46 protein-coding genes and 1 tRNA gene (2 of these 47 cut by a window edge) are annotated in these 57671 nt (G+C 66.2%); 19 read left to right on the top strand and 28 right to left on the bottom strand.

All coding sequences use genetic code 11. The features are described 5' to 3' along the window. The 4 genes from sdhA to LGN17_RS02580 all read right to left on the bottom strand — a co-directional run. Positions 1–1240, bottom strand: partial view of a succinate dehydrogenase flavoprotein subunit gene (gene sdhA / locus LGN17_RS02565; protein ID WP_175955146.1) — the 5' portion only. It extends 536 nt beyond the left edge of the window; 1240 of the gene's 1776 nt are visible here — the first part of the coding sequence; it begins with the start codon at positions 1238–1240; its stop codon lies beyond the left edge, outside the window. A 3-nt stretch (positions 1241–1243) separates the two neighbouring features. Then, positions 1244–1612, bottom strand: coding sequence for a succinate dehydrogenase, hydrophobic membrane anchor protein (gene sdhD, locus LGN17_RS02570; RefSeq protein ID WP_011355745.1), 369 nt, complete (start codon positions 1610–1612; stop codon positions 1244–1246). A 4-nt stretch (positions 1613–1616) separates the two neighbouring features. Next, positions 1617–2033 (bottom strand): succinate dehydrogenase, cytochrome b556 subunit, encoded by a 417-nt coding sequence (sdhC, locus tag LGN17_RS02575; RefSeq protein WP_034185792.1) that lies wholly within the window; start codon positions 2031–2033, stop codon positions 1617–1619. A 170-nt stretch (positions 2034–2203) separates the two neighbouring features. Then, complete coding sequence (locus LGN17_RS02580; RefSeq protein ID WP_175955141.1) at positions 2204–3028, bottom strand: GntR family transcriptional regulator; 825 nt, start codon at positions 3026–3028, stop codon at positions 2204–2206. 288 nt (positions 3029–3316) lie between these two features. Between LGN17_RS02580 and LGN17_RS02585 the strand changes: the two genes are divergently transcribed. The 5 genes from LGN17_RS02585 to acnA all read left to right on the top strand — a co-directional run bounded on the left by LGN17_RS02585 (position 3317) and on the right by acnA (position 10769). Then, the gene (locus tag LGN17_RS02585; RefSeq protein WP_006754984.1) at positions 3317–4303 is read left to right on the top strand and encodes a malate dehydrogenase; all 987 of its coding nucleotides are present in this window, start codon (positions 3317–3319) and stop codon (positions 4301–4303) included. Positions 4304–4487: 184 nt separating this feature from the next. After that, positions 4488–5495 (top strand): HpcH/HpaI aldolase/citrate lyase family protein, encoded by a 1008-nt coding sequence (locus tag LGN17_RS02590; RefSeq protein WP_226195030.1) that lies wholly within the window; start codon positions 4488–4490, stop codon positions 5493–5495. Between the two features lie 230 nt (positions 5496–5725). Continuing rightward, positions 5726–6241, top strand: coding sequence for a hypothetical protein (locus tag LGN17_RS02595; RefSeq protein WP_027791117.1), 516 nt, complete (start codon positions 5726–5728; stop codon positions 6239–6241). Between the two features lie 22 nt (positions 6242–6263). Further along, entirely contained in the window at positions 6264–7715 is a 1452-nt protein-coding gene (locus LGN17_RS02600) for a bifunctional 2-methylcitrate dehydratase/aconitate hydratase (protein WP_226195031.1), read from the top strand. A 336-nt stretch (positions 7716–8051) separates the two neighbouring features. After that, the gene (gene acnA / locus LGN17_RS02605) at positions 8052–10769 is read left to right on the top strand and encodes an aconitate hydratase AcnA (protein ID WP_226195032.1); all 2718 of its coding nucleotides are present in this window, start codon (positions 8052–8054) and stop codon (positions 10767–10769) included. 123 nt (positions 10770–10892) lie between these two features. On the opposite strand, the gene LGN17_RS02610 is transcribed toward acnA, so the two are convergent. From LGN17_RS02610 to LGN17_RS02620, 3 genes are read right to left on the bottom strand one after another with little or no spacing between them, the layout of a single operon-like run. Beyond that, entirely contained in the window at positions 10893–11330 is a 438-nt protein-coding gene (locus LGN17_RS02610) for a DUF1801 domain-containing protein (protein ID WP_175955133.1), read from the bottom strand. Continuing rightward, positions 11327–11758: an SRPBCC family protein gene (locus LGN17_RS02615; RefSeq protein WP_226195033.1), complete on the bottom strand. Its 432-nt coding sequence runs from the start codon at positions 11756–11758 to the stop codon at positions 11327–11329. The genes LGN17_RS02610 and LGN17_RS02615 overlap by 4 nt, the downstream gene beginning before the upstream one ends. Continuing rightward, on the bottom strand, positions 11758–12081 hold the full coding sequence (locus tag LGN17_RS02620; RefSeq protein ID WP_226195276.1) for an ArsR/SmtB family transcription factor: 324 nt from the start codon (positions 12079–12081) through the stop codon (positions 11758–11760). Before LGN17_RS02620 ends, LGN17_RS02615 begins: the two co-directional genes overlap by 1 nt. 642 nt (positions 12082–12723) lie before the next feature. Here LGN17_RS02620 and LGN17_RS02625 point away from each other — a divergent pair. Continuing rightward, positions 12724–14457 carry a protease pro-enzyme activation domain-containing protein gene (locus LGN17_RS02625; RefSeq protein WP_226195034.1) on the top strand — a complete coding sequence of 578 codons (1734 nt, stop codon included), beginning with the start codon at positions 12724–12726 and terminating at the stop codon, positions 14455–14457. Positions 14458–14563: 106 nt separating this feature from the next. Here LGN17_RS02625 and LGN17_RS02630 read toward each other — a convergent pair whose 3' ends face one another. The 5 genes from LGN17_RS02630 to LGN17_RS02650 all read right to left on the bottom strand — a co-directional run bounded on the left by LGN17_RS02630 (position 14564) and on the right by LGN17_RS02650 (position 20650). Then, complete coding sequence (locus LGN17_RS02630) at positions 14564–15982, bottom strand: MFS transporter (RefSeq protein ID WP_226195035.1); 1419 nt, start codon at positions 15980–15982, stop codon at positions 14564–14566. A 207-nt stretch (positions 15983–16189) separates the two neighbouring features. Further along, positions 16190–17026, bottom strand: coding sequence for an ABC transporter permease (locus tag LGN17_RS02635; protein WP_047901362.1), 837 nt, complete (start codon positions 17024–17026; stop codon positions 16190–16192). A gap of 37 nt (positions 17027–17063) precedes the next feature. Further along, positions 17064–18320 (bottom strand): ABC transporter permease, encoded by a 1257-nt coding sequence (locus tag LGN17_RS02640; protein WP_226195277.1) that lies wholly within the window; start codon positions 18318–18320, stop codon positions 17064–17066. A gap of 111 nt (positions 18321–18431) precedes the next feature. After that, entirely contained in the window at positions 18432–19478 is a 1047-nt protein-coding gene (locus LGN17_RS02645) for an ABC transporter substrate-binding protein (RefSeq protein WP_226195036.1), read from the bottom strand. A 77-nt stretch (positions 19479–19555) separates the two neighbouring features. Next, complete coding sequence (locus tag LGN17_RS02650; protein WP_226195037.1) at positions 19556–20650, bottom strand: ABC transporter ATP-binding protein; 1095 nt, start codon at positions 20648–20650, stop codon at positions 19556–19558. Positions 20651–20758: 108 nt separating this feature from the next. Between LGN17_RS02650 and LGN17_RS02655 the strand changes: the two genes are divergently transcribed. Continuing rightward, entirely contained in the window at positions 20759–22282 is a 1524-nt protein-coding gene (locus tag LGN17_RS02655; protein ID WP_226195038.1) for a PLP-dependent aminotransferase family protein, read from the top strand. A 36-nt stretch (positions 22283–22318) separates the two neighbouring features. On the opposite strand, the gene LGN17_RS02660 is transcribed toward LGN17_RS02655, so the two are convergent. The 5 genes from LGN17_RS02660 to LGN17_RS02680 all read right to left on the bottom strand — a co-directional run bounded on the left by LGN17_RS02660 (position 22319) and on the right by LGN17_RS02680 (position 27955). Then, positions 22319–23353, bottom strand: a complete 1035-nt coding sequence (locus LGN17_RS02660; RefSeq protein ID WP_226195039.1) for a lipase secretion chaperone — start codon at positions 23351–23353, stop codon at positions 22319–22321. Between the two features lie 3 nt (positions 23354–23356). After that, entirely contained in the window at positions 23357–24451 is a 1095-nt protein-coding gene (locus tag LGN17_RS02665; protein WP_226195040.1) for an esterase/lipase family protein, read from the bottom strand. Positions 24452–24679: 228 nt separating this feature from the next. Beyond that, on the bottom strand, positions 24680–26812 hold the full coding sequence (locus LGN17_RS02670) for a TonB-dependent copper receptor (protein ID WP_226195041.1): 2133 nt from the start codon (positions 26810–26812) through the stop codon (positions 24680–24682). Positions 26813–26894: 82 nt separating this feature from the next. After that, on the bottom strand, positions 26895–27263 hold the full coding sequence (locus LGN17_RS02675; protein WP_226195042.1) for a DUF2946 domain-containing protein: 369 nt from the start codon (positions 27261–27263) through the stop codon (positions 26895–26897). Between the two features lie 155 nt (positions 27264–27418). After that, positions 27419–27955: a cytochrome b gene (locus tag LGN17_RS02680; protein ID WP_226195043.1), complete on the bottom strand. Its 537-nt coding sequence runs from the start codon at positions 27953–27955 to the stop codon at positions 27419–27421. Between the two features lie 226 nt (positions 27956–28181). On the opposite strand from LGN17_RS02680, the gene LGN17_RS02685 reads away from it, so the two are divergent. Further along, positions 28182–28820 (top strand): Pr6Pr family membrane protein, encoded by a 639-nt coding sequence (locus LGN17_RS02685; protein ID WP_226195044.1) that lies wholly within the window; start codon positions 28182–28184, stop codon positions 28818–28820. A gap of 48 nt (positions 28821–28868) precedes the next feature. On the opposite strand, the gene LGN17_RS02690 is transcribed toward LGN17_RS02685, so the two are convergent. Then, positions 28869–29603, bottom strand: coding sequence for a peptidoglycan DD-metalloendopeptidase family protein (locus tag LGN17_RS02690; protein WP_226195045.1), 735 nt, complete (start codon positions 29601–29603; stop codon positions 28869–28871). 425 nt (positions 29604–30028) lie between these two features. On the opposite strand from LGN17_RS02690, the gene LGN17_RS02695 reads away from it, so the two are divergent. Beyond that, on the top strand, positions 30029–30349 hold the full coding sequence (locus LGN17_RS02695) for a hypothetical protein (RefSeq protein ID WP_175955093.1): 321 nt from the start codon (positions 30029–30031) through the stop codon (positions 30347–30349). Positions 30350–30482: 133 nt separating this feature from the next. On the opposite strand, the gene LGN17_RS02700 is transcribed toward LGN17_RS02695, so the two are convergent. The 5 genes from LGN17_RS02700 to LGN17_RS02720 form a co-directional block, all read right to left on the bottom strand. Then, positions 30483–30827, bottom strand: a complete 345-nt coding sequence (locus tag LGN17_RS02700) for a DUF4148 domain-containing protein (protein ID WP_175955091.1) — start codon at positions 30825–30827, stop codon at positions 30483–30485. A 200-nt stretch (positions 30828–31027) separates the two neighbouring features. Continuing rightward, on the bottom strand, positions 31028–32440 hold the full coding sequence (gene gndA, locus LGN17_RS02705) for an NADP-dependent phosphogluconate dehydrogenase (protein WP_226195046.1): 1413 nt from the start codon (positions 32438–32440) through the stop codon (positions 31028–31030). 97 nt (positions 32441–32537) lie between these two features. Next, entirely contained in the window at positions 32538–33179 is a 642-nt protein-coding gene (locus tag LGN17_RS02710; protein ID WP_226195047.1) for a DUF938 domain-containing protein, read from the bottom strand. Beyond that, positions 33176–34072, bottom strand: coding sequence for an NAD-dependent protein deacetylase (locus LGN17_RS02715; RefSeq protein ID WP_226195048.1), 897 nt, complete (start codon positions 34070–34072; stop codon positions 33176–33178). Before LGN17_RS02715 ends, LGN17_RS02710 begins: the two co-directional genes overlap by 4 nt. A 1077-nt stretch (positions 34073–35149) precedes the next feature. Continuing rightward, positions 35150–35548 (bottom strand): lysozyme inhibitor LprI family protein, encoded by a 399-nt coding sequence (locus LGN17_RS02720; protein ID WP_226195049.1) that lies wholly within the window; start codon positions 35546–35548, stop codon positions 35150–35152. 199 nt (positions 35549–35747) lie between these two features. Here LGN17_RS02720 and LGN17_RS02725 point away from each other — a divergent pair, with 199 nt between their 5' ends. Together LGN17_RS02725 and LGN17_RS02730 are read left to right on the top strand one after the other, a co-directional pair. Continuing rightward, positions 35748–36728, top strand: a complete 981-nt coding sequence (locus LGN17_RS02725; RefSeq protein WP_226195050.1) for an LLM class oxidoreductase — start codon at positions 35748–35750, stop codon at positions 36726–36728. Positions 36729–37006: 278 nt separating this feature from the next. Continuing rightward, positions 37007–39481: a mechanosensitive ion channel domain-containing protein gene (locus tag LGN17_RS02730; RefSeq protein WP_226195051.1), complete on the top strand. Its 2475-nt coding sequence runs from the start codon at positions 37007–37009 to the stop codon at positions 39479–39481. Between the two features lie 27 nt (positions 39482–39508). On the opposite strand, the gene LGN17_RS02735 is transcribed toward LGN17_RS02730, so the two are convergent. Beyond that, positions 39509–40342, bottom strand: coding sequence for a CerR family C-terminal domain-containing protein (locus LGN17_RS02735; RefSeq protein WP_226195052.1), 834 nt, complete (start codon positions 40340–40342; stop codon positions 39509–39511). A 92-nt stretch (positions 40343–40434) separates the two neighbouring features. Between LGN17_RS02735 and LGN17_RS02740 the strand changes: the two genes are divergently transcribed. The 7 genes from LGN17_RS02740 to LGN17_RS02770 all read left to right on the top strand — a co-directional run bounded on the left by LGN17_RS02740 (position 40435) and on the right by LGN17_RS02770 (position 51953). Then, positions 40435–41556, top strand: a complete 1122-nt coding sequence (locus LGN17_RS02740; RefSeq protein ID WP_226195053.1) for an HlyD family secretion protein — start codon at positions 40435–40437, stop codon at positions 41554–41556. After that, positions 41549–43135 (top strand): MDR family MFS transporter, encoded by a 1587-nt coding sequence (locus LGN17_RS02745; protein WP_226195054.1) that lies wholly within the window; start codon positions 41549–41551, stop codon positions 43133–43135. Before LGN17_RS02740 ends, LGN17_RS02745 begins: the two co-directional genes overlap by 8 nt. Positions 43136–43148: 13 nt before the next feature. Continuing rightward, a complete protein-coding gene (locus LGN17_RS02750; RefSeq protein ID WP_226195055.1) occupies positions 43149–44636 on the top strand; it encodes an efflux transporter outer membrane subunit in 1488 nt (495 codons plus the stop codon). A 327-nt stretch (positions 44637–44963) separates the two neighbouring features. Then, the gene (locus LGN17_RS02755; RefSeq protein ID WP_226195056.1) at positions 44964–46499 is read left to right on the top strand and encodes a catalase; all 1536 of its coding nucleotides are present in this window, start codon (positions 44964–44966) and stop codon (positions 46497–46499) included. 77 nt (positions 46500–46576) lie between these two features. Next, positions 46577–47188: an ankyrin repeat domain-containing protein gene (locus LGN17_RS02760; protein WP_226195057.1), complete on the top strand. Its 612-nt coding sequence runs from the start codon at positions 46577–46579 to the stop codon at positions 47186–47188. An 832-nt stretch (positions 47189–48020) separates the two neighbouring features. After that, a complete protein-coding gene (locus tag LGN17_RS02765) occupies positions 48021–49853 on the top strand; it encodes a protease pro-enzyme activation domain-containing protein (RefSeq protein ID WP_226195058.1) in 1833 nt (610 codons plus the stop codon). A 450-nt stretch (positions 49854–50303) separates the two neighbouring features. Further along, entirely contained in the window at positions 50304–51953 is a 1650-nt protein-coding gene (locus LGN17_RS02770) for a DUF3300 domain-containing protein (protein ID WP_226195059.1), read from the top strand. A 138-nt stretch (positions 51954–52091) separates the two neighbouring features. On the opposite strand, the gene LGN17_RS02775 is transcribed toward LGN17_RS02770, so the two are convergent. Next, a complete protein-coding gene (locus tag LGN17_RS02775) occupies positions 52092–52742 on the bottom strand; it encodes a pyridoxamine 5'-phosphate oxidase family protein (RefSeq protein WP_226195060.1) in 651 nt (216 codons plus the stop codon). A gap of 313 nt (positions 52743–53055) precedes the next feature. Here LGN17_RS02775 and LGN17_RS02780 point away from each other — a divergent pair, with 313 nt between their 5' ends. Continuing rightward, positions 53056–54522, top strand: a complete 1467-nt coding sequence (locus LGN17_RS02780) for a PLP-dependent aminotransferase family protein (RefSeq protein ID WP_226195061.1) — start codon at positions 53056–53058, stop codon at positions 54520–54522. A gap of 22 nt (positions 54523–54544) precedes the next feature. Here the strand turns inward: LGN17_RS02780 and LGN17_RS02785 are convergent, their stop codons facing one another. The 3 genes from LGN17_RS02785 to rpoD form a co-directional block, all read right to left on the bottom strand. Continuing rightward, positions 54545–56095 carry a phospholipase D family protein gene (locus LGN17_RS02785; protein ID WP_226195062.1) on the bottom strand — a complete coding sequence of 517 codons (1551 nt, stop codon included), beginning with the start codon at positions 56093–56095 and terminating at the stop codon, positions 54545–54547. 260 nt (positions 56096–56355) lie between these two features. Beyond that, positions 56356–56431: transfer RNA gene (locus LGN17_RS02790), tRNA-Ile, on the bottom strand. A gap of 129 nt (positions 56432–56560) precedes the next feature. Beyond that, positions 56561–57671: the 3' portion of an RNA polymerase sigma factor RpoD gene (gene rpoD / locus LGN17_RS02795; RefSeq protein WP_226195063.1), read on the bottom strand. 1307 nt of this gene lie beyond the right edge of the window; only the last 1111 of its 2418 coding nucleotides appear in the window; its start codon lies beyond the right edge, outside the window — the gene reads right to left on this strand; the stop codon is at positions 56561–56563.

The raw sequence follows: 57671 nt of genomic DNA on the forward strand, positions 1-57671 counted from the left end.
ACACCACGAGATCCAGCAGCGAGTTCGTGCCGAGGCGGTTCGCGCCGTGCACGGACACGCACGAGCATTCGCCCACTGCGTAGAAGCCGTTGACCGGATCCTTGTGGCCGCGCGACGTGCCGACGACCTGACCGTGGATGTTGGTCGGGATGCCGCCCATCTGGTAGTGGATCGTCGGGACGACCGGGATCGGTTCCTTGATCGCGTCGACGTTCGCGAACTTCAGCGCGATTTCGCGGATCGACGGCAGACGCTTCATGATCGTCTCGGCGCCGATGTGCGACAGGTCGAGCAGCACGTGATCCTTGTTCGGACCCACGCCGCGGCCTTCCTTGATTTCCTGGTCCATCGAACGCGACACGAAGTCACGCGGCGCCAGATCCTTCAGCGTCGGCGCGTAGCGCTCCATGAAACGCTCGCCGTTCGCGTTGCGCAGGATACCGCCTTCGCCGCGCACGCCTTCGGTGATCAGCACGCCCGCGCCGGCCACGCCGGTCGGGTGGAACTGCCAGAACTCCATGTCCTGCAGCGCGATGCCCGAACGCGCGGCCATGCCGAGGCCGTCGCCGGTGTTGATGAACGCGTTGGTCGATGCCGCGAAGATCCGGCCTGCGCCGCCCGTCGCGAACAGCGTGGTCTTGCCTTCCATGATGTAGACGTCGCCCGTCTCCATCTCGAGGGCCGTCACGCCGAGCACGTCGCCTTCCGCGTCGCGGATCAGGTCGAGCGCCATCCATTCGACGAAGAACTGCGTCTTCGCTTCGACGTTCTGCTGGTACAGCGTGTGCAGCAGCGCGTGACCGGTACGGTCGGCGGCCGCGCAAGCGCGCTGAACCGGCTTCTCGCCGTAGTTCGCGGTGTGGCCGCCGAACGGGCGCTGGTAGATCGTGCCGTCCGCGTTACGGTCGAACGGCATGCCGAAGTGCTCGAGTTCGTACACGACGTTCGGCGCTTCACGGCACATGAACTCGATCGCGTCCTGGTCGCCGAGCCAGTCGGAGCCCTTGATCGTGTCGTAGAAGTGGAAGTGCCAGTTGTCTTCGCTCATGTTGCCGAGCGACGCGCCGATGCCGCCCTGCGCGGCCACCGTGTGCGAACGGGTCGGGAACACCTTCGACAGCACGCCGACCGACAGGCCCGCGCGCGACAGTTGCAGCGCCGCGCGCAAGCCGGAGCCGCCTGCGCCGACGATCACTACGTCAAACTTGCGGCGCGGGAGGGAAGTTTTGATTGCAGCCATTCTTTACACTCTCCAGAGAATCTGCGCGGCGTAGCCCGCACATGCGAGCAGCCAGACGATGGTCAGCGATTGCAGCAGCAGGCGCACACCGACGGGCTTCACGTAGTCCATCCAGATGTCGCGCACGCCGACCCATGCGTGGTAGAAGAGGGAAAGCAGCATCACGAAGGTGGCGAGCTTCATCCATTGCGCGGCGAAGATCGATGCCCAGCCTTCGTACGAGAAATCATGCGCGCCGAAGAACAGGACGAGCAGAATGACCGTGTAGACCGCCATGATCGTGGCGGTGATGCGCTGCGCAAGCCAGTCGCGCAGGCCGTAATGTGCGCCGACGACGAGGCGCTTCGAGCCGATTCGGTTATTGGCTGCCATTTTCTTAGAATGCTCCGAACAGTTTGAGTGCCATGGCGATCGTCAGGGCGATCGAGACGACAAAGACGACGACTGCCGTCCGCTTGCCGCCTTCCTTCGTGACGGCGTCGTGGTTGACGTCCATCAGCAGGTGGCGAATGCCGGCGCAGAAATGGTGGAAGAAGGCCCACGACAACGCGAGGACGATCAGCTTGACGATGATGTTGGAGAGGAAAGCCTTGAAGACTTCGAAGCTGAGCTCGGACGTGAGGCTCTGGTCGAAAAGGAACAGCAGGAACGGCAGGAACAAGAACAGCAGCGCGCCGCTGACTCGATGGAGAATCGACAATATCGCTGCCAGCGGCATGCGATATTTCATCGTGATATCGCCGAATCCGATGTTCCGGTATTCCGGCCTCGGCTTTCTTACTGCGTCAGTCATGCTAGACCCCTACTATGTTGTCACACTAATCCGCGATTTTAGCGCCTTTTTATATCGCGCTGCAGCGAAAGTCTGCTCTGGATAGTTGCGCGAACAAGAACAAAGGCGGCCCGAAACGTGCTTCGCGAACGTGGGGAACGCGAACGCACTCGGCTTGAGCCGATACACCGTCAACTCAAGTCATTCTGATAGTAGTACCCGGTTGTGACATACCAGCCGCGACGCACTTCCACCGGCCGGTCTCCGTATGTATAGGACACCCGCTCGACCGACAGCAAAGGGAAACCTGCCGGCACGTGCAGCAGGTCGGCCACCGCCGGCTCCGCCGCCACTGCGCGGATCTTTTCCGTCGCGCGGATCATCCGCGTGCCGAACTCCGTCTCGAACATCGCGTAGAGCGGCCCCTTGTACTCGCTTAGCCGCTCGAACGTGAGCCCGCGGAACATCGCGCCCGGCAGCCAGATCTCGTCGAGCACAGTCACCTCGCTGTCGAATTCCAGCAGGCGGCGCACCTGCACGACGGGGTCGGCCGGCTTCAGGTCGAGCTGCCGCGCGATCTCGGCCGGCGCGCGCAGGCGGCGGCATTCGAGCAGGCGGCTCACGTGCGGATGCTCGGCACCGTCGTCGGCCAGCAGCCGCAGGAAGCGGAACTGCGCGCGATCTTCATTGTGCGTTGCAACAAAAGTGCCCTTGCCCTGCCGCCGGACCACGAGGTTTTCGGCGGCCAGCTCGTCGATCGCCTTGCGGACGGTGCCCTGGCTGACCTTGTAACGGGCCGCGAGCTCCACCTCGCTCGGGATGATCTCGCCCGGCTTCCATTCACCGGTTTCGAGACTTTGCGTGATCAATGACTTAATCTGCTGGTATAACGGGCTGAACGTCGGCGACGGAGCCGCCGCAGGCGAAGATGCGGGATCGCCCCCGCCCGGCTGCCCTGGGCCGCCTGCGCCGGTCTGATTCGCGGTATTCGCCTGGTTCGATGTCATGGCGCGCATTTCATCACAAACCGCACTTTTAAGTCCACTCAATTTCCGCAAAACATCTGTCTTATATAAGACATATGATACCGTTTGACTTTGCGCGAGACGACTCCTACACTCCGGGTCGAGCAAGGGTTCGCGGGTGCAAAAGCGCGTCCCCGGCTACGTGCCACGGCCGTCTCCAGGTTCACCGCGTCTGCCATCGCGAGTCCTCCGCCCTGCTTCAATGCAACGCTACGCACAACGCGCATAGAATGGCGTTTTCGCGAGTGTCCAACGCTTCACCCGTCCTGGAGATTTTCAATGGCTAAGCCCGCAAAGCGCGTTGCCGTCACCGGCGCCGCAGGTCAAATCGCTTACTCCCTGCTGTTCCGCATCGCGAACGGCGACCTGCTCGGCAAGGACCAGCCGGTCATCCTGCAACTGCTCGACCTCCCGCAAGCTCAAGCCGCCGTCAAAGGCGTCGTGATGGAACTCGACGATTGCGCGTTCCCGCTGCTCGCGGGCGTCGTGATCACCGACGATCCGAAGGTCGCATTCAAGGATGCCGACGTCGCACTGCTGGTCGGCGCACGTCCGCGCTCGAAGGGCATGGAGCGCAAGGACCTGCTGTCGGCAAACGCCGAAATCTTCACGGTTCAGGGCGCCGCGCTGAACGAAGTCGCGAGCCGCGACGTGAAGGTGCTGGTCGTCGGCAACCCGGCGAACACGAACGCATACATCGCGATGAAGTCGGCACCGGATCTGCCGAAGAAGAACTTCACGGCCATGCTGCGCCTCGACCACAACCGCGCGCTGTCGCAGCTCGCAGCGAAGTCGGGCAAGCCGGTCGCATCGATCGAAAAGCTCGCCGTGTGGGGCAACCACTCGCCGACGATGTACCCCGACTTCCGCTTCGCGACCGCCGAAGGCGAATCGCTGCTGAAGCTGATCAACGACGACGTGTGGAACCGCGACACGTTCATCCCGACCGTCGGCAAGCGCGGCGCGGCGATCATCGAAGCGCGCGGCCTGTCGTCGGCAGCGTCGGCAGCGAACGCGGCGATCGACCACGTGCGTGACTGGGTCCTCGGCACGAACGGCAAGTGGGTCACGATGGGCATCCCGTCGGACGGCTCGTACGGCATCCCCGAAGACATCATCTACGGCGTGCCGGTCGTTTGCGAAAACGGCGAGTACAAGCGCGTCGAAGGCCTGGAAATCGACGCATTCTCGCGCGAGAAGATGGACGGCACGCTGGCCGAGCTGCTCGAAGAGCGCGATGGCGTCGCCCACCTGCTGAAGAACTAAGCATCACGCGTATCGCCGGGCGGCCCTCGGGCAGCCCGGTTTCGGCCCGGGCCGGCATGCCGCCAGCCCGGCCGACCGATCCGATTTGTGCACGTTTTGCCGCTCCGCGCCCGCCGCGCACCGGCCCAGAACGCGCCCGAATCCGATTTTCTCCACGTTGACCCGCTTCCCTGGCGTAGACGAGATGGCCGCGCTCACTCCCGCACAAGTGCTGTACGACGGGGCGTCCCCGCCCGCGATCCTGCCCTGCTGTGATCACTACGCGGGCAGCGAAAAGCTGATGCGCAAGTCGCTCGCGCTGCAGGCCGAGCTGGGCCCCGTGTTCGACATCACGCTCGACTGCGAAGACGGCGCGGCCGTCGGCCAGGAAGCCGCGCACGCGGCACTCGTCGCCGACATGCTCGGCAGCGACGAGAACCGCTTCGGCCGCGTCGGCGTGCGCATCCACGACTTTTCCCACCCGCACTGGCGCGACGACGTGCGCATCGTGCTGCGTGCGCCGCGCGCCCCCGCCCACATCACGCTCCCGAAGATCGCGAGCGCCGCCGACGCAGCCGAAATGACCGCGTTCATCGAGGGTACGCGCCGCGAGCTCGGCATCGCGCAGCCGATTCCGGTCGACGTGCTGGTCGAGACGCACGGCGCGCTCGCGCAGGCGGCCGCCCTCGCCGCGCTGCCGACAGTCGGCACGCTGAGCTTCGGGCTGATGGATTTCGTCTCCGCGCACCATGGCGCGATTCCCGATTCGGCGATGCGCTCGCCCGGCCAGTTCGAGCACCCGCTCGTGCGCCGCGCGAAGCTGGAAATCGCCGCTGCCTGCCACGCGCACGGCAAGACGCCGTCGCACAACGTGACGACGGAAGTGCGCGACATGAGCGTCGTCGCCGCCGATGCGCGCCGCGCGCGTGACGAATTCGCATTCACGCGGATGTGGAGCATCCACCCCGCGCAGGTCCGCCCGATCGTCGACGCATTCGCGCCGCGCACCGACGAGGTCGCACTGGCCGCCGAGATCCTGCTGGCCGCGCAGGCCGCCGACTGGGGACCGACGCGCCACGGTGATACGCTGCACGATCGCGCGAGTTACCGGTATTACTGGTCGGTGCTGCGCCGCGCGCGGGCCACCGGCCAGCCCGTACCGGCCGAGGCCGCGCCGCTGTTCGGCCCGGCCGCCGCGGGCAGCGCGCCGTAAGCGCGCGCCGCCGGCCGATACACGAGTTTCATGCATTCGACGAGGCGCGAACCGGATAGAGGTTTGCGAAACGACAAAAAACGTAACGGAGCCCGAAAACCTGATATATGCGCGGCCAAATAGGTGAAAATAGCGGCCGCTGCGCGCTTTCGGGGCGCGTGCAGTTTCAAACCGGCCGGCAGTTTCGATTGCCGGCCCTTGTCAACTGATTATCGAAAGGTTCTGACTCCATGAAGAAACTCCTGATCGCTACCGCCATCGGCGCCTTGTCCGCCACGATGCTGGTGTCGGCTCCGAGCGCGTTTGCCCAGGGTACGACCACGACGACCGCGAAGAAGGCAACGGCCAAGCGCCCGGCGCCGGCCAAGCGCATCATCCCGCGCAGCAAGAAGGCACAGGCACGTGCCGCGGCGAAGGTCGATCCGGTACCGGACGGCGCGGTCAAGTGGTCGTGCAAGGAAGGTCTGTCGTTCGACCTCGCCGGCGACATGAAGCGCGACCAGGTCGTCACGGTTCACTGGGCGAAGAAGAACTACAAGCTGCCGCGTCAGGCCACGACGACGGGCGCCGACACGTTCTACGATCCGGCAGCAGGCTTCAAGCTGATCGTGATCCCGACCAAGGCGATGCTGTTCTCCGACGCAAACGGCGGCGAACGCCTCGCGGACGAATGCGTGACGCCGGAAATGGCGCAAGGCACGCCGGCACCGACGCAGTCGAACGAACTGAAGCCGGCAACGAACTAAGCGCGTTCCCATCGGCCCCTCGATGTCCGCCCCGGTCTCCAACGTCCGCCCTGCTCCGGATACGGTACTCGTCGATATCGTCGACTACGTGCTGAATGCCGGCATCGACAGCGCGCTCGCGCTGGAGACGGCGCGTCATTGCCTGATCGACACGCTCGGATGCGGACTCGAGGCGCTGTCCTACCCTGCCTGTACCAAGCTGCTTGGCCCCGTCGTGCCCGGCACGATCGTGCCGAACGGCGCGAAGGTGCCGGGCACGTCCTTCCAGCTCGATCCCGTCCAGGCCGCCTTCGACATCGGCGCGATGGTCCGCTGGCTGGACTTCAACGACACCTGGCTCGCCGCCGAATGGGGTCATCCGTCCGACAATCTCGGCGGGATCCTGGCGACGGCCGACTGGCTTTCCCGCACGGCCGTCGCGGCCGGCCGGAAGCCGCTCATGATGCGCGACGTGCTGGTCGCGATGATCCAGGCCCACGAGATCCAGGGCTGCCTCGCACTCGAGAATTCGTTCAACGCGGTCGGGCTCGACCACGTGCTCCTCGTGAAGGTCGCATCGACGGCCGTCGTCGGGCGGCTGCTCGGGCTCTCGCGCGACGAGCTGATCAACGCGGTGTCCAACGCGTTCGTCGACGGCCACGCGCTGCGCACCTACCGCCACGCGCCGAACACGGGCTCGCGCAAATCATGGGCGGCCGGCGATGCCACCTCCCGCGCGGTGCGCCTCGCGCTGATCGCGAAAACGGGTGAAATGGGCTACCCGTCGGCGCTCACCGCGAAGACCTGGGGCTTCTACGACGTGCTGTTCCGCGGCCAGCCGTTCCGCTTCCAGCGCCCGTACGGCACGTACGTGATGGAAAACGTGCTGTTCAAGATCGCGTTCCCCGCCGAATTCCACGCGCAAACGGCCGCCGAGGCCGCGCTGCAGCTGCACGCGCAGCTCGCCGCCGCGGGCCGCACGACCGACGACATCGGCCGGATCACGATCCGCACGCACGCGGCCGCGATCCGCATCATCGACAAGCAGGGCCCGCTGGCCAATCCGGCCGACCGCGACCACTGCATCCAGTACATGGTCGCCGTGCCGTTGCTGTACGGCCGGCTGACCGCGGCCGACTACGAAGATTCGGCCGCCGCCGATCCCCGCATCGACGCGCTGCGCGCGAAGACCGTGTGCGTCGAGGATCCGCAGTTCACGAAGGATTACCACGACCCGGACAAACGCTCGATCGCGAATGCACTGACGATCGAGTTCACGGACGGGTCGAAGCTTGCCGAAGTGGCGGTCGAATACCCGCTCGGCCACCGGCGGCGCCGGGCCGAAGGCGTCCCGCTGCTGGTCGAGAAGTTCAGGACCAACCTTGCCCGCCGCTTCCCGGCAAAGCAGCAACAAGCGATTCTCGACGTGTCGCTGGACCAGGCAAAGCTCGAAGCGATGCCGGTCGATGAGTACGTCGATCTGTATGTGATATAGGGGGCTGTTTGCGGATGAAACGGACATGCGAATGCCCCAAATCGGTCGCAGGACAAGAAGTGAGGAGCGCCGTTTGGCCGTGCCAAACAAGGGACGAACGACGCCGTCATGCGGCCGATTTGGGGCATTCCCGTGGAATAAAATTTAATTTTGGGGTTGCCCCGAGAAAGGCCGCTCGCTGCGTCACGCTCCTTGCGAATACGTCCAGTATTCGCCGCGTCGCAGTCCTCGCGAGCGGCCTTTCTCGGGGCAACGCATGTCCGTTTCATCCGCAAACAGCCCCCAGGTCATCTACAGGACTCTTTGTTTCCTAGCCTTAAACCCAGGAAAATCACCATGGCCCACAATCTCCACAAGACCCTCAAGGAATTCGACAGCGGTTCCGGCAAAGGCAAGTTCTACTCGCTGCCGCAGCTCGGCAAGGAACTGAAGACGAAGATCGAACGCCTGCCGGTGTCGATCCGTATCGTGCTCGAGTCCGTACTGCGCAACTACGACGGCAAGAAAATCACCGAAGAACACATCGAGCAGCTCGCGAACTGGAAGCCGACCGCGAAGCGCGTCGACGAGATTCCGTTCGTGGTGTCGCGCGTCGTGCTGCAGGACTTCACGGGTGTGCCGCTGCTCGCCGACATCGCGGCCATGCGCGGCGTCGCGGAGCGTACGGGCAAGAACCCGAAGAAGATCGAACCGCTGGTCCCGGTCGATCTCGTCGTCGATCACTCGGTGCAGATCGACTACTTCCGCCAGAAGGACGCGCTCGACCTGAACATGAAACTGGAATTCCAGCGCAACAACGAGCGCTACCAGTTCATGAAGTGGGGCATGCAGGCATTCGACACGTTCAAGGTCGTGCCGCCGGGCGTCGGCATCGTCCACCAGGTGAACCTCGAATACCTCGCGCGCGGCGTCCACAAGAAGGCGGACGGCGGCGACACCGTGTACTACCCGGATACGCTCGTCGGCACCGACAGCCACACGACGATGATCAACGGCATCGGCGTGGTCGGCTGGGGCGTGGGCGGCATCGAAGCCGAAGCCGGCATGCTCGGCCAGCCGGTGTACTTCCTGACGCCGGACGTGGTCGGCGTCGAGCTGAAGGGCAAGCTGCGCGAAGGCGTGACGGCCACCGACCTCGTGCTGACGATCACCGAAATGCTGCGCAAGGAGAAGGTCGTCGGCAAGTTCGTCGAATTCTTCGGCGAAGGCACGAAGTCCCTGTCGCTGCCGGACCGCGCCACGATCGGCAACATGGCGCCGGAATACGGCGCGACGATGGGCTTCTTCCCGGTCGACGAAAAGACGATCGACTACTTCGAAGGCACGGGCCGCACGAAGGCCGAAATCGCCGCGTTCGAAAACTACTTCAAGGCGCAGAAGCTGTTCGGTATCCCGAAGGCCGGCGACATCGACTACACGAAGACGGTGACGCTCGACCTGGCAACGGTCGCACCGTCGCTGGCCGGCCCGAAGCGCCCGCAGGACCGCATCGAGATCGGCAACGTCAAGTCGACGTTCACCGACCTGTTCTCGAAGCCGGTCGCGGAAAACGGCTTCGCGAAGAAGGCTGACGATCTGGCCACGCAATACACGACGAGCAACGGCGTCGACGTGAAGAACGGCGACGTGCTGATCGCCGCGATCACGTCGTGCACGAACACGTCGAACCCGAGCGTACTGCTGGCCGCCGGCCTGCTCGCGAAGAAGGCGGTCGAGGCCGGCCTCACGGTCGATCCGAAGATCAAGACCTCGCTCGCGCCGGGATCGCGCATCGTCACCGAGTACCTGACGAAGACGGGCCTGCTGCCCTACCTGTCGAAACTCGGCTTCGAAGTCGCGGCTTACGGCTGTACGACCTGTATCGGCAACGCGGGCGACCTGACGCCGGAACTGAACGAAGCGATCACGAAGAACGACATCGTCGCGGCAGCCGTGCTGTCGGGCAACCGTAACTTCGAAGCACGTATCCACCCGAACATCCGCGCGAACTTCCTCGCGTCGCCGCCGCTGGTCGTCGCGTACGCGATCGCCGGCAACATCACGCGCGACCTGATGACCGAGCCGGTCGGCAAGGGCAAGGGCGGCCGCGACATCTACCTCGGCGACATCTGGCCGACGAGCGAAGAAATCCACGCGCTGCTCAAGTTCGCGCTCGACCCGAAGAAGTTCGAGGACAACTACTCGAAGCTGACCAAGAAGGGCGACCTCTGGAGCAAGATCGAGGGCGAATCGGGCCAAGTCTACGACTGGCCGAAGTCGACGTACATCGCCGAGCCGCCGTTCTTCGGCAACGACTTCTCGATGGAACCGGCTGCGTCGATCCCGACGGTCAACGGTGCGCGCGCACTGGGCATCTTCGGTGACTCGGTCACGACCGACCACATCAGCCCGGCAGGCTCGATCAAGGAAGATTCGCCGGCAGGCAAGTGGCTGAAGGAAAACGGCGTGCAGAAGGCCGACTTCAACAGCTACGGCTCGCGCCGCGGCAATCACGACGTGATGATGCGCGGCACGTTCGCGAACGTCCGGATCAAGAACCTGATGATCCCGGCGAAGGCCGACGGCTCGCGCGTCGAAGGCGGCCTGACGATTCATCAGCCGAGCGGCGAACAGCTGTCGATCTACGATGCGGCGATGAAGTACGTCGACGCCGGCACGCCGACCGTCGTGTTCGCGGGCGAAGAGTACGGCACGGGCTCGTCGCGCGACTGGGCCGCGAAGGGCACGCAGCTGCTCGGCGTGAAGGCCGTGATCGCACGCAGCTTCGAGCGCATCCACCGCTCGAACCTGGTCGGCATGGGCGTGCTGCCGCTGCAGTTCAAGGGCTCGGACAGCGTCCAGTCGCTCGGCATCACCGGCGAAGAAACGTACGACATCGAAGGCCTCGGCGACGACTTCAAGCCGCAGCAGGACGTCACGCTCGTGATCCACCGCAAGAACGGCGACACGCAGCGCGTGCAGGTGCTGCTGCGCATCGATACGCCGATCGAAGTCGACTACTACAAGCACGGCGGTATCCTGCCGTTCGTGCTGCGCTCGCTGCTCGCAGCGTAAGCGCCCTGCTTTTGCAGGTGCCGCAGCCGCCTCGCGGGCGGTTGCGGCCGATTTGGAAGCCCGACCTCGTGTCGGGCTTTTTTTCGTGCGTACGTTACGCGATATCGCCGTGCGTCCGGCGCGTCACGCCGCGTTGTCGGCGCGCGCCTTCGCGCCTGGGCCCGCTCGCCGCGTGTTCTTCTTCAGATGGGTGCGGTTGTATTCGATCGCCGCGCGCACGAGGGTCTTCAGCGCCCGCTTGTCGATCCGGTCGCCTTCGAACAGGTCGATCGCGCGCCGCGCATTGCCGTCGAGGCCGTCGTTGAACAACCTGGCGGGATCCGGCAACTGCGCGCCATGCATGAAGGTCAGCTTCACCTTGCCCTTGTGCGCATTCGCCACGGCGATCATCCCGTCGCACGACCACACGGGGCTGCCCATCCATTTCCATTCCTCGACGATGCCCGCTTGCGCATCGAGGATCGTCTGGCGCAGGTCGGCGAAGGTCTTGCCGCGCCAGTCGGCAATGCCGGCGATCAGCGCGTCGATATGTTCCGACGGCGTGAGGTCCGTTGTGCTCATGCGCGGGCCTCCGTGCCTTCGTCGGGGCGCGCCAGTACCTGTTCGAGCGAATCGAAGAACCGGACCCAGCCGTGCTGCGCACCGCGGTACGCCTGCTCCTGGTCGGTGCGGAAGCCGACCTGCTCCATCCGCAGGTGCGTGCCGACCGGCGTCGGCGTGAGCGTCCACGTGACGACGCTTTCGAGGCCGTATGCGGCCCACGTATAAGACAAAGCGCGCGGCGGCTCGATCGTCAGGACCGTGCAGTCGACCGAGCCCCAGTCCGCACGGAAGCTGAATGCGCGGCCCGCGACGGGCTCGAAGTCGCTCTTCATCAGCCACGCCTCGATCAGGTGCGGTTGCGTGAGCGCGCGCCAGATCTTCTCCGGCGGATGCGGCAGCTCCCGTTCGACGACGACGGAGCGCGTTTCGGTAGTGGCCTGGTTCATTACTGATCCATCCTTTTGAGCAGATCTTCGAGGGCGTCGAACCGGTTCTGCCAGAAGCCCGCCATCTGGCTCGTCCAGTCGATCAGGGGAGCCAGCGCTTGCGGCTGTGCGCTGTAGTGCGTCTGCCGGCCTTCGTGGCGGTCGCTCACGAGTCCGGCCTGCTTCAGGACGCCGAGATGCTTGGAGACGGCCGGCTGCGAGACGCCCGCATGAGCCGTCAGCGCGGCAACCGTCAGCTCGCCGTCCGTGCACAGCCGCTCGAAGAGCGCGCGGCGCGTCGGGTCGGCAAGCGTTCTGAAAAGCGTGTCGTTAGCGTTCTGCATGTCCTGATTCATAACCCGGTGGTTATGGGTTGAAGGATATCTGCTGATCGACGTGCGTCAAGGCGGAATTTCATGTATCTCGTCGTGCGATCTTGCACGGGCCTGCCGTCCGCCGCGTCGGCACATGCACGCCGCCGGATTCGAGCCTTTCCTCTAATTCACATCCACCGCATGCGATCCGAAAGTCGCCTGCAAGACTGCCGGAAGCCCCGTTCCACAGTTCGGGAAACGTTTGCGATCCACCGGCCCCTTTCTTGTGCACACGCGAATCCGTTCCTGCCGCGCCGCCTCGTTTGACCACATAGTGCGACGCGGCACGCGGCGACGACCGGTCGCGCGCCATGCGTTCACGGGATGAACCGCTCCGCGATCGCGCATGTTCCGGCGCCACGACGAGCGACTCGCGCGTGCGAGCGTCGCGCATTGCGCACCGTCGTATCGCGAACCGGTTCCGTTCACCTCTGCCGCGCTCGCTTGCGCGCATGACGCAGCGCATGTGTGTGCCCGCGCCGATGTCAGAACTGACAGCTATGGAAACTGGCAGCTACCTGAACGGCAGCGACGCCCTACGCTCGTCACCGCTCGCGATCCCACAAGGATCGAGGGCTCCAGCAACGTCGTCTCTCCTAAAAAGGACTCCCGATGAAAAGGAACGCCTGGTTTGCCCTGCCCCTGCCGTCGCCCCGCCGCCTTGCGTGCGTGGCACCGCTCGTGTTCGCCGCCGTTGCGGCGCATGCGGCGACGGACTGGGTCGACACCCATACGAAGGCCTTTCTGACCGGCCCGCAGTTGATGGCGCGCAGCGCGGCGCCGTCGCTCGAACTCGCGGCCGGCGAAACGACTGACGTCGTCGTCAGCCTGAAGCTGCGCAATGCCGCGCAGCTCAAGCAACTGTCGCGCGACGTGAACCGGCCGGGCAGCCCGCATTACCGCCAGTACCTCACGCACGAGCAGTTCCTCGCCAACTACGCGCCGACCGACGCGCAGGTGAAGTCGGTCGTCGACTATCTGCGCAAGAGCGGTTTCGTCAACATCGAGGTCGCGCCGAACCGGCTGCTGGTATCCGCACGCGGCACGGCCGGCACCGTGAAGACCGCATTCAACACGTCGCTCGTGCACTTCGAATACGCAGGCCACTCGGGCTTCGCGAACACGTCGACCGCGCAGGTGCCGCGCGCGCTCGGCGACGTCGTCGGCTCGGTGCTCGGGCTGCAGAGCGTCGCACACGCTCGGCCGCTGCTGCACATCGGCAACGTGTCGAAGCCGCAGGCGCTCGCGGCCGGCACGGCGACCGGCCACTATCCGAAGGAATTCCCGGCCCTGTACAACGCAACCGGCGTGCCGACCGCGGCCGGCGTCACCGTCGGCATCATCACGATCGGCGGCGTGTCGCAGACGCTGACGGACCTGAAGCAGTTCACGTCGAGCAACGGCTACGGCACGGTCTCGACGCAAACCATCAAGACCAACGGCTCGGGCGGCAACTACACCGACGACCAGGACGGCCAGGGCGAGTGGGATCTCGACAGCCAGTCGATCGTCGGCTCGGCCGGCGGCCAGGTCGGCAAGCTCGTGTTCTACATGGCGGATCTCAACGCGAGCGGCAACACGGGCCTCACGCAGGCGTTCAACCGCGCGGTGTCGGACAACACCGCGAAAGTGATCAACGTGTCGCTCGGCTGGTGCGAGACCGACGCGAGCGCGGACGGCACGCTCGACGCCGAGGAACAGATCTTCACGACTGCCGCGGCACAAGGTCAGACGTTCTCGGTTTCGTCGGGTGACGAAGGCGTGTACGAGTGCAACAACCGCGGTTATCCGGACGGCTCGAACTACACGGTGTCGTGGCCGGCTTCGTCGCCGCACGTGCTCGCGATCGGCGGCACGACGCTCTACACGACGTCGTCGGGCGCGTTCTCGAATGAAACGGTGTGGAACGAAGGGCTCGACGGCAACGGCAAGCTGTGGGCGACGGGCGGCGGCGTCAGCACGATCCTGCCGGCCCCGTCGTGGCAGACGGGCAGCAACCGCCAGTTGCCGGACGTCGCGTTCGACGCCGCGCAAAGCACCGGCGCGTACATCTACAACTACGGCCAGTTGCAGCAGATCGGCGGCACGAGCCTCGCCGCGCCGATCTTCACGGGCCTCTGGGCGCGTCTGCTCGCAGCGAACGGCACGGGCCTCGGCTTCCCGGCCGGCAACTTCTACGCCGACATCCCGTCGAACCCGTCGCTGGTGCGCTACGACGTGGTGTCGGGGAACAACGGCTATCAGGGGTATGGCTACAACGCAGGCACCGGCTGGGATTACACGACCGGCTTCGGCAGCCTGAACATCGCGAACCTCAACCAGCTGATCAAGTCGGGCGGGTTCTAAGCGAAGCGTGAAGGCCGGTGCGCGATGGTGGTTCGTTGCGCACCGGTTCCTGACTTTCCCTCGATCGTTGTCCGGCCGTCAGCCTGCGCCACAACCGCGCACAACCCTACTCCGTCGCCTGCTCGCGCACACGCTCCGACGCGGCCGGCACGCCGGCCCGATGCGACGGCGCAAACAACCGCAACCCGCTCGCGACGCTCGCGGCCCCGGCGAAGCCCGCGCCGAGCATCAACGCGAGCGTCGGCCCGTGGCGCCCCGCGATCCCGAACGACAGCGCGACGAGCGCCGCACCCGTCGCCTGCCCGATCAGCCGCGCGGTCGCGATGATCCCGCTCGCGCCGCCGCTGCGCTCGGGCGGCGCACTCGACATCAGCGCCTTCAGGTTCGGCGACTGGAAGAAGCCGAAGCCCGCGCCGCACAACATCATCCGCCAGCCGATGTCGATGACGCCCGGCGCCGCCGGCAACGCGGCGAGCGACACCATCCCCGCGCTCAGCAATGCAAGACCGATTGCGCCGAGCAGGCCCGGCGGATAGCGATCCGACAAGCGCCCCGCGATCGGCGCAGCGAGCGCGACGATCGCCGACCACGGGGTCATCAGGAATCCCGTCTCGACCGCGTTGCGATGCAGGACGGTTTCGAAATAGAACGGCAGCGACACGAACGCGAGCCCCTGCGCGGCGAACGCGCACACGGCGGTCAGCGCGGACAGCGTGAACACCGGCCGGCGAAACAGGTCGACCGGCAGCATCGGCGCCGGGTGCCCGGCCTGGCGGCGGATCAGCAGCCAGCCGAATGTGAGCGCCACCGCGGCCGCCGCGAACACGACGGAAAGCGGCCCGCGCTGCGCGAATTCGCCGAGCGCGAAGATCAGCGATGCGAACGTGATCACGTTGAACAATGCGGCGACCGGATCGAACGCATGCTTGCCGCGCGCCGTCTGCGGTAGCGACGGAATCGCCACGGCCAGCGCGAACACGCCGAGCGGCACGTTCACGGCGAACAGCCACGGCCATGCGGCGACCGACAGGATCAGCGACGCGATGGTCGGCCCGACCGCGAACGACACGCCGACCACGAGCGCGTTGAAGCCGACACCGCGCCCGAGCCGATGCGCGGGGAACAGGCCGCGGATCAGCGCGACGTTGACGCTCATGATCGCGCTCGCACCGAAGCCCTGCACGATCCGCGCGGCCGTCAGCATCGGCAACGTCGACGCGAGCGAACAGCCGAGCGACGCGAGCGTGAACACCGCGAGCCCGGCGATATACACGCGCTTGTGGCCGACGATGTCGCCGAGCGATGCGAACGGCAGCAGCGTCGCGACCATCGCGAGCTGGTACGCGTTGATGATCCACACGGACGCGGCCGGCGATGCATGCAGGTCGGCGGCGATCGCAGGCAGCGCGGTGTTCGCGATCGCGGTGTCGAGCGTCGCGAGCGCGACGGCCAGGAGCACGGCGGACATCGCGCGCCAGTTGACGGCCGGTTCATGCGCGCCGGCGGGGGAAGCGAATTCGGACAAGATAAGGCTCGACTGACGAGCGACGCGTTGCGCCGCGTCGCGGATTGGACTCGCGGCGGCGTTCCGGTCGCACCGCACGGAACGCGCGCCGCCGCGCCCCGTATTGTTGCAGAGCCGCATCGAACGTGCAGGCGGGCAACTCGTCAGTCAGGCAAATGAAAGCGGATGCGTTGCCGCGCAGGGTGCGCGGCAGGCAGGCTCGCCGCGTCAGGTCACCGCGCGCCGCGCATTGCGGCCGCGCAGCCATTCGAGCGCAAGCAGCAGGCTCGTCGAGAAGATGATCAGGATCGTTGCGAGCGCAGCGATCGTCGGGCTGATGTTCTCGCGGATCCCCGTGAACATCTGGCGCGGCAGCGTCGTCTGGTCCGCGCCCGCGAGGAACAGCGTGACGACGACTTCGTCGAACGACGTCGCGAACGCGAACAGCGCGCCCGACATCACGCCCGGTGCGATCACCGGCAGCGTCACGCGGAAGAACGTCGACACCGGATTCGCGCCGAGCGACAGGCTCGCGCGCACGAGGTTCTGGTTGAAGCCCTGCAGTGTCGCGGCAACCGTCGTCACGACGAACGGCACGCCGAGCGCCGCGTGCGCGGCGATCAGCCCCGTGTAGGTGTTCGCGAGTCCGAGCGGCGCGAAAAACAGGTACATGCCGACGCCGACCACGACGACCGGCACGATCATCGGCGACAGCAGCACGGCCATCAGCAGCCCCTTGCCGCGGAAGTCGGCCTTCGTGAGACCGATCGCGGCGAGCGTGCCGAGCACCGTCGCGACGACGGTCGCCGACGGCGCGACGATGAAGCTGTTCTTCGCGGCCATCCGCCACTCGTCCGATGCAATCAGGTTCTCGTACCAGCGCATCGAGAAGCCCGGAATCGGATAGACGAGGAACGTGCTCGACGAAAACGACAGCGGCACGATCGCGAGCACCGGCAGGATCAGGTACAGCAGTGTCAGCACGACGAGCACGCGCAGCGCGACGTACCACGCGCGCTCGACGAACGACATGTGCGGCGCGAACAGCGGCCTGGCAAGTTTCATGGTCGGAATCCCCTTCCCGTTTCGTAGTGCGTGGCGCTCAACCGAGGCTCACGTTGGTGCGCGTGAAGCGCCCGTACACCGCGTACAGCACGAGCGTCGCCGCGAGCAGCAACCCGCCGAGCGCGCATGCCATGCCCCAGTTGATCGTCACGTTCGTGAAGTACGCGACGTAGTAGCTGACCATCTGGTCGTTCGGCCCGCCGAGCAGCGCGGGCGTGATGTAGTAGCCGATCGCGAGGATGAACACGAGCAGTGCGCCCGCGCCGACGCCCGGATAGGTCTGCGGCACGTATACGCGCCAGAACGCGGCGAACGGATGGCTGCCGAGCGACACGGCCGCGCGCTGGTAGGTCGGCGGGATCGACTTCATCACGCTGTAGAGCGGCAGGATCATGAACGGCAGCAGGATGTGCGTCATCGAGATGTATACGCCGACGCGGTTGAACAGCAGCGCCAGCGGATGCGAGATCAGCCCGCTGCCGATCAGCGCCGTGTTGATGAGCCCTTCGCTCTGCAGCAGCACGATCCACGCGGCAACGCGCACGAGCACCGACGTCCAGAACGGAATCAGCACGAGGATCATCACGAGGTTCGAGCGACGCTCCGACAGCGTCGAGATCCAGTACGCGAGCGGATAGCCGAGCAGCAGCGCGAACAGCGTGACGGCGACGCCGATCACGAACGTGCGGCCGAAGATCGCGAGATAGATCGACTGGTCGGGATCGGCCTGCACGATGTGGCCGAAGCCGTCCTGCTTGTGGTCCAGCGCGGCGAGCAGGTAGAACGGCGACACCTGGCTGCCGTTCTTCGCGATCGACTGCCAGTACGCGACGTCGCCCCAGCGCGCATCGAGTTCGACGATTTTTTCGCGCGTCTGCGCGGGCGTCAGTGCCGCGTCATTGTCGCCCTTCAGCGGCATCGCGCGCGCCGTCTTCGCGACGAGCGAGCGATAGCCGGGAATTTCGGTGTTCAAGCGCCGCGCGAGCGCCCCCATCGCCTCGCTGTCCGCCACCTTCGTCATGTCGGCCGCAAGCGCGACATACGCGGCGTCGGCCGGCGGCGCCTTGCGGTCCCAGCCCGACAGCGCGGCGACCGTCTTGGGCAGCGCGGTCGCGATCTCGGGGTTCTGCACCGCGCGCGTAAGCAGCGTGCCGATCGGCACGACGAAAATCAGCAGCAGGAAAATTGCGAGCGGCGCGACCAGCAGCAGTGCCATCGTGCGCTTGCGGGCCTCGGCGGCCTTCAGCTCGCGCTTGAGCGCGGCGTTCGACGGCGAGGAAGGCGCGATCGTCATCGTATTCAACGGTTCTCTCCGGCCGGGCACGTTCCGGCGGACTGCCGCGCGACACGATCGACGTGCCGCGCGGCCGGTTGCATCAGGACACCGTTCAGGAAGCCTGATCGGTTACTTCGTCGCCCACGCGGCGAAGCGCTGCTCGAGCTCGTCGCTGTGGTCGGTCCAGAAGCCGATATCCTCCAGCACCGCGTTCTTGCCGTTGGCCGGCGAGTTCGGCAGGTTCGCGAGCGTCTTCGCGTCGAGCGACTTGATCGCCGCGATGTTCGTGGGGCCGTATGCGATGTGCTGCGCATACGCCTGCTGCGGCTTCGGCGTGAGCGAGTATGCGATGTACTGCTCGGCCAGCGCCTTGTTCGGCGAGCCCTTCGGAATCGCCCAGTAGTCGAGGTCGTAGATGCTGCCGTTCCACACGACCTTCAGGTTCTTGCCTTCCTTCTGCGCGGCGTCGATGCGGCCGTTGTACGCGGTCGACATCACGACGTCGCCGGCGACGAGGAACTGCGGCGGCTGCGCGCCCGCTTCCCACCACTGGATGTTCGGCTTCAGCTCGTCGAGCTTCTTGAACGCGCGGTCCTGGCCGGCCTTCGTGCCGAGCACCTTGTACACGTCCTTCGGTGCGACACCGTCGGCCATCAGCGCGAATTCGAGGTTATAGCGCGCGCCCTTGCGCATGCCGCGCTTGCCGGGGAATTTCTTCACGTTCCAGAAATCGGCCCAGCCGGTCGGTGCCGACTTCAGCTTGTCCGCGTTGTACGACAGCGCCGTCGACCACACGAAGAAGCCGACGCCGCATACCTGCGGCGATTCCGGAATCAGGTCGGACTTCTTGGCGATCTTCGACCAGTCGAGCTTCTCGTACAGCCCTTCGTCGCAGCCGCGGTTCAGGTCGCCCGACTCGACTTCGACCACGTCCCAGTTGACGTGCTTCGCCTCGACCATCGCCTTCACTTTCGCCTGCTCGCCGTTGTATTCGACGGCCGTGACCTTGTTGCCGGTCGCCTTCTCGAACGGCTGGTTGAACGCGGCCTTTTGCGCGTCGCCGTTCGCGCCGCCGAAATTGACGACCGTGAGTTCGGCAGCCGATGCCGATGCGCCGACGACGGCGAGCGCCAGTGCCAGCGCGGTGCGCCGTGCGGTAATGCGTGCTCGGTTCATGGTGGTTCCTCTCCTCTCGTGGTGGAAATGGGCAGTTGTTGTTGACGACGTACTGCGGGAAATCGGGGAAACCCTGCTCACGCGAACACGCGCAGGTGTTCGGGCGCAAACGCGAGCGCGACCGGGGCGCCGGGCGAGAACGCATCGAGCGCGCCGGTGCCGAGCGGCACCTTCACGAAGCATTCGTCCTGGCCGGGCAGCGCGCAGCGCATGCGCACGTGGTCGCCGAAATAGATGAGGCTGCGCGCCTCGCCGCTCAACTGGTTGGCGGCCGAGCCGTTCGCGCCATGCACGGCGAGGCTCATGCGTTCGGGGCGGATGCACGCGACGGCCGGCGCACCCTCGGCCGCATCGCCGATGCGGCGGCCGACGAGCTTCGTGCCGTCGTCGAGCCGGAATTCGCAGAATTCGCCGTCGACGCGCGCGATGGTGCCGCGCAGCCGGTTGCTGTCGCCGATGAAGTTCGCGACAAATTCATTGCATGGCGATTCGTACAGGCGGTCGACGGTGTCGAGCTGCTGCACGATGCCCTTGTCGAACACGGCGACGCGATCGGACATCGTCAGCGCCTCGCCCTGGTCGTGCGTCACGTAGACGAAGGTCACGCCGAGCTTTTCGTGCAGCGCCTTCAGTTCGTACTGCATGTGTTCGCGCAGTTGCTTGTCGAGCGCGCCGAGCGGCTCGTCCATCAGCACCAGCTTCGGCTCGAACACGAGCGCGCGCGCCAGCGCGATGCGCTGCTGCTGGCCGCCCGACAGCTGCGCCGGGTAGCGTTTCGCGAAGCGCTCCATCTGCACCATCTTCAGCGCATGCGCGACGCGTTCCGCGCGCTCGGCCGCCGGAAGCTTGCGTACGGTCAGCGGATACGCGACGTTCTGCTCGACCGTCAGGTGCGGAAACAACGCGTAGTTCTGGAACACCATGCCGATGTTGCGCTTGTGCGGCGGCACGTGGTTCAGCAGCTCGCCGTCGAGGCGGATCTCGCCACCGGTCGGAAACTCGAAACCGGCGAGCATCATCAGGCAGGTGGTCTTGCCGGAGCCCGACGGCCCGAGCAGCGTCAGGAATTCCCCCCGGCGGATATCGAGGTCGAGCGATTTGACGACCAGCGTTTCTCCGTCGTAGGTCTTCCGCACACCGCGAAAGCTGACGATCACATCATCGGACTTCATCGTGGCTGTCCCCTTGCTTCGCGACAATTGATTTTGAGATGCGAGCCACTATACGGCGCACACGGTTCTACAATAGGGAACCATTTCAATATTCCGCATGGGACCACTTTGGACACCGTGATCGTCGCCGACTGGCTCTCCGCCCGCCTCGACCGTAGCTCGCCCGAGCCGATGTACCGGCAGTTGCTGCAGTTGATGCAGCAGGCCATCCTGACCGGGGAACTGGGGCCAGGCACCAAGCTGCCGAGTTCACGCACGCTCGCGGCCGACCTGTCGATCGCGCGCAATACCGTGCTGCACGTGTACGACCAGCTGACGGCCGAAGGCTACGTGCTGACGACCACCGGCAGCGGCACCTATGTGGCCGACACCCGGCCGGACGCCGCCGCGATCCACGTGCCGGGCGCCGTACTGCCACCGTCGAGCACCGATGAACCGCCGCTGCCGGACGCGCAGGGCGGCCTGTCGATGCGCGGCCGGCAACTGATCGAGCACGCGGGCGTGTCGCGGCGCCAGTGGGGCGCGTTCATGCCGGGCGTGCCGGACGTGTCGGAATTCCCGAGCCGGACGTGGAGCCGCCTGCAGGCACGGCTGTGGAAGGAAGCGAACCCCGAGTTGCTGACCTACGCGCCGGGCGGCGGCTACCGGCCGTTGCGGCGCGCGCTCGCCGATTACCTGCGCGTCGCGCGCTCGGTCAAATGCTCGCCGGACCAGCTCATCATCACGACGGGCATCCACCAGTCGATCGATCTCGCGGTGCGGCTGCTGTCCGACATCGGCGATCGCGCGTGGGTCGAGGAGCCGTGCTACTGGGGCGTGCGCAGCGTATTGCAGGCGGCCGGTCTCACGCTGACGCCGGTGCCGGTCGACCAGGAAGGGCTCGACCCGCGCGCCAGCGACATGCAGCATCCGCCGCGGCTCGTGCTCGTCACGCCGTCGCATCAGTACCCGCTCGGCATGGTGATGAGCCTCGCACGACGCCGGATGCTGCTCGAATACGCACGCCGGCACCGCTGCTGGATCATCGAGGACGACTACGACAGCGAGTTCCGCTACGGCAGCCGCCCGCTCGCATCGCTGCAGGGGCTCGACGACGGCGGCCGCGTGATCTACGTCGGTAGCCTCGGCAAGATGCTGTTCCCGGGGCTGCGGATGGGCTACATGGTCGTGCCCGAGCATCTGGTCGACACGTTCCGCACCGGGTTATCGGAGCTGTACCGCGAGGGCCAGCTGATGCAGCAGGCCGTGCTCGCCGAATTCATCATGGACGGCCACCTGACCTCGCACGTCAGGCGGATGCGCACGCTGTACGGCGAGCGCCGGCAACTGATGATCGACGCGATCCGCGCGCGCTTCGGCGATGCGCTGCCCGTGATGGGCGACGAGGCCGGCCTGCATCTCGTGCTCGGCCTGCCCGACGCCTGCGACGATCGCGCGGTCACGCAGAGCGCGTTCGATGCCGGCGTGATCGTGCGCCCGCTCACCAGCTACTACAGCAGCCTCGACACCGCGCGGCGCGGCCTGCTGCTCGGCTATGCGTGCGTCGCGCACGAAAGCATCGGGCCCGCGTTCGACACGCTCGCGAATACCATCGAGCAACACCTGCCTCGGGACCTCACGCGCGCGGCATAGCGGCGATCATTCACCGCGCCGCCCGCGCCTGCCACATTACCGCGCGCTGCCCGCCCCGCGATCGAGCGATGCCGCGCGCATGGCTTCGCCGGGCTTCGTGAACACGCGCTGCCGCAGCGCGGCGATCTGCGCGTCGCGATCCTGCGGCGACAGGCCCGCCGACTCGATCTGCGCACGCTGCGCAGCATAGTCCGCGTAGCGGCTCTGCCACGATGCGTCGTCCTGCTGCATCTGCGCGACGCGTGCGGCGGCTTCCGGGCCGAGCGTCTGGGTCAGTTGCGCGCGCATCGCGTCAGGCGTCGCCCCGCTCTTCTGCAATTGCGCGATCTGGTCGATCGCCGCCCGCTGCTGGTCGATGCGCTGCTGCGCGGCGCGTTCGTCGGCCGGCATCTGCTGTTCGAGCGCCGCGAGCCGCTCGGCCTTCTGCGCCGCCGTCAGCGTGGGATCCTGCGTGATCTTCAGCCGCGCGAGGTCGTAGCGCTGCCGCCACTGCTCCGCACCGAAGAACGGCTGGGCCCACTCGCCGAGCGTGCGGTAGGCGATCGACGCGCGCTGGTCGAGCGCGAGCTGCAGCGCGCCCAGGTCGGACTTGTCGACCGCGCCGGCATCGCGCAGCTTCGCGAGTGCGTCGCGATACGCGCGATAGCGGTGCCATACGTCGAGCGCCTCGGCCTGCGCAACCGTGCCGTCGAGTTGCGCGGCGATCTCGCGCACGACGAACGCATCGAGCGCGGCCGCGCTCAGGTCGCTCTGCGCGGTCAGGCAGTAGTCGAAGAAATCGCGCACCGCGCGCGACTTCGCGAGATGGCCGCCGGCATCGAGCGGCAACCGCGGCGCGCTGGAGCCGGCGAGTGACGGCGGCAGACCCGCGCTTGCCGGCACGGCGGCCTGCGGCGGCGCGGCAACCAGTCCGCCTGCCGCCGGCGCATCCGGCGCATCGCCGGCAGCGCCCGTCCCGCGATGCCAGCCCGCACCGCTCCACATCGCCACGCCGGCAATCGCCGCCAGCCCCACGACACCATAGACCATGGCGCGCCGCGCCAGCGGCGCGCGTCCTTCACGTGCCGTCATCGATTACACGCCCGCCAGCTTCAGCCGGTTCGCATGCGTGCGGATCACCGCGACCGGATCTTCCGCATACGCGCCGCGCACGCCGAGCAGCTGGTTGATCTCGTCGAGGTGGTTCCACTTGTAGCTCGTGCTCAGCACCTTGCCGTACAGCGCACTGCACTTCGACACGAGCCCGTCGTTTTGCCCGGAGCCGCGGTTGATCATCACCGTGCCCGTGCCGAACAGCGCGAGCGTCGACGCGTCGAGCGCGTTCGCCGGATCGACGACAGGAAGGGTGCTCGTGTCGGTCGCACCCGTGACACCCAGCAGCGACAGCGTCGGCTGGATCGCCGTGCCGGCCCACGAGTACAGCAGATGCGTGTTGCCGCCGACGGTTTCCGTCGGCGCGCCGGTCTGGCAACTGCCCGGCGCCCCCAGGCCCGCACTGGGGTAATTCTGGTTGTAGGTGGCGGCCCGTGCGGTGGTCAGCGTCTGCAGCGCGGCGAGCGCATCCTGGTTCGTGTTGTGGCTGCTGCTCGTCAGGATGCCGAACACATTGACGAACGCGGCGATCACCGATGATGAAAGCCCGGTCGGATCGTATGCAAGCACGCTCTGCACGAAGTCGGCGAACTCGGAGCCGCGATGCGGCGTGCCGATCGTCGTCACCGACGCGACGAGATCGGGTGCGACGGCCGCGACGTAGCGCGACGTGAGGCCGCCCTGGCTGTGGCCAATGAGATTGACCTTGGTTGCGCCCGTCGCCGCGAGCACCGTCTTCACGTAAGCGAGCAACTGTTCGCCGCGCCCGTTCGGGCCGTCGTCGCTCTGGAATCCAGACAAGTTCGCGACGTAGACGGTCGCACCGTTCTGTTGCAGGTCTTCCTGGATGCCATACCAATACTCGAGCACGCCGGCGTACTTGTCGGTACCCGAAAGCCCGTGCACGAGGATGATCGGATAACGCGTCGCCGCGTAGCCATCGGCGGGCGCGGTCGCCGCCATCGCCGCGTGCGTCGTCGCGAGCGTCATCACTGCGGTCGTTCCCGCGAACGGCGCGATGCTCATCGCGCATGCCACTGCCCCTGCCACCACCCTGGAACGCATCGTTTTGGCCATGCATGTTCTCCTGATTATTGTGCTGCCGGTGCGAATGAAGCCGGATCGACACGCACTATGCGTCGCAAACGTCGCGACCACCGTGTGCATCGAATGCGGGAGTGAATCACGAGTCGCCAACGTTTGCGCCCTGACTAGATACGGTTCTCTAATCGGTTGACGCGCCCCGCCCGTTCGGGCGGGGCAGCGTTCATGGGCACGCATGCTGCAACGCACACGTGCGATGCGTTACAGCTTCGCGCTCACGCGCACCCATGCGGTCCGGCCCGGTTCCATCACCGGCGAGTTCGCCGGATAGCCGAAGCCCGCGTTGCCGGCGAGGTTCAGGTGCTCGGTGTAGGCCTTGTTCAGCACGTTGTCGACGCCGACCGAGATCTGCACGCGCTTGCTGACGTTGTATTGCGTATGCAGCGAGAGCACACCGAATCCGGCGCTCGGGCCGAAGTCCTTGCCGACCACGTTGCCCTCGTTCAGCGCATAGCGATGCTGCGGCGCAACGATGCGCCACAGCCCCCCTGCCGACCACGCACCACGCGTGTATTCGAGCCCGATGCGCGCCTCGAGCGGCGGCATCTGCGGCAACGGATCGCCGGTTGCGGCGTTGCGCCCCCACGCATACGCGAGCGACGTCTCGACGCGCAGCGGCGAAACCGGTTTCCACGACACGCCCGCTTCGCCGCCCATGATCTGCGCGTTGACGTTGGTTGCCTGCGTGGTCGGGCCCATCATGCCGGCCGCGTAGTTGAACAGGATGAAGTCCTGCACGTAGCCCGCGTACGCCGACACCCATGCATCGAGCCGGTCGCCCTTGTATTGCGCACCGATGTCGAGCTGCGTGGTCTTCTCCGGCTGCACCGCCGAGAACGCGTTGACCGAGCCGGCCGGCCCGCGCTTCGCGGAAAACAGCTCCCAGTAGTCGGGATAGCGCTCCGTATGGCCGACGCCCGCGTACCACGTGACGGGCAGCGACGCGAGATCGCGCTCGTAGCGGATGAAGCCGCTCGGCAATACGCGCGTGCGATCGTCGTCGAAGGTCGGATTCGGCTTGCTCATCATCATGCCGCTCGTCGTCGCGCGCTTGTCGCGCGCGCTCGCATAGTCGATGCGCGCGCCGCCGATCACGCGCGACACTGCGCTCGCATACCACGTCAGTTCGCCGAACACGCCCGCGTTCCACATCGTCGCCTGGGCGTCCCACGGCTTGTCGCCATAGTTCTGCCGTCCCATCGCCGAACGCGAGTCGAGCCGGTTCGATTGCGCGTCGACACCCGTCACGAGCTTGAAGTCGTCTGCAAAACGAAACGTCGCGGCCGCGCGCGCGCCGAACGTGCGACGCCGCACTTCCGATGCCATCCGCATCGGCATGCTGCTGGTCGGGTCCGGTTGCCGCAACGTGTAGTTGTCCATCACGTGATCGGCTTCGTTGTAGTACACACGGGCCTCGATCCGGTCGAGCACGTCGCCGAGATGCTTCTTGTCGAACGACAGGCCGAACGTTTCCCGGCGGAAATGCGCGCCGTCCATCCCGCGCCCCGCGTAGCGCGCATAGCCGTCGCCGGTGCCGGCGGTCAGCTCGACGCGTGTGTGGTCGTCCGGCGTCCAGCCGAGCGCCGCATCGGCGTTCCACTTGTCCCACTGCGACGGCACGGTGTTGCCGTTGCCGTCCTTGTAGTCCTGCGAATGTGCGTGGTTCGCGGTCACTCGGCCATAGACGTCCGGCGTGCCGGCCGTCACGTCGATGTTCTGGTCGTTGCGGCCGAACGACCCGCCGACCAGGCTGCCCGCGAAGCGCATGCCGGGCTTGTCGAAGCGCGGCGTCACGCGCTCGAACATCACGGTGCCGGCCGACGCGCCGGGACCGTACAGCACGGTCTGCGGCCCCTTCACGACGGTGACCTTGTCATAGCTTTCCGGCGCGATGTACGACGTCGGCGCATCCATCCGGCCCGGACATGCGCCGAGCGTCGACATCCCGTTCGCCAGGATGTTCAGCCGCGAGCCGAACATCCCGCGCAGCACGAGGTCGCCGTTGGTGCCGCCGCTGCGGATCGACGTGAAACCGGGGATGGTTTTCAGGTAATCCGCGCCGTCGCTGGCGGGCAGCGGCTGGCGCGGGGTCTTCGGATCCGTGACGACGACGAGCGGCGTCGACAGCGGCGACGCGACGACTTCGATGGCCGGCAGCGGCGCGGCCGTATCCTCGGTCGGCGCGCCGGGTGTGCGCGCCGTTTCGGCGGCCGCGGCGCTCGCGGCCAATGCACCGACAGCGAGCGCGGGAACGGTGAGTTTGAGCACGCGCGGCATGTGCCGCACACAGGCATTGCGTGACGCCCGCGGCGCACGCAACTGGAAAATGGTCATGATCGAAAGCCCGAGTAACGCCCTCCACGCGGCCTCGACGAGCCGCACGGATATCGGCGGTGAAAAGAACGGAAACAGCGCGTCAGGCGCGCTCGGGCGGGGCGCGCGGGTACGCGCGCGGATAGCGGTCGGCACGCGCCGCGACGGTGGGCGGCGCGGCGGCGGAAACGGAAACGAAGGGAACGGAAACGAGTGCCGCGGCGGCCGGCCCGCCGATCGCGGGGCTGTGCGCGAAGAAACCGCAGTAGCCGCACGCATCGAGATGCAGCGCATGATCGTGCCTGCGGCCCGCATCGGGCGACGGATGCGCGCCATGCTCCGTACTGCAGACGATCGCGTCAGGCACGGCAGCCTGCGCGACGCGCCACTGCGACACCAGCGGCGCCGCGATCGCGAACCAGATCGCGAGCACGCCAAGCCAGGCGGTCAAGTGACGATGTCGGTGCAGCATGCTCGGCAACAAGTAAGCGGAATGTAAAAACAGCCGAGATGTTACAGAATGTTTAACGCGATGGCCAGTGCGGATGCCGGTAAACGAACCGAGGGCGCATGGTTGTCAACACAACCATGCGCCCCCGCCTGCTGCATGTTTCCGGAACGTGCCGTTCAGGGCGCCATGCGCCGCAGCACGTCGTCGCGCCGGATGAAATGATGGTAGAGCGCGGCCAGCGCGTGCAGGCCGATCACGAAGTAGAACGCGTTGCCGATCAGTTCATGCGCTTCCTTGATCGTCGGCCGCAGCGCCTTGTCGGGGCCGACCAGCGTGAACGACAGGCCGAGCCAGTCGAGCGACACCGGCTTGCCGCCCAGGTTGATCATCATGATGCCGAGCAGCGGCTGCGCGATGATGAATACGTAGAGCGCGACATGCGCGAGCTTCGAGAGCCAGCGCAGCAGCGCCGCTTGCGGAATGGCCTCCGGCACACGGCTGACGGCCCGCCACAGCACGCGCAGCACCGACAGCACGAGCACGAGCGTGCCCGCGGTGAGATGCACGTTCATCCAGAACACCCGGCTGTCGCTGCCTTTCGGCCCACGGATCTCGATGGCCAGGTAGGCCAGCGCCACCAGCAGGAAGACGGCCCAGTGGAAGAAGATCGCGGGCGAGCTGTAGCGCGTCTGTTTCGCGAGGATGTTTCTCATGCTTCGTCTCGTGTCGTATGCGGGGATGGACGCATGCAGCCACCGGCCTGCGCCCGGCAAAACTGCCCCGATTGTAGCCGCACGGGCGCCCGGTTTTGCACGACGCACGCAAATATCCGACGAATTGTCCAGGCGCGCCGCGCGGGGCTTCATATGGGAAAATCCGCATCGCGCATCCGGACGGCTGTGGCACGATGTAGCTTTGGTGCGACGGCGCGCGGGCATCATGAGCAAGGCGTTCTTCGTTGCGGCCTATCGGCTGACCGCCGCGTTGCTCGCGGTATCCACCACGCTGCGCAGCATCGCCAACTACTGGCACCTGCCGGGCTTTCATCTCGGCAACTACCTCAGCTACTTCACGCAACTGAGCGGCCTCTACGCGGCCGCGATGCTCGCCACCGGGCTGTGGCACATCGCACGCCCCGGCTCGGCCCGCTACGAATCGATGCGCGGCGCCGCGGTGCTGTACGTCCTGATCACCGCGATCGTCTACGAACTCCTGCTCGCGCGGCTCGATGCACTGCGCCACGTCACGCCGGCGTTCAACAACTGGGTGCTGCACCGGATCGTGCCGTTCGTCATGCTGTGCGACTGGCTGTACGTGGAGCCGCGCCTGCCGATTCCCCGGCGCAGCGCGTTCGCGTGGCTCGCTTTCCCGATCGTCTATCTCGGCTATACGCTGGTGCGTGGCGCGCTGGAGAACTGGTACCCCTATCCGTTCGTCGATCCGCGGCCGCACGGCTACTTGCCGGTTGCGATCCAGTGCTCGCTGATCGCGATTGGGGCAACGGCGCTCGCACTCGGCATACGCTGGCTCGGCAATCACGCGAGACAGTCGGGTGCGGTGACGCTCAGGAAGGGATGACGGCGGGAACGTGTGCGCCGCCCGGCGCACACGGGGTGACGCGGGTCGTCAGCCGCCGTTGCGCGGCAGGAAGTTCATCGGATCGACGACCTTGCCGTTCTGGCGGACTTCGAACTCGAACGTCGAACGGCCGCTCGCGTCGGTGCCCATTTCGGCGACCGGCTGGCCCTGGCGCACCGCATCGCCTTCGTTGACGAGCAGCTTGCCGTTGTGTCCGTAGGCCGTGATGAGCCCGTTCTCATGCTTCAGGATCACGAGCGGGCCGTAGGCCTTGACACCGGACCCGGCGTACACCACGCGCCCGGCCGCCGCGGCCCGCACCGAATGGTCAGGCCCGGATGCGACGATCACGACGCCGCGCGTCTTGCCGGCCGAGAACGGCGTCGCCACGACACCGGTAGCCGGCCATGCGAGCGAGCCCGGCTGTGCGGCCGCCGCGGGCGGCTGCCCAAGCGACGTCGCGGCAGGCGGCGGCGCGACGCGCAGCACCTGGCCGGGATACACGGCATCGGTCGGTGCCATGTGGTTCCAGCTGGCCACGTCCTGGACGCGCTGCCCGTAGGCGTTCGCGACGCTTGCGAGCGTATCGCCCGGATTCACGCGGTAATAGCCGGCGATCACGCCCGGCGTCGCGGCCGACGTGGGTGCCGGCTGGCGCGCCGGCTGCCAGTTGTCGGTCCACGGCGTCATCGTGCAGCCCGTCAGCGCGATGGCCGCGGCAACGAGCGCCGCCTGCGGCAGCCAGCGCGTCAGCGCATCGTGGATGGGAATAGTTTCTCTCAAGGGTCCTCCCGGATTTGCGTCGTTGCGCCGCCCACCGCCCCCCGGCGCGCGACGCACGATGTCCGGCCGAACGGCCGGACCAATCAGTATCCGACCGCTCTCGCGGCCGTCAGTTTCCACAGCGGGACGTTGGCGCGAATGGACTCACCGGCCCCTTTTTTGCGTCGTCCCGATCGGCAAAGATACCATTTGTGGCGGTCAAGCCCGCGTCAGTTGCCCGATCCGGCAACAATCTTGCGGCGTCACACCATCATCGCGGCGGCCTGCAAGCCGCGCCGCGCGGGCCGCCGGGCGGGCCTGCGGCGGATCTTTCGCCTGCCGTGCCGCCCTCGCGAGCAGTATCGATCCCGTCACATTCTCCGCTTCGATCGCCACCTATACTCGGTGATGCACTGCGCGACCCAACGACAACGAGGAGCATGACAATGAACAACGCGACGTTTCTTTCCGTGCAGCTCAACGCCGATGACTTCTCCGGTTCCAGCGGCCTGGTCGAATTGCTCAACCGGCACCTGCTGTTCGCGACCGACGTCGCCGAGGCGGCCGATGCGCTCGTCCAGCTGGCGAGCGTCGCGCATTTGACCGGCGCCACGCGCCACAGCGTCGAGCTGCCGATCCTCGCGATCGAGCGGCTGCGTGATGCGCTCGACACGTTGAGCGGCTACGACGAAACGTGGCTGCAGGTGCTGGAACCGGCCGAAGCGCTGTTCCGGGATATCGGGCGCGGCCGGCGCGCGCTGCACTGAACTGAACTGAACTGAACTGACGGCAGGCGCGATACACGCGCGGCCAATGAAAACAGCCCGCCGTTCCGAATGACGGAACGGCGGGCTGTTTGTACTTCCAGGGTCGGATCAGGCCGCCGATGCGGCCGCACCATTAACGACCCTTGTAGATCGGGGCGTCGTCAGCGATACGCTTGACTTGCCAGCCGGTCTTGGCCTTGGCCGGCGCGCCGGATTCCTGCGCGGCAGCCGGTTGCGCGCCGTAGCCGGTCGTGTCGGCAGCGGCGACGTTCTGTTGCGGGTTCAGGCGGGCTTCAGCAGCCTGGATGCTTTCCGGGTAGTTCGTACGGTCGCTGCCCAGCTTGTAGCCGGCCTGTTGCACGGCGGCCAGTTCGGCCTTGACCTGTGCGCGGGTGACGGGCGCGTTCTGTTGGGCGAACGAGACAGCGGGAACGGCGAGGACGGCAGCTGCGGCGAACGTTGCGATCAGCGATTTCATGATTACCTCCGGGATTTTTTTGCTCCGCCGCACACACCATGTCTGCAGCGATGGAACAGAGTTTAGTCCCGGCGTCGCCTAGGGAAAACCATGAAAGAGCGAAAACACTGTTTCCCCGGAGCCAACAATGTCGGCATCCGGGATAGAAAAACCCTATTCAAAGAATAGATTTTCGCAACAATGCTGTCCCCGCCAGCCGGTTACGACCAGTTCGCGTGGAAGCTGCCCGGCTTGTCGGTACGCTCGAACGTGTGCGCACCGAAGAAATCTCGCTGCGCCTGCACGAGGTTCGCCGGCAGCCGCTCGGAGCGGTAGCTGTCGAAGTACGCGACCGCCGACGCGAACGCCGGCACCGGCACGCCGGCCTTCACCGCGGCGACCACGACATCGCGCAGCGACGCCTGGTAATTCGCGGCGATGTCCTTGAAGTACGGATCGAGCAGCAGGTTCGCGAGCGCCGGATCCTTCGCGTACGCGTCCGTGATCTTCTGCAGGAAGCGCGCGCGGATGATGCAGCCCGCGCGGAAGATCTTCGCGATCGTCCCAAGATCGAGGTTCCAGCCGTACTCTTCCGACGCCGTGCGCAGTTGCGCGAAGCCCTGCGCGTACGAGATCACCTTGCTCAGGTAGAGCGCGCGACGCACCGCTTCGATGAACGCGGCGCGATCGCCGTCGAGCGGCACGGCAACCGGGCCCGACAGGATCTTGCTGGCCGCGATGCGTTCGGTCTTCAGCGACGACAGCACGCGCGCGAACACCGATTCGGTGATGAGCGGCAGCGGCACGCCGAGATCCAGCGCGTTCTGGCTCGTCCATTTGCCGGTGCCCTTCTGCGCGGCGCGATCGAGGATCACGTCGACGAGGTGCTTGCCGGTCTCCTCGTCCTTCTTGCCGAAGATCTTCGACGTGATCTCGATCAGGTAGCTGTCGAGTTCGCCCTGGTTCCACTCGGTGTACACCGCGCCGAGCTCGTCGTTGGTCAGGCCCGCGACGCCCTTCAGCACCGCATAGCTTTCGGCGATCAGCTGCATGTCGCCGTACTCGATGCCGTTGTGGACCATCTTCACGTAATGGCCTGCACCGTCCGGGCCCATGTACGCGACGCACGGCTCGCCGTCCGACGGCGCCTTGGCGGCGATCTGCTTGAGGATCGGCTCGACGAGGTCGTATGCGTCACGCTGGCCGCCGGGCATGATCGACGGGCCGCGCAGCGCGCCCTCTTCGCCACCCGACACGCCGGTGCCGATGAAATGCAGGCCCGATTGCGCGAGCTCCTGGTTGCGGCGGATCGTGTCGGTGAAGTGGGTATTGCCGCCGTCGATCAGCACGTCGCCCTTCTCGAGCAGCGGCTTGAGCGCCGCAATCGTCGCGTCGGTCGCTTCACCGGCCTTCACCATCATCAGGATCCGGCGCGGCGTTTCGAGCGACGCGACGAACGCCTCGAGCGTATAGGTCGGCACCAGATTGCGGCCGGGGAATTCGGCGATCAGTTCGTCGGTTTTCTCGCGGCTGCGGTTGTACACCGACACCGCGTAACCGCGGCTCTCGATATTGAGTGCGAGATTGCGGCCCATCACCGCGAGCCCGATCACACCGATTGCTTGTTTGCCCATTAGTCAATTCTCCGGAAAAAACGGGGCGCGACCCGAACCGGGTCGCGCGCACAGGCGAAAGGATAGTGGAAACCCGGCGGCGATGCGCGCTTGCGTGTCATTGCTCCGCGTGCGGCAGCCGCCGGAACACGACGCTCAGGTTGTTCGCCGGCATCTCCACCACCTCGATGCAGTCGAGCCCGCGATCGAGGCCGAGCGCGACGACGGTCTCGAGATCGCGCACGCCCCACGACGGGTCGCGGCTGCGCAGTTGCAGGTCGAAGGCTGCGTTCGACGGCGCCGTATGCCGGCCCTCGCGGCGATACGGCCCGTAAAGGAACAGCACGCCGCCCGGCCGCAGCAGGCGCGACGCGCCTGCGAACAGCGCGTCGGTGCAGGCCCACGGCGAGATGTGAATCATGTTGATGCAGACGATTGCATCGAGCGCGTCGACCGGCCAGGACGCGTCGCGCACGTCGAACGCGAGCGGCGCGGCAACGTTGGCGAGGCCCGCATGGGCCACCCATGCGGCGATCGAGCGCCGCGCCTGCGCGTCGGGATCGCTCGGCTGCCAGTGCAGGCCCGGCAGCGCCTGCGCGAAGTGGACCGCATGCTGCCCCGTGCCGCTCGCGATCTCGAGCACGCGGCCGCTCGCCGGCAACACGCGGCGCAAGACGTCGAGGATCGGCCCGCGATTGCGTTCGGCTGCCGGCGCCGACAGCCGCGCGGACGGATCGGGAGTAGAGGTCGGGCCGCTCACGATGCCTGCTCCGGTGCGCGGCCCGTGAGGCCCAGCCGCGCAGTCAGCGCGTCGAGCGCGGGCGCGCAGCGTGCCTCCACCTTCAGCGTCAGCATCGGATCGGCGCGCGTATGGCCGAGATTGAGCGCGGCGACCGGCTTGTGCCGTGCCTGCGCCCACACGCAGAAGCGGTAGCCGGAGTACACCATCAGCGACGAGCCGACGACCAGCAGCGCATCGGCCGCGTCGAGCGCCTGCGACGCGAGCGCCACGCGCTCGCGCGGCACGTTTTCGCCGAAGAACACGACCGCCGGCTTCAGCAGCCCGCCGCACGCGGGGCACGCGGGGATGCGGAACGTGTCGAGCGCGGCCCATTCGAGGTGCGCGTCGCCATCCGCGGCCGGCTCGGCCTGCGCGCCCAGCAATTCGGGATTGTCGGCCTCGAGCATGACCTGGATCGTCGCGCGTGCATGATGCGCGCCGCAGCCGAGGCACGTGACGCCGTCGATTCCGCCGTGCAGTTCAACGACGTCGTCGCTGCCCGCGCGCTGGTGCAGGCCGTCGACGTTCTGCGTGACGAGCCGCTCGATCCGCCCCGCACTGCCGAGCCGCGCCAGCGCGACGTGCGACCCGTTCGGCCGTGCGCGGCCAACGACGGGCCAGCCGATCATGCTGCGCGCCCAATAGCGCCGCCGCGCGGCATCGGAGCCGAGGAATTCGTGGAGCTGGATCGGCGGCGAGCGCATCCATTGGCCGTTGCGGTCGCGATAGCCGGGAATGCCGGAGTCGGTGCTGATGCCCGCGCCGGTCAGGACCAGCAGGCGCGGATGACGCTCAACGAACGTGTGCAGCGCGTCGAGTGCGGCCGGATCGACGCCGGCGGTTGAAGGGTCGTGCAGGGCTTTGTCGTTCATGTTGGCAACACGTGATCGGGCGCGCCGGCAAGCACCGTGCGCCCGCACGGGCGGCCAGGCACGCCAGCACATGATACAGAACGCCGCGCGATCGGGCCGAGGGCTCGCGTCGCAAACCGGCGCACAAAAAAAGACGCCCATCCGCCACGTGGCGGACGGGCGCTTCAACAATTGATCCATCGGGGTAGTGGATCAACTGACAGCACAATTTCGTGGCGTCCGCCCTGCCGTGGCCGGCGAATGCTTCCCCTGGACTGCATATGTTCCGCGATGCCGAACGCATCGTTGCGCTGCCGGCTTTCCGGTGCGATCCGGTTCGGCCCCGTCGTGCCGACGCAATGCACGGCACGCACACGCATACGCCGCACGACGACTCGCGTTGCGCGCGGCACATTGACGATCCGGGATCCGGGCCGGGCCATCCGCAGGCATTCGAGGTTCATCCCCGACGGCCGACCGGCACCGGTCGGCCTCGTGCGTTACATCTGCACGTCGTCGTTCAGATCAAACCCGATTGCTCGGATGGAACGGAAAGCCGCGCGCTCACGTCGCCTCGATCAACGGCGAAGCGAATACGCTGGCAGGTCGGCGATTCAAGTTTGCAACACGACACGTTGCGATTCGGTCTGTTTTCATTCTCTTGTCCCCGTCTCCGATACGTCCGACCCACTGAAGCGATCGCCGGACCGACTGCGTCCGCGACCGCGCTCACGGCCTGCACAGATATGCAAGGAGCGCACCATGCTTCACGCCGCAAGGCCGCGCGGGCGGATTGGGTGCGATCGACGGGAATCGCGCACCGGCAAGAAGCGCGAACGTTTCGAAACTGAAACGCCTTCCGGATCGACGAACGTCGGCCGGGCGTGCCGTCACGCGGTGCAGGCACGCCCGGCGCGGGTAGTGCGGTGTTGCATCCGCGCGCGTTCGCCGAACGGCTGTCCGAAGTCGGTGCCGAATCCGGTCTCGCGACGGCCGCGCGTCACCACACGTGGCGTGGCGTCGCGCCTCGGCCGCACACTGCGAGGCATGACGCTGCGGGAGCTTGACACCGCGGCCGATACGACGCCTCGACACGCGTCAACGAAAGGCTTCGACCACCTTGGCACGGCGCTCGGTTTCGTCGACGAAGCAACTGTCGACCTCCACGAGCCCGAGCGTGCCGCCCGCATCGGGCTGCCGCGATTCTGCGCAAGCGGCATCCCGTGCCTTGAGCCAGCGGCGCTCGTCGTTGCGCAACCTCACCTTGCCTTGCTCATCCAGACTCGCCATCTTCGTCTTGTAGACGGCATTTAACCGTTTGTCGGCCGCGTCGTATTTCAGCCGCAGGCAATTGCGGATGTCGGCCGTGTAGCCCGTATCCTCGGCAATCTTGCAGATAGCGGCTCGCTCCGCCTCGTCCGCGAGCGCACCGGACGCAACCGCCAAGAGCATTGCGCCCGCCGCCAGACCGATCACCCTGTGTTGAAGTGCATTCATCCGGATTCGTTGATTTCAATGACGGAAGGCATCGATTATGCCCGGCTCGCTGCCTGCATGTCCCTCGCGGTTCCGACGTCAACCGGTCACGCTCGATCGGTCACTGCGTATGCGGTGCCGCGCAACCGTCGTGCAAACACGCTAGCATTCAGACACGCATCGCCCTGCGTACGCCCCGCACTGCCTCCCAGGATTCGACATGACGACGCCCGCCCTCGCCCGCCCCGACGTTGCGCATCGCGTCTTTTCGGACGGACGGCTGTCGATCGGCCTCACGCTGCCGCTGCTCCGCAGCGGCCAAATCGTCGCCGATTTCAACGAACAGCTCGAACTCGCGGCACTGGCCGACACGCTCGGCTTTCGCGCGTTGTGGATTCGCGACGTGCCGCTGAACAGCACCGACTATCCCGACCCGGTCGGCCACCTCGACCCGTGGGTCCTGCTCGGCGCACTGGCGTCACGCACGCGCGGGATCGCGCTCGCCAGCGGCGCGATCGTGCTGCCGCTGCGTCATCCGCTGCATATCGCGAAGGGCGCACTGTCGGTCGCGACGCTGTCGGGCGGGCGCTTCATCCTCGGGCTCGGCTCCGGCGACCGGCCGCCCGAGTATGCGGCGTTCGGCGTCGATGCGGAAACGCGGCGCGACCGCTACCGCGCGCACTGGGAGGTCGTCGCGGCCGCGCTCGGCGTGCCGTCTCGCGTGCTGCCCGACGACGCGTCGCCCGACGCGCCCGAATTCACGCTCCTGCCACGCGGCGCCGACGCGGTGCCGATGCTGGCAGTCGGCTCGGGTGGGCAAAGCGTCGACTGGATCGCGCGGCACTCGATCGGCTGGATGACGTACCACCGCGATCCGGACACGCAGCGCGCCCGCCATTCGATGTGGCGTGCGGCGGTCGAGCGGCTCGCGTCGCCCGCCTTTCGCGCGTTCGGCGTGTCGATGCGGCTCGACCTTGTCGCGAATCCCGACGCGCCGGCCACCGCGTTGCCGCTCGGCTATGCAACCGGACGCCGCGCATTGGTGGACATCCTGCACGACATGCGCGCGGCGGGCACGCACCACGTCACGCTGAATCCGGGCTCGGACCGGCCCGTGCGCGAAGTCATCGAAGAAATCGCGGAACACGTTCTGCCGGCTTTTCACGACGCGCCAGCACAATTCAGCAGGATTCCATATTAATTCGACACGACGCGTGCATCGTCCACCGCTGCTGACACGCCGCCATTACAAATGCATTACACGCCGGCAATCGAAACGCCCCGACTTATCCGGCTGCCTACAATCGGCGTCAGACACATGACTGCGCAAACGCGCCGCTAACGCCCGTGCCGCGTCGGGCATGCGCGATTCGAATGATCGTCGATGGAACTATTCGGTTCCGATCGCAATCATGTTAACTTCCGTCCATCGTTCAGCCCGGCGGGCCGCGCGCCGATGCGCGCCCGCATGCCTACTTCATGCGACATTTCCTCCTCGGCTGGCTGCTTGCAGCAGTCGTCTCGGCCGCGCACGCGGCCGCTCCCGCCCCGGCCGCCGCGTCTGCCGCGTCTGCCGCGTCCGGCACCGCGCCCGCGCTGACGCCGCAACAGGCGCAGCAGGCACTCAATGTGCTCGAAAATCCACGCGATCGCGCGCAGGTCGAAACGACGCTGCGCGCGATCGCGGCCGTCGGCGCACTGAGCACACCTGCGGTCGCGGCAAGCGATGCGGCTGCGGCCAGCGCCGCGTCGGCCGCCGCGGCCCCGGCCGCGCTCAAGTCGAATGGGCTCGCGTCGATGCTCGTCCGGCAGGGATCGCGCTGGGCCACCGAAATCGGCGGTGCGCTGAAGGAATCGCTGCACTCGCTGCTCGATGTCGGGTCGGTCGGAAGCTGGTGGCATGACAGGTTGGTGCGCGCCGACGAGCGCGCGAATCTTGCACACGCGCTCTGGATCATCATCGCCGTGCTCGTGCCCGCGCTCCTCGTCGAATGGTTCGCGAAGCGGCTGTTGCGACGTGCGCTGGCCGCAGTGGCCGCTCGGCGCGCCGACACGTCACGCCGCACCACGCCCGATGCCGTTACATCCGACTCCGCCGCGCCCGACGACGACAACGCCCCGCCGGGCACCCCCGCCCCGCCCGACGCTCCCGACACCCCCGACGCCGCGCCCGCAGCGTCGCAAGGCCGCGGCCACGCGCGCCGCCACACCACACTGCTGCACCGGATGCCACGCGTGCTCGTCAGCCTCGCGCTGCGTGCGGTGCCGCTGCTCGTGTTCGTCGGCGTCGCGAGCCTGACGATGTCGGCGATCGGCGATACGGACACGCCGATCGAATCCGCGCTCGAAGCACTGATCGACATCTACGTGATCTGCCGGCTCGTCACGATCGTCAGCAGGCTGTTCTTCCAGCCCGATGCGCGGCAATTGCGGTTGCTGCATATCAGCGACGCGTGGGCCAACTTCGCGCAACGCTCGATCGCGCGGATCGTGATCGTGGTCGGCGCCTGCACGGCCGCTGTCGAGATCGCCGCGAACTTCGGTCTCAGCGACGCCGGTCACGTCGCGCTGCTGAAAGCCGTCGCGCTCGTCGGACACCTGATGGTTTCGGCACTGATCCTGCGGTGCCGCCAGCCGGTCGCCGCGCGGATCCGTTCAGCCGGCGAGGACCGTCCGTCCTTCACGATGATCGCCAACGCGCTCGCGGACGCATGGGCGCCCGTGTCGGTATTCATCGTGATGGCGCTGTGGTTCGTGTGGGCGCTCGACGTCCACAACGGCTACCGCGTGCTGATCACGCTCGGCGGCCGCTCGATCGCCGTGATGATCGGCATGCGGATGGTGTCGATCGTCGTGTTCGGCGCGCTCGCGCGGCTGTTCCAGGGCCGCGACGAAGACCGCACGCTCGTCCACGCGCACGCGTATCGCTACTACCCGCTGCTGCGCCAGATCGTGTCGGGCGCGATCGGCATCGTGACCATCCTGGTGCTGCTGCAGATCTGGGGCGTGCCGATCTTCCGCGCGTTCGAAACCGGCACGATCGGCCACCGGCTCGCGTCGGCGCTGGTGACGATCGCCATCGCGGCCATCGTCGCGCTCATCGTGTGGGAAGCCGCAAACATCGCGATCGAGCGCCGGCTGCAACGATGGACCCGCGAAGGCAATCTCGTGCGCGCGGCGCGGCTGCGCACGCTGCTGCCGATGCTGCGCTCGCTGCTGTTCGTGATGATCGCGCTCGTCGTCGTGCTGACGGGCCTCAGCCAGCTCGGCGTGAACGTCGGCCCGCTGCTTGCCGGCGCCAGCATCTTCGGCGTCGCGCTCGGCTTCGGCTCGCAGAAGCTCGTGCAGGATTTCATCACCGGGATCTTCCTGCTGATGGAAAACGCGATGCAGGTCGGTGACTGGGTCACGCTCGCCGGCGTGTCGGGCACGGTCGAGTACCTGTCGATCCGCACCGTGCGGCTGCGCGCCGGCGATGGGTCGCTGTACACGATCCCGTTCAGCTCGGTGACGACCGTCAACAATACGAATCGCGGGCTCGGCAACGCGTCCGTCAAGATCAGCATTGCCTACGGCGAGGATATCGATCGCGCGGTCGCGACGCTGAAGGAGATCGGCGCCGCGTTGCGCGACGATCCGACGTACCGCGACGGCATCCTGTCGGACTTCAGCTACTGGGGTATCGACCAGGTCGACGGCGCGGCGCTCGCGCTGGCCGGACAGATGCAATGCACGGACTCGACGCGCTGGAGCGTGCAGCGTGAATTCAACCGGCGGATCGCGGAGACATTCCGCGAACGCGGCATCCGGATCGCCAATCCGCAGCGCAGCGTCGTCGCGTACGCGGACGGATCGCGGCCTGTCGTCAATGGCGACAACGGTGACAACGGCCATGCGGCCGAACCGCCGGCCCGGCCGCCGGCGCCCGCCGAACCGGCGCGCAAGCCGGGTTGACCCGCCGGGGCTGACGGCGCGCCGCGCTCAACGCGCGGCGGGCTTGTTCACGCGTCGAGTGCTGTTCGCGGCGGGCGTCGACGCCCCCGCCTTCGCCGTGCGTTTCGCCGCCGCACCCTGCCCCCGCTTCGAGCCGGCGTCAGGATCGGCCGCCAATCCGTCGCGCTGCGCGTGCCATTGCCGGAGCAGCACGCGCGTCTGCTCGGCGATCGTGTCGGTCAGCAGCGCCGCACGCTCGCCTTCGAATGCCTCCCATTCGAGCAACTGCAGCGCCGAACGCTGCGCGATGTGGAACACCGTGATCTGCCCGAACAGGCTCAGCGCGCGCAATCGCGTGACCGGATCGTTGGCCGGCCGCCCCGAGATACGGCCGATCAGCTCGGCGCTCACGTCGTTGAGCGGCTTGCGCATGCGTTTCATCAGGATATCGCTCGCGCTCGCCGGTTCCTGGCCGCCTTGCTCGCGCGCGAAGAACATGCGCTGGTTCATCGTCTTCGGCGCCGTGAACATCCGGTTCGCAACCGCACGCAGCACCCCGACAAACGCGTCGATCAGCACGTCGACGTCCGCGTCCGCATCGAGCATCGCCCATGCATGGCCGACTGCCGGCGCGAACACTTCCCAGCCGAGCTCGGCGATCGTCTCCACGCACGCGCGGTACACGCCTTCCTTGTTCTCGAAATAGTACTGGAGCGCCGGCGCATTCACGCCGGCCATCGCCGCGATCTCGCGTGTCGATGCCCCCGCGAACCCGCGCTCGCCGAACAGTTCGATCGCCGCCTCGATGATCCGCTGGCGCGTTTCGTCGCCGCGGGCGTAGCCGCCCGCCGACGTGCGGCGCAGCTTCTTCGCTTCGTTCATGCCTTCCTCGTCATTCGATCGCCCGACATTCTACTTGACACAATTTTATCAACTGGAATAATTCTTCCACTTGGAATAAATTGGACGCCCGCATGTCGACGCTGCAAGACTCTCCACAGAAAGCAAATCGTCAGGAAAACGGAACAACCCCGCGAAACGGCAACAGCACGAAGCGGCGCGTCCTGCTCGTCGCCGCCGTGCTGGCGGCCATCGGCGGCGCCGTCTGGCTCGGCCGATGGTGGACCGTCGGCCGCTTCATCGAAAGCACCAACGACGCGTACTTGCAGGCGGACAGCATGACCGCCGCGCCGAAGGTTGCCGGCTACGTGACCGACGTGTATGTGCGCGACAACCAGGCCGTGAAGGCCGGCGATCCGCTCGTGCGGCTCGACGTCCGCCAGTACCAGGTCGCGCTCGCGCAATCGCTTGCGACCGTCGACGCGCGCCGCGCGGATATCGCACGCGCCGAAGCCGAGATCAGCCAGCAGCATGCGAATCTCGAACAGGCCGACGCGCAGGCGAAGGTGTCGCGCATCAATGCGCAGCACGCCAGCGACGAATACTCGCGCTATGCGCCGCTCGCGGCGACCGGTGCGGAAACGCACGAACGCGTGGCTGACCTGAAGAGCACGCGCGATCAGGCGGCCGCGACGCTCGCCGCGAACAACGCGTCGATCGCCGCCGCCCGCACGCAGATCGCGTCGTTCACCGCGCAGCTCCAGCAGGCGCGCGCGCAACTCGAGGCCGCGCAGGCCAGCGCCGCGCAGGCGCAGCTCGACCTCGACAACACGATCGTGCGCAGCACGCTCGACGGCCGCGTCGGCGATCGCACGGTGCGCGTCGGTCAATACGTGCAGCCCGGCACGCGCCTCCTGACTGTCGTGCCCGTCGACGCGATCTACCTCGTCGCGAACTTCAAGGAAACGCAGATCGGCAACATGCGCATCGGCCAGCCCGTCGAACTGCACGTCGACGCGCTGCCGGACGGCGCGCTGTCCGGCGTCGTCGACAGCTTCGCACCCGGCACGGGCGCGCAGTTCGCGCTGCTGCCGCCCGAGAACGCGACCGGCAACTTCACGAAGATCGTCCAGCGCGTGCCGGTGCGCATCCGCCTCGCCGCGAACGCCCGCGCGCAGCGCATGCTGCTGCCGGGGCTGTCGGTGACGGTCGACGTCGATACACGCTCGACCCGCGACGAGACGCACCATGGCTGAACCGTCCGCCACGATGCCCACGCCGCCGCACGAAGGCCGCGCGAGCGTGACCGACTGGATCGCGGTCGCGGCCGGCGCGCTCGGCGCGCTGATGGCGACGCTCGACATCTCGATCACGAACTCCGCGCTGCCGCAGATCCAGGGCGAAATCGGCGCAACCGGCACCGAAGGCACGTGGATCTCGACCGGCTACCTGATGTCGGAGATCGTGATGATCCCGCTCGCCGCATGGCTCACGCGCGTGTTCGGGCTGCGTAATTTCCTGCTGACGAACTCCGCGCTGTTCATCGCGTTCTCGATGATGTGCGGCTGGTCGCATTCGCTGCCGATGATGATCGCCGGCCGGATCGGCCAGGGCTTCACCGGCGGCGCATTGATCCCGACCGCGCAGACCATCATCCGCACGCGGCTGCCGCTGTCGCAGCTACCGGTCGGCATGACGCTGTTCGGCCTGATCGTGCTGCTCGGGCCGCTGTTCGGCCCCGTCCTCGGCGGCTGGCTCGCGGAGAACGTGAACTGGAGCTGGTGCTTCTTCCTGAACCTGCCCGTGTGCCTGCTGCTGATGGCGCTGTTGATATTCGGGCTGCCGTCGGACCGCCCGCAATGGCACGCATTCCTGAACGCGGACTGGCTCGGAATCTTCGGCCTCGCGATCGGGCTGAGCTCGCTGACCGTCGTGCTCGAGGAAGGCCAGCGCGAACGCTGGTTCGAATCGCAGATGATCGTCACGCTGAGCATCGTGTCGTTCGCCGGGATGATCCTGATCGCGTTGTCGCAGATCCTTGCGAAGCGGCCGATCGTGCGGCTGTCGCTGATGCGCAATCCGCGCTACGCGAGCGTGATCGTGATCGTGTCGGCGGTCGGTGCCGGGCTGTACGGCGTGTCCTATCTGCTGCCGCAGTTCCTCGCGATCGTCGCCGGCTACAACGCGGAACAGGCAGGCGCGATCATGCTGCTGTCGGGGCTGCCCGCCTTTCTCGTGATGCCGATCCTGCCGCGCCTGCTCGGCAAGGTCGATTTCCGCATCCTCGTGATCTCGGGGCTGCTGCTGTTCTGCCTGAGCTGCATGCTCGACATCAGCCTGACCGCGCAGAGCGTCGGCCACGACTTCGTCTGGTCGCAACTGATCCGCGGCGTCGCGCAGATGCTCGCGATGATGCCGCTCAACCAGGCATCGATGGCGGCCGTCGCACGCGAAGACTCGGGCGATGCGGCCGGACTCTACAACATGGCGCGCAATCTCGGCGGCTCGATCGGGCTCGCGATCATCGGCACCGTGATCGACCGGCGCACGACCTTCCATACGGCCGTGCTCCGCGAATCGGTGACGGCGAACTCGCTGATCGGGCAGGAGCGGCTATCGGCCTACGCGGCCAACTGGTTCGCGCACACCGGCGACCTCGCGTATTCGAACATGCGCGCGCTCGGACAGCTGGCGCAGCAGATCCAGATCCAGGCGGTCGTGATGACCTATTCCGAAACCTTTTACCTGCTGGGCCTCGCACTGCTCGCCTGCGTGCCGCTCGCGCTGCTGCTGAGAACGCCGCGCGGGCCGCAGCCGATGTCGTCCGGCCACTGAACCGTCTTACGCGATGAAACCCTTCTCCCTGCCCCGCCGCCCTGCGCTCACGCTGTGCGCGGCCGCGTCCCTGCTTGCCGGCTGCACGGTCGGCCCCGACTACCACGGCGCGCCCGCCGCGCCGGATGCGCCGACTTTCGTTCGCGCACCGGCCTCCGGCATCGACACCACTGCGCCCATGCCGAGCGCGTGGTGGCACACGCTCGACGATCGCCAGCTCGACGACCTGATCACCGCCGCGCTCGCGTACAACCCCGATCTGCACGCTGCGCAGGCGCGCTTGCGTGCGTCGCGCGCGCAGCTCTCGCAACAGCGCGCGGCGCAGTTGCCGAAATCGTCGGCCACCGTCGCCGCCATCCGCATGCGCGAGCCGGACGTCAGCGCACTCGGTTCGCTGCTGCCGTCGAACGGCTCGAGCCAGTCGGGCGCAACATCGCCGTTGCCAGGCGGCTCGGGCCCGCTGCAGCTCTATTCGGCAGGCTTCGACGCAACCTGGGAAATCGACCTGTTCGGCGGTACCCGTCGCGCGGTCGAAGCCGCATCCGCACAGGCGGAAGCGGTCGACGCCGACCTCGCCGATACGCAGGTGTCGATCGCGGCCGAGGTCGCGAACGCATACGTCGACCTGCGCGACCAGCAGCAACGGCTCGCGCTGTCGCGGCGCACCGCCGAGTTGCAGCAGAAGATGCTCGACCTCACGCAGCAGCGCCGCGCGCGCGGCGTCGCCGCGGATGTCGACATTGAACGCCTGACGACACAGGTCGAAAACACGCGTGCGTCTCTGATCCCGCTCGACGCGCAGGTGACGGAATCGCTCGACCGGCTCGCGATCCTCACGGGCCGCGCGCCCGGTGCGCTCGACGCAACGCTGTCGACACCGGATGCACCGCTGCCGACGCTACCCGGCAGCGTCGCGATCGGCGATCCGGCCACGCTGTTGAAACGGCGCCCCGACATTCGCGCGGCCGAACGCCGGCTCGCATCGAGCAACGCGCAGATCGGCGAGCATGTCGCCGATTACTTCCCGAAGGTGACGCTGCTCGGCGATCTCGGTTTCAGCGCGACCGACCCGGGCCACCTGTTCCGCAAGCAGAACTTCACCTGGGTCGGCGCGCCGTATCTGCAATGGAATATTCTCGACTTCGGACGCACGCGCGGTGCGGTGCGCGCGGCCGAAGCATCGCGCGACGAAGCGGAAGCGAATTATCAGAAGGTGGTGCTCGGCGCCTTGCAGGATGCCAACACGGCATTGCAGCGCTACGGGCACCAGCGCGAGCACGTCGTTGCGCTCACCAAGGTGCAGACGTCGGCCGTGCATTCCCGATCGTTGATGGACGAGCGCTATCGCGCGGGTGTCGCATCGCTGATCGACCTGCTCGATACGCAACGCGAGGCGTTGTCCGCACAGCAGAACGTGATCGCCGGGCAGGCCGAACTGATCAAGGACTATGTGTCGCTGCAGAAGAACCTCGGGCTCGGGTGGCAGGCGGGCGCAAGTTGACGGCAAATTGATCGGTGCCGCACGGCCGGGTTGGTCGAGGCCGCCGCGGCGCCGATGCTTGAAAGGCTGATCGCAACATCCACGCTAGGCATCACACGTTCGATCGTCCACGCTCGATGCTCGCGGGTCGCGTCATCGTACGCGATGCAACAACTCATTGCGCGCGCAACAATATTCGCAGTCTGCGCGGATAACAGCCACGCTCACCCCGCATCGACGACGCTGCTATCGGAAACATATCGAATATCAATTAGCCAATCGTCTGACGATCTCTTCTAATTCAGTCGGCTTCCCCACCACCGATCGGATTCAAGGAGTTCCATCGTCATGTCCTCATCCTCCAATCGCGTGCTGAGACACGCAGTCGCCGCGCTCTGCGTTGCACTTTCTGCGTCTCCCCATGCCGCCGAGCTCACTCGAGACACCGGCGCCCCCGTCGGCGACAACGAGAATTCGCAGACGGCCGGCCCTGCGGGCCCCGTACTCCTGCAGGACTCCGCACTCATCGAGAAACTGCAGCGTTTCGATCGCGAACGCATTCCGGAACGGGTCGTGCATGCACGCGGCACCGGCGCATTCGGCGAGTTCGTGCCGAGCGCCGACATCTCGAACCTGACGAAAGCGACGGTCTTCGCGCCAGGCACCCGCACGCCCGTGTTCGTCCGCTTCTCCACCGTGATGGGCTATCGCGGCTCGCCCGAACAGGCGCGCGATCCCCGCGGCTTCGCGGTGAAGTTCTATACGCAACAGGGCAACTGGGACATGGTCGGCATCAACTGGCCCGTGTTCTTCATTCGCGACGGCATCAAGTTCCCCGACTTCGTTCACGCGAACAAGCCGAGCGCCGTGACCGGCGTACAGGATCCGAACCTCGCATTCGACTTCTTCGCGAACACCCCCGAAGCGACGAACATGCTGACGATGCTGTACACGAATGCGGGCATGCCCGATTCATACCGTCACATGGACGGCTTCGCGGTTCACGCATTCAAGTTCGTCAATGCGCACGGCGACGTGCACTACGTGAAGTTCCACTGGAAAAGCCAGCAAGGCGTACACGGCCTGCGTCCGCAAGACATCGACGCATCGATCGGGCGCGACTGGAACATGATGACGAACGACCTGTACGGCGCGCTGAAGCAAGGCGACTTCCCGAAGTGGGATCTGTACGTGCAGGTGCTCACGCCGCAGGACCTGAACCGGTTCGACTTCGATGCGCTGGACGACACGAAGGTCTGGACCGGCGTCCCCGAGCGCAAGATCGGCACGATGACGCTGAACCGCGTGCCCGACAACTACTTCCAGTCGACCGAGGAATCGGCGTTCGCGCCGTCGCGACTCGTGCCGGGCATCGAGCCGTCCGAAGACCGGATGCTGCAGGACCGCCTGTTCGCGTACGCCGACACGCAGATGTACCGGCTCGGCGCAAACTACATGGACCTGCCGATCAACCGGCCCGTCGTGCCGGTGGTCAACAACAACCAGGACGGGAAGATGAACGCCGGCGACCGCAAGGGCGACGTGAACTACGAACCGTCGACGCTGCATGAACTCGCGCCGGACCCGCAGTACAAATCCGTGCGCATGACGCTCGGCGGAACGACTCAGCAGGAAGCGATCCACAAGAAGCTGCGGTTCCGCCAGGCGGGCGAGTACTACCGCAGCCTGTCGCAGCAGGACAGGGACGACCTGATCACCGCGCTGTCCGGCGATCTCGGCAAGGTGACGAACGCTCACAACCAGTACGCGATGCTGTCGTACTTCTACAAGGCTGACGCCGACTACGGCACGCGTCTTGCGCAGGCCGTTCATGCCGACGTCCGGCAAGTGCAATCGCTCGCGTCGAAGCTGAGCGAGAACTGATCCCGCGGCTGCGGTCGCCGTCGACGTGCGGGGTTGCACCGCGCACGTCGACCTGCCCCACACATCAGGACATCCCCATGCAATCCAAACGGCTGACCCGCGCGATCCGCTCGACCACGACGGCCCTAGTGCTGGCCGCGATCGCCGGTTGCGCGCACCTTCCCGACCGGCCGGCCTATTCGCCGGCCGATCCTGCCGCGCTGCGCCGCTACGACAGCGACTGGTTCGATGCCGCCCGCGTCGGACGCGTCGACATCCTGCGTGCATTGCACGACGCCGGCTATCCACTCGACGCCACCGACAGCCACGGCTTTACGGCCGTGATACTCGCGTCCTACGACGGCCAGCCAGCCGCACTCGACTATCTGCTGTCGGCCGGCGCGAACGCATGCGCCGGCGACCGTCACGGCAACACGGCGCTGATGGGTGCCCTCTTCAAGAACGAACCCGACATCGCGCGGCGCCTGATCGACACGAATTGCCCGATCGACCAGACGAACGGCGCCGGGGAAACGGCGCTGGGATTTGCCACGTTGTTCAATCGATTCGACCTGATTCCGCTTCTCGTCGCGCGTGGCGCGAATCCGAATCATGTCGATCGACGCGGCCAGTCGCTGCTGCAGCTCGCGCAGTCGCACGACAACACGGAAGCTGTTGACGCGCTGCGGCAAGCAGGTGCGGGGCAGTAGAAAAGCTGGATTCCTGCTTGTTTCAGATAACGCAGGGAGGCAAGGAAGCGATCTCTTACGTCGCTCTCGACACCTCGCAGAATAAAAACTCGTCGAGCAGCCGGTAGAAAGCGATCCGCCCTGGATCGGGCTGCTCGATTCCGTACCGGACGAAGAATGGTGCGCCCCAGCGATTCGAGTCACGGCTCGAACCCGATCGGCCAATTGCACCCATTACGCATCAAACCAGTCACTATCGGCAAATCGAATTGGGCATTACCTTTTTTGTCACCGCCAAACATTACAAAACACCGTCAATCTTTTCAAAAACATTTCACTTATTCGATTTAATTTAATTTCATATAATCAAAAAAAGTTTGACATCGCGCTTTCGTTCTTGATAACGTCCGATGCAAGCAATCTGACGAATTGTTCACTACGCACTCGCTTCCGCTCGACGTTTTTTCGCTTCCGCCGCACCGAAGTGCTCGCCGCCGGCTGTATCGCTCGCGCGCCGGCGCATGCAACATCCCGATGCATCTCATTGGACGACTGCCATCCGGCAGCGCGCCGAAGGATCGAACAAAATGAGCAGGACACCGAAACTGTTGCTCTAGCCATCCCGCCCGCGCCAGGTCCGGCGCAGTTGCGTCGTATCGCGGCGCAGCCTTCCCGTTACCGCGCTTTCCGTATTTCGCCCCCGGAGAAACAACACGTTTCCGGATCGGGTGAAAGGCCCTGTCGCGTCCGTGCCATCCGCACGCATGCGGCAGAAATCGGCGGTGCATGACCCGCATCGCTGTCGACCGTTGTTGTTCGTGCTGTTCGATGTTCAACCGGAGGGGTAATTCAAATGAATCAGGTTGCAGACAAGAAACAAAAGCACATTCGCCTCGTCAAGCTCGCATTTGCCGCAGCCGCCGCCGCGTCGTTCGGCATGGCAACCGTCCACGCCGCGCCTGCGGCCGGCTGGACGGAAACGCGCACCAAGGGCTTCCTGCCGCTCGTGCAGCAGAGCGAAGCCGGTACGGCCGGCGCGCCTGCCGCGAGCACGGCCGCCGCTGCAGCAGCGGCAATCGAGATGGCGCCGGGCGAATCGGTGGACATCGTGCTCGGGTTGAACCTGCGCAACGAAGCACAACTCGACCAATACCTGCACGACCTGCATACGCCTGGTTCGCCGCACTACAGGCAGTTCCTCACGCCGGCGCAGTTCGCATCGCAATATGCGCCGACCGACCAGCAGGTCGCGTCGGTCGTCGCGCATCTGCGCAAGGCAGGCTTCGTGAACATCGTGGTCGCGCCGAACCGCCTGCTGGTATCCGCATCCGGCACCGCGGCAACCATCAAGTCAGCGTTCCGCACGACGCTCAAGCGCTTCACGCGCAACGGCCGCAGCGTCTATGCGAATACCGACGCCGCGCAAGTGCCGAACGCGATCGGCGGCGTCGTGGGCGCCGTGCTGGGCCTGCAGAACGTCGAGTTGATGCACACGGGCGCGGGCAGCCGGCCGCAAGGCAACACCAGCAACCTGACGATTCCGGCCGGCGCATCGGCGGTGCCGCACAACCCGACCGAATTCTCGTCGCTCTATGGCGGCGACGGTACGCCGACTGCCTCGCAGACCACCGTCGGCATCATCTCCGAAGGCGATCTGTCGCAGACGGTGAGCGACCTCAATACGTTCGCCGCAAACAACAGCCTCGGCTCGATCAGCAGCCGCATCGTGAAGACGGGCCCGTCCGGCAGTTCGTACACCGACACCGACGGCACCGTCGAATGGAACCTCGACAGCCAGTCGATCGTCGGCGCGGCCGGCGGCAGCGTGAAGCAGGTCGTGTTCTACGTCGCACCGTCGATGACGCTCACGGCGATCACCGCCGCGTACAACAAGGCCGTGACCGACAACGTCGCGAAGGTGATCAACGTGTCGCTCGGTGTGTGTGAATCGTCCGCGAACAGCACCGGCTCGCAGGCAACCGACGACACGATCTTCAAGCAGGCGATCGCACAGGGGCAGACCTTCTCGGTATCCGCCGGCGATCACGGCGCGTACGAATGCGCGAGCGGTACGCCGTCGCGCTCGACCTACACGGTGAGCGAGCCGGCAACATCGCCGTACGTGATCGCGGTGGGCGGCACGACACTGTTCACGAATACGTCGAACAACGCGTACAACAGCGAGATCGTCTGGAACGATCCGAGCTGGCAGCCGGGGACCGTGTGGTCGACGGGTGGCGGGTACAGCAAGTACGAAGCCGCGCCGTCGTGGCAATCGTCGAGCCTCACCGGGTCGACCAAGCGCGCACTGCCTGACGTCGGCTTCGACGCGGACCTGCGCACCGGCGCGATTCTCGTCGTGAACGGCCAGACCTCCGACACGCTGTGGGGCTCGGGCTACCTGAACAACGAAGGCGGCACGAGCCTCGCCGCGCCGATCTTCACGGGCATCTGGGCGCGCCTGCAGTCCGCGAACAACAATGCGCTCGGGTTCCCCGCGTCGAGTATCTACAAGTACTTCCCGAGCAACGCGGCCCTGCTGCACGACGTCACATCCGGCAACAACGGCAGCGGCACCTACGGCTACAAGGCGAAGGCCGGCTGGGACGCGACGACGGGCTTCGGCAGCGTGAACATCTCGAAGCTGAACGCGTTCATCCAGAGCACGCCGGATTTCGCACGCTGATGGAGCGGTGACCGCTCCGGTTCCGCGTGTGCACCGTCGCGCACGCATGGAATCGGATGGGACCGTTTGGACAACCCGCGAAGGCCGCAAAACCTTCGCGGGTTTTTTGCGTTCCGCGTAATCTCGCGGCGCAGCATCCGGCGCAGTGACGCACTCATCAACCTTTCAATCGTTGCGCAAGCAACTTTCATTATCATTGCCGTGGCCGTGCCAGCCCGCTTACGGACTGCAAGGTACACATACTGTTACACAACACCCGGACAACTTCCGCGTGCGTCGTGCGTTTAACTGGATATATCGATTCGTCGCGGGACAATCACCATGCGAACACGACCTTCGCCTGCTCCGGCCGATGCCTCCGGAGCATGTGCAAACGGTCGCGGCACAGTGCTCGAGCCGATCGCGCGGCCCGCATATCCGCCAACACCGACACAACACCGAACGCACAACATGACCCACGCACGTGCACACCGCCCCGTCAGGACGCTGATCGCGTCGACCCTCATCGTGTCGCTGCTCGGCCTCTCGGCCTGCAACAAGAACGGGAACACCAGCACCGCCGCTGCGGCCAGCGATGCGAGTGCGGCCGCGGCGGCACAGCCCGCATCCGCGCCCGTCGCCTACACGCCTCCGAGTGCCGACCAGCTCTACCAGATGGTCGCGCCGATCGCACTCTTCCCCGACAAACTCGTCGCGCTGGTGCTTGCGGGTGCAACCTACCCGGACCAGGTCACGGCAGCCAACAACTGGGTCATGCAGAATCCGTCGCTGAAGGGGCAGGCACTCGCGACCGCCGCCGATACGCAGCCGTGGGATCCGTCCGTCAAGGCATTGACCGCGTTCCCCGCGGTACTGTCGCAGATGGCGTCGAACCCGGCCTGGACCACGTCGCTCGGCCCGGCTTACTACAACGACCCCACCGACGTGATGAACGCGATCCAGGTGATGCGCCAGCGCGCGCAGGCCTCCGGCCATCTCCGCTCAGGCGGCCAGATGCGGGTCACGCAAGTCGCGCAGGCCGCACCGACCGGCTACACCCCGGCCACCGATGCGCCCGTGGTCTACGCCGGACCGGCGATCGTACCGCCGCCCGCGCAGGCCATCGAGATCGAATCCGCACAGCCCGACGTCGTCTACGTCCCGTCGTACAACCCGACGGTCGTCTACGGCGAGCCGGTTTCGGCCTACCCCGGCTACGTGTATCGGCCGCCGTCATACAGCACGGGAGAAGTCGTTGCCGCCGGCGTGATCACGTTCGGCGTCGGCGTCGCCGTCGGCGCCGCGATCTTCGGGCACCACGACTGGGGCTGGCACGCATGGGGCATGAACTGGGGCGCGCCGCGTCGGGAAGGCCCCGGCTGGAATGGCGGCTGGCAGCGTCCGGCCGTGGTGTACAACCACACCACGTACGTGTCGAAGTCGACCACCGTGGTCAACCACATCACCAACATTCGCAACACGCGAATTACGAACAACTACGGCGGCAACGTCACCAACAACACGACGAACACGACGATCGAACGCAACACGCTGCAGCCGGGCGCCGTGCCGATGACGACGCCGCACTTCGGCGCGAACGATACGCGCCCCGGCGCGCGGCCGGCGCCCGACGCGTTCGCGCAGAACCGTGCGAACGCGCCGCACGCAGAAGCGTCGACGCAACATGCGCCTGGCGCGATGCGCGAGGCGCGACAGCCGGAGCACGCCGCACCGGAAAATCGCGGGATCGCGCAGCAACAGCAATTGCTGCAGCAGCAGCGCAACGAAGCTGAGCAGCAGCGTGAGGCGATGCAACCGCACAACGCGACACAGCAGCAACAACGCGCGGAAATGCAACAACACAACGCGGCAGAGCAACAGCAGCGCGAGGAAATGCAGCAACGCAATGCGGAGCAGCAACGGCAGCGCGAAGCAATACAGCCGCACAACGAGACTCAGCAGCAATTGCACAAGGAAACGCCGCCGCGCAACGAAGCGCAGCCGCAGGAACACGCGGCACCGCAGCCGCGGCAACCGGCCCCCGAGCACGCACCCGTACCGCGTCCGCACCCTGACGAGCCGCATCCGCCGCACGAGACGCACGAGCATCGCGCCGACTGAAGCCCACCTCGTCACGGCAGCGTGGCATTCGCGCTGCTGTCCGGCGAAACCCGTGTCTCGCTGTCATGCCGAGGCAACGCGGCGCAACACGTCGCACGCCGCCGTTTTCGGCCATACCGCGCGGCGTTGCCGCGCAACTCACTCGGCCCAGTTCCGGACGTAGTCCGGCACCGGCATGTTGCTGTCGGCATGAACCGGCGCGCTGCGCGTCGTCTTCAACGGCAGGATCCCCGTCCAGACAGCGAGCGCGAGATCGTCTTCCTTGTCGGACGGCATCGAATCGCTGACTTTTACAGCGGCTTCCGCGAGGGCAATCCGCAGCACGCTGGTCGCATTGACCTCCTTCTCGTTGCCGGGCCGCGCATCATGCTTGCGACCGGGCGCGATCTTGTCCATCAATGCATCCAGCGCCACCAGCTTGTCCGCCCGACCCTCCACCATCTCGAACCGCCCGTAGATCACCGCGGATCGATAATTCATCGAATGGTTGAAGGCCGACCTGGCCAACACGAGACCGTCCAGCAACGTAATCGCGACGGAGGCCGGCGCACCCGCCGCCAGCGCCTTGATCATCCGGCTGCCGTTGGACCCGTGAATATAGAGATCGTCGCCGCGCCTCCAGTGCGCGGTCGGGATGCAGTGCGTGTCCTCGCCCGAACCGAATGCGATGTGGCACACGTAGGCCTCGTCCACGATGCGATGAAGCATGTCGCGATCATGGTTTGCCAGTTCCGGCAGGCGGCGAATGGTGGTGCGGGATGCGGGGGAGATGACGGTCTGGTCTTTCATGTTTCGTTTTCCTGTTCGCGCGCCCTTGCGCGCATCGAGCGACCCGCGTTCCGGCAAGACCCGGGCATTCGCTCCAAATATATTTGCACTACGAAGTGAATCGAATCGAACGCTACTGCTTCCACGCGCGAGCGACCGGTCGATCGGCCCATCGACAGCCGCTTGCCAGATCGATCAAAATACGCGCGTGCCACTATTCGTGACGATCCCCGGAAATGCCCGCGCACCGGCCGGCACCACGAGAACGCGAACGATACGATGCGCGTCGAATCTTCAAAAGAACCAGCTCAACGAAAAATTCTAGAACCAGCCCATGGATCTCGCGCTGCTCATCTCATCGCTTTCCAGACAGGACGGCACGGCACGACACAGCCAGCAGGAAGCCCTCTACCGGAGCCTGCGCGACATGCTGCTGGACGGACGCATCCCGCCCGGCACGCGGCTCGCGTCGACGCGTGTGCTCGCAGCCGAGCTGGGTATCGCGCGCAACTCGGCGGTCTATGCGTACGAGCGCCTTGCCGAGGAAGGTTTCGTCGCGGCCACGCGAAACGGGACGATCACGCGATGGGACGGATGCGGCCGTTCTGGCGCAGCGCTCGAAAGCGGCCCGGCCCCGGTTCGATTGTCCGGGCGCGTGCACGGGCTGGAGAACGCCGATCCCGAACCCGAACGCATGTTGCCGTTCGTTCCCGGCCTCCCTTCGCTCGATGAATTCCCCGTTGCCCAATGGCGCCGCTGCATCGAGCGCGCGTGGAAAGTCATCAAGCCCAGCCAGCTCGCATATGGCCCGGTCGAAGGGCTACCCGAATTGCGGCGTGCCGTGGCCGCCTACATCCGGGTCTCGCGAGGCGTGCGCTGCGAAACAGACCAGGTATTCATCACCGACGGCACGCAAGGCAGCCTCGAACTGTGCGCGCGCATGCTGGCGGATCCCGGTGAGTATGGCTGGCTCGAGAACCCCTGCTACAACGGCGCCCGAACCGCATTCCGGTCGACCGGCCTGGAGCTCGTGTCGATCGAAGTCGACCGCGAAGGGATGGCGCCAACCGACGAACAGTGGCGCACCCGGCCGCCCCGGCTGATCTATACGACGCCGTCGCACCAATACCCGCTCGGCGCGCTGATGAGCCCCCGGCGGCGCGCGGCGCTCGTCGAGCACGCACGTGCGTGCGGCGCGTGGATCATCGAGGACGATTACGACAGCGAGTTCCGCCACGGCGGCCAGCCGCTGCCCGCGATCCAGGGCCTGCGTGCCGACGCACCGGTCTGCTATCTCGGTACTTTCAGCAAGACGATGTTTCCCGCCCTTCGGCTCGGCTTCATGGTGGTTCCGTCGATTCTGGTCGAACGCTTCACCAGCACGCTGCGCGAACTCGTCCATCGCGGCCACTCGGCCGATCAACTGGCGATGGCCGAATTCATCGACACCGGCCTCTTTGCGCGACACCTGCGCAGGATGAGGACGCTGTACGCCGAGCGGCGGCGCAGCCTCGAAGCCGCACTCGGCCGCCACCTCGGCACGGTGCTGAGCGTTCGCGAAAGCCCGGGCGGCATGCATCTGTCGGCGGATCTCGCGATGCCGCTGCACGATACCGACGTCGCACGCGCCGCAGCCGCACGTGGCCTGCTGCTTCAGCCGCTGAGCAGCTACCGGGTCGGCGACGGCCGGCCGTACAACGGCTTCGTGCTGGGATACGCCGGGCTGAGCGACGCGACGATCGAAGCCGCCACGATGCAGCTCGCGGCCGTCATCGACCAGCACCGCCGCACGCGTTGCTGAATGTCGCGTGCGGCAGCGTCGCTCACAGTTGCGATTCGATCGGAAACAGCCCGAGAAACCAGACTTCCATCCGCCGCGCGGCGGACACTTCCGGTTCGTGATCGAGCTCGGTGACCTTGCCGTCCGAATCGGTCTGAATCCACTTGAGCTGCCCTTTGCCCGCCGAATCGGTCCTCGGCTCGACGCGCCACGCGATTCGATCGAGCCGCGCTTCCAGATCGTTGGCCACCTGCGACGCAATCGCCGGACTCTCGCAGTAAACGCCGATCTCCGTATTGAGGTTCAGCGAGCGCGGATCGAGATTCATCGACCCGATGAAAATGCTCTTGTGATCGAACACGTAGGTCTTCGCATGCAGCGACGCACGCGACGACCCGATGATGACCTGCTTCGAAATGCTCTTGTCGCCCGACGGCCGCCGTTCGTAAAGCCGCACGCCGGCGGCCAAGAGATCGCTTCGGTAGTGCCGGTAGCCCGCATGCACGGCCGCCACGTCGGTCGACGCGAGCGAGTTGGTCAGCACCGTCACGCGCACGCCACGCGCCGTAAGCGCGTGCAGCCGCTCGACGACCTCCTTGCCCGGCACGAAATACGGCGACACGATCAGCAGATCATGTTCGGGCTGCAATGCGAGTGCCCGCAACTGCGGCATCAGGTGCCCGTCGCTGTCCTTCGGCGCGTGCGCGATCTTCGACGGATCGTCGTACAGCACCGTCGCGTGGCCCCACGACAGTTTCGTGCCCTGCCCGTGAACGATCCGGTCGAGCCGCTGCCTGGCCTCGAGCACGTACGGATTGTCCTCCATGGCCCTCAGGTAATCGCGTAACCGTTCGCGCTCGCGGTCCAGGCCGCCCGGCGCCGCATCATGGCCGACCAGCGCACTGATCGGATACGCGTACGGAGAATTCCAGAACGTATCGAATTCGGTCGAGATGTCCTTCACGGCCGGACCATGCACGACGACGTCGAGATCGCCGAACTCCAGCATCGACGACGCGCCGAAATACTCGTCGCCGATATTGCGGCCGCCGACGATCGCCACCTGGTTGTCCGCGATCATCGCCTTGTTGTGCATGCGCCGGTTGACGCGCGAGAACTCGAACACGGTGCCGATCTTCTTTAACCGGCGCGTGGCGACCGGATTGAACAGCCGGATCTCGATGTTCGGATGCGAACTGATCTCGAGCAGCTTGCGGTCGTCCGCGTTCGTGCCGAGGTCGTCGAGCAACGCACGGACGCGCACGCCGCGATCGGCCGCGCGAATGATCGCGTCGGCCAGTTCGTGCCCGGTCAGGTCGTCATGCCAGATGTAGTACTGAAGGTCGAGCGAGCGGTCCGCGCGATCGGCCAGCAACACGCGCGCATCCAGCGCGTCGACCGGATCGGTCAGCAGATGAAACGCGTCCTGCCCCGGATGCGTGCTGGCTTGCTGCCGGAACGCGATACCCAGCCGCGTGTTGCCCGTATCGGTGTATGCGTGCGTCGGCGCGCGATCGGCCTGCGGCGGCAGGCTCGCGCAGGCAACGAGCGCCAGCAACGAAAGAATCGCACCCCACGAACGCAGCATGGTCATGATCGCCGCCCCACTCCCGGCCGAAGTCTGTTTATTCTCGCCGCCGGATGGATCGCGGGGCTGTTTGGCTTTCCTTCGGCCGCAACCGATGTCGCGTGTGGAACGGCCGCGCTACAGCATACTTCGATTGACTGCGACACGGCACCTTCCCGGTACTTTCCTGACCCTGACGCTCGTCTCGCGTCCACGCAAAGAAAAACCCGCGACGCATGAAGCCATCGCGGGTTTTCGGCATGCTGCGCGAGCGCGCGCATGAAATCTGGTGGGCCCGGCGGGGTTCGAACCCGCGACCAATCGATTATGAGTCGACTGCTCTAACCGCTGAGCTACAAGCCCTGATGAGAAGTAAAGCGTGTCACACGCCTCCCCGACAAAGAAGCCGGGCCGGCATTGTAACAACAAAGGAGACAAACGCCACCGGCATCACGCGGATACCGGCGGCGTTCGCAGGAGAGACGCTGGAAATCAGTTCCCTTCGAGGAACGACTTCAGCTTGTCGGAACGGCTCGGGTGACGCAGCTTGCGCAGCGCCTTGGCCTCGATCTGACGGATCCGCTCGCGCGTGACGTCGAACTGCTTGCCGACTTCCTCGAGCGTGTGGTCCGTGCTCATCTCGATGCCGAAACGCATCCGCAGCACCTTCGCCTCGCGCGGCGTCAGCGAATCGAGCACGTCCTTCACGACGTCGCGCATGCTGGCATGCAGCGCGGCATCCGCCGGCGCGACCGTGTTGGTGTCCTCGATGAAGTCGCCGAGATGGGAATCGTCGTCGTCACCGATCGGCGTTTCCATCGAGATCGGCTCCTTCGCGATCTTCATGATCTTGCGGATCTTGTCTTCCGGCATTTCCATCTTCTCGGCGAGCGTGGCCGGATCCGGCTCGAGACCGGTTTCCTGCAGGATCTGCCGCGAGATGCGGTTCATCTTGTTGATCGTCTCGATCATGTGAACCGGAATCCGGATCGTGCGCGCCTGGTCGGCGATCGAGCGCGTGATGGCCTGACGGATCCACCACGTCGCATAGGTCGAGAACTTGTAGCCGCGACGGTATTCGAACTTGTCCACCGCCTTCATCAGGCCGATGTTGCCTTCCTGGATCAGGTCGAGGAATTGCAGGCCGCGGTTCGTGTACTTCTTCGCGATTGAGATCACGAGACGCAGGTTCGCCTCGGTCATTTCGCGCTTCGCCTGGCGTGCCTTCAGTTCGCCGGCCGCCATCTGGCGGTTGGTTTCCTTCAGGTCCTTCAGCGGCAGCACGACGCGCGCCTGCAGGTCGAGCAGGCGCTGCTGCTGTTCGCGGATCGCCGGAACGTTACGCGACAGCACCGCGCTGTACGAATGGCCTTCGGCCATGATCTTCTCGGCCCAGTCGAGGTCGGTTTCATTGCCCGGGAAGCGCGCGATGAATTCCGAACGCGGCATGCCGCACTTGTCGACGACGATGTGCAGGATCTGGCGCTCGACCTGACGCACTTCGTCCACCTGCGCGCGCAGCGTGTCGCACAGGCGTTCGACGGTACGCGCGGTGAAGCGGATCGTCATCAGTTCGCTCTGGATCGTTTCCTGCGCCTTCAGG

It is taken from the genome of Burkholderia sp. AU30280, assembly GCF_020420125.1.
Classification (GTDB): domain Bacteria; phylum Pseudomonadota; class Gammaproteobacteria; order Burkholderiales; family Burkholderiaceae; genus Burkholderia.

Coding starts and splice junctions, on each gene's coding strand:
- LGN17_RS02675 (WP_226195042.1), bottom strand. CDS start 27,263: ATGCTGCACCGACATCGTCACTTGACCGCCTGGCTTGGCGTGCTCGCG.
- LGN17_RS02650 (WP_226195037.1), bottom strand. CDS start 20,650: ATGAAGTCCGATGATGTGATCGTCAGCTTTCGCGGTGTGCGGAAGACC.
- LGN17_RS02670 (WP_226195041.1), bottom strand. CDS start 26,812: ATGACCATTTTCCAGTTGCGTGCGCCGCGGGCGTCACGCAATGCCTGT.
- LGN17_RS02635 (WP_047901362.1), bottom strand. CDS start 17,026: ATGAAACTTGCCAGGCCGCTGTTCGCGCCGCACATGTCGTTCGTCGAG.
- sdhC (WP_034185792.1), bottom strand. CDS start 2,033: ATGACTGACGCAGTAAGAAAGCCGAGGCCGGAATACCGGAACATCGGA.
- LGN17_RS02580 (WP_175955141.1), bottom strand. CDS start 3,028: ATGCGCGCCATGACATCGAACCAGGCGAATACCGCGAATCAGACCGGC.
- LGN17_RS02725 (WP_226195050.1), top strand. CDS start 35,748: ATGACGACGCCCGCCCTCGCCCGCCCCGACGTTGCGCATCGCGTCTTT.
- LGN17_RS02715 (WP_226195048.1), bottom strand. CDS start 34,072: ATGAACGACAAAGCCCTGCACGACCCTTCAACCGCCGGCGTCGATCCG.
- LGN17_RS02585 (WP_006754984.1), top strand. CDS start 3,317: ATGGCTAAGCCCGCAAAGCGCGTTGCCGTCACCGGCGCCGCAGGTCAA.
- LGN17_RS02590 (WP_226195030.1), top strand. CDS start 4,488: ATGGCCGCGCTCACTCCCGCACAAGTGCTGTACGACGGGGCGTCCCCG.
- LGN17_RS02615 (WP_226195033.1), bottom strand. CDS start 11,758: ATGAACCAGGCCACTACCGAAACGCGCTCCGTCGTCGTCGAACGGGAG.
- LGN17_RS02785 (WP_226195062.1), bottom strand. CDS start 56,095: ATGACCATGCTGCGTTCGTGGGGTGCGATTCTTTCGTTGCTGGCGCTC.
- LGN17_RS02730 (WP_226195051.1), top strand. CDS start 37,007: ATGCGACATTTCCTCCTCGGCTGGCTGCTTGCAGCAGTCGTCTCGGCC.
- LGN17_RS02775 (WP_226195060.1), bottom strand. CDS start 52,742: ATGAAAGACCAGACCGTCATCTCCCCCGCATCCCGCACCACCATTCGC.
- LGN17_RS02700 (WP_175955091.1), bottom strand. CDS start 30,827: ATGAAATCGCTGATCGCAACGTTCGCCGCAGCTGCCGTCCTCGCCGTT.
- LGN17_RS02735 (WP_226195052.1), bottom strand. CDS start 40,342: ATGAACGAAGCGAAGAAGCTGCGCCGCACGTCGGCGGGCGGCTACGCC.
- LGN17_RS02600 (WP_226195031.1), top strand. CDS start 6,264: ATGTCCGCCCCGGTCTCCAACGTCCGCCCTGCTCCGGATACGGTACTC.
- gndA (WP_226195046.1), bottom strand. CDS start 32,440: ATGGGCAAACAAGCAATCGGTGTGATCGGGCTCGCGGTGATGGGCCGC.
- LGN17_RS02640 (WP_226195277.1), bottom strand. CDS start 18,320: ATGACGATCGCGCCTTCCTCGCCGTCGAACGCCGCGCTCAAGCGCGAG.
- LGN17_RS02645 (WP_226195036.1), bottom strand. CDS start 19,478: ATGAACCGAGCACGCATTACCGCACGGCGCACCGCGCTGGCACTGGCG.
- LGN17_RS02680 (WP_226195043.1), bottom strand. CDS start 27,955: ATGAGAAACATCCTCGCGAAACAGACGCGCTACAGCTCGCCCGCGATC.
- LGN17_RS02740 (WP_226195053.1), top strand. CDS start 40,435: ATGTCGACGCTGCAAGACTCTCCACAGAAAGCAAATCGTCAGGAAAAC.
- LGN17_RS02660 (WP_226195039.1), bottom strand. CDS start 23,353: ATGACGGCACGTGAAGGACGCGCGCCGCTGGCGCGGCGCGCCATGGTC.
- LGN17_RS02620 (WP_226195276.1), bottom strand. CDS start 12,081: ATGCAGAACGCTAACGACACGCTTTTCAGAACGCTTGCCGACCCGACG.
- LGN17_RS02625 (WP_226195034.1), top strand. CDS start 12,724: ATGAAAAGGAACGCCTGGTTTGCCCTGCCCCTGCCGTCGCCCCGCCGC.
- LGN17_RS02755 (WP_226195056.1), top strand. CDS start 44,964: ATGTCCTCATCCTCCAATCGCGTGCTGAGACACGCAGTCGCCGCGCTC.
- LGN17_RS02765 (WP_226195058.1), top strand. CDS start 48,021: ATGAATCAGGTTGCAGACAAGAAACAAAAGCACATTCGCCTCGTCAAG.
- LGN17_RS02780 (WP_226195061.1), top strand. CDS start 53,056: ATGGATCTCGCGCTGCTCATCTCATCGCTTTCCAGACAGGACGGCACG.
- sdhD (WP_011355745.1), bottom strand. CDS start 1,612: ATGGCAGCCAATAACCGAATCGGCTCGAAGCGCCTCGTCGTCGGCGCA.
- LGN17_RS02760 (WP_226195057.1), top strand. CDS start 46,577: ATGCAATCCAAACGGCTGACCCGCGCGATCCGCTCGACCACGACGGCC.
- LGN17_RS02685 (WP_226195044.1), top strand. CDS start 28,182: ATGAGCAAGGCGTTCTTCGTTGCGGCCTATCGGCTGACCGCCGCGTTG.
- LGN17_RS02720 (WP_226195049.1), bottom strand. CDS start 35,548: ATGAATGCACTTCAACACAGGGTGATCGGTCTGGCGGCGGGCGCAATG.
- LGN17_RS02610 (WP_175955133.1), bottom strand. CDS start 11,330: ATGAGCACAACGGACCTCACGCCGTCGGAACATATCGACGCGCTGATC.
- LGN17_RS02750 (WP_226195055.1), top strand. CDS start 43,149: ATGAAACCCTTCTCCCTGCCCCGCCGCCCTGCGCTCACGCTGTGCGCG.
- LGN17_RS02595 (WP_027791117.1), top strand. CDS start 5,726: ATGAAGAAACTCCTGATCGCTACCGCCATCGGCGCCTTGTCCGCCACG.
- LGN17_RS02745 (WP_226195054.1), top strand. CDS start 41,549: ATGGCTGAACCGTCCGCCACGATGCCCACGCCGCCGCACGAAGGCCGC.
- LGN17_RS02665 (WP_226195040.1), bottom strand. CDS start 24,451: ATGGCCAAAACGATGCGTTCCAGGGTGGTGGCAGGGGCAGTGGCATGC.
- LGN17_RS02695 (WP_175955093.1), top strand. CDS start 30,029: ATGAACAACGCGACGTTTCTTTCCGTGCAGCTCAACGCCGATGACTTC.
- acnA (WP_226195032.1), top strand. CDS start 8,052: ATGGCCCACAATCTCCACAAGACCCTCAAGGAATTCGACAGCGGTTCC.
- LGN17_RS02770 (WP_226195059.1), top strand. CDS start 50,304: ATGACCCACGCACGTGCACACCGCCCCGTCAGGACGCTGATCGCGTCG.